This window comes from Phreatobacter sp. GW821-FHT04C01 (assembly GCF_059420385.1).
The window spans coordinates 1-57,136 of sequence record NZ_JBWKTP010000012.1 but is presented as its reverse complement, the minus strand read 5'-3'; the positions used below and the strand labels follow the sequence as shown (position 1 = coordinate 57,136).

Annotated in this window: 50 protein-coding genes and 1 pseudogene (1 of these 51 cut by a window edge); 29 read left to right on the top strand and 22 right to left on the bottom strand. The window is 66.4% G+C overall.

Annotated elements, in window-relative coordinates:
* The 6 genes from AC07WJ_RS32065 to AC07WJ_RS32040 form a co-directional block, all read right to left on the bottom strand.
* Window positions 1–21, bottom strand: partial view of a glycosyltransferase family 2 protein gene (locus AC07WJ_RS32065; protein WP_494938786.1) — the 5' portion only. The gene continues 678 nt to the left of window position 1, outside the view; only the first 21 of its 699 coding nucleotides appear in the window; the start codon lies at window positions 19–21; the stop codon falls past the left edge of the window.
* A gap of 4 nt (window positions 22–25) precedes the next feature.
* On the bottom strand, window positions 26–436 hold the full coding sequence (locus tag AC07WJ_RS32060; RefSeq protein ID WP_494938785.1) for a GtrA family protein: 411 nt from the start codon (window positions 434–436) through the stop codon (window positions 26–28).
* Between the two features lies 1 nt (window position 437).
* Window positions 438–2,123 (bottom strand): NTP transferase domain-containing protein, encoded by a 1,686-nt coding sequence (locus AC07WJ_RS32055; RefSeq protein WP_494938784.1) that lies wholly within the window; start codon window positions 2,121–2,123, stop codon window positions 438–440.
* Window positions 2,123–3,184 (bottom strand): class II aldolase/adducin family protein, encoded by a 1,062-nt coding sequence (locus AC07WJ_RS32050; protein WP_494938783.1) that lies wholly within the window; start codon window positions 3,182–3,184, stop codon window positions 2,123–2,125. Before AC07WJ_RS32050 ends, AC07WJ_RS32055 begins: the two co-directional genes overlap by 1 nt.
* A 274-nt stretch (window positions 3,185–3,458) precedes the next feature.
* Window positions 3,459–5,672: a S1C family serine protease gene (locus AC07WJ_RS32045; RefSeq protein WP_494938782.1), complete on the bottom strand. Its 2,214-nt coding sequence runs from the start codon at window positions 5,670–5,672 to the stop codon at window positions 3,459–3,461.
* A gap of 261 nt (window positions 5,673–5,933) precedes the next feature.
* On the bottom strand, window positions 5,934–7,250 hold the full coding sequence (locus AC07WJ_RS32040) for a serine hydrolase domain-containing protein (protein WP_494938781.1): 1,317 nt from the start codon (window positions 7,248–7,250) through the stop codon (window positions 5,934–5,936).
* A gap of 577 nt (window positions 7,251–7,827) precedes the next feature.
* Between AC07WJ_RS32040 and AC07WJ_RS32035 the strand changes: the two genes are divergently transcribed.
* From AC07WJ_RS32035 to AC07WJ_RS31950, 18 genes are all read left to right on the top strand, one after another.
* Window positions 7,828–9,936 (top strand): TonB-dependent receptor, encoded by a 2,109-nt coding sequence (locus AC07WJ_RS32035; protein WP_494938780.1) that lies wholly within the window; start codon window positions 7,828–7,830, stop codon window positions 9,934–9,936.
* A 192-nt stretch (window positions 9,937–10,128) separates the two neighbouring features.
* Window positions 10,129–11,241: an ABC transporter substrate-binding protein gene (locus tag AC07WJ_RS32030; protein WP_494938779.1), complete on the top strand. Its 1,113-nt coding sequence runs from the start codon at window positions 10,129–10,131 to the stop codon at window positions 11,239–11,241.
* Between the two features lie 139 nt (window positions 11,242–11,380).
* Window positions 11,381–12,523: a FecCD family ABC transporter permease gene (locus AC07WJ_RS32025; protein WP_494938778.1), complete on the top strand. Its 1,143-nt coding sequence runs from the start codon at window positions 11,381–11,383 to the stop codon at window positions 12,521–12,523.
* Window positions 12,520–13,341, top strand: a complete 822-nt coding sequence (locus AC07WJ_RS32020; protein ID WP_494938777.1) for an ABC transporter ATP-binding protein — start codon at window positions 12,520–12,522, stop codon at window positions 13,339–13,341. The genes AC07WJ_RS32025 and AC07WJ_RS32020 overlap by 4 nt, the downstream gene beginning before the upstream one ends.
* Window positions 13,342–13,527: 186 nt before the next feature.
* A complete protein-coding gene (locus AC07WJ_RS32015) occupies window positions 13,528–15,315 on the top strand; it encodes an IucA/IucC family protein (protein WP_494938776.1) in 1,788 nt (595 codons plus the stop codon).
* A complete protein-coding gene (locus AC07WJ_RS32010) occupies window positions 15,299–16,999 on the top strand; it encodes an IucA/IucC family protein (protein WP_494938775.1) in 1,701 nt (566 codons plus the stop codon). Before AC07WJ_RS32015 ends, AC07WJ_RS32010 begins: the two co-directional genes overlap by 17 nt.
* A gap of 19 nt (window positions 17,000–17,018) precedes the next feature.
* Complete coding sequence (locus AC07WJ_RS32005) at window positions 17,019–18,287, top strand: AMP-binding protein (protein WP_494938774.1); 1,269 nt, start codon at window positions 17,019–17,021, stop codon at window positions 18,285–18,287.
* A complete protein-coding gene (locus AC07WJ_RS32000) occupies window positions 18,284–19,600 on the top strand; it encodes a DUF6005 family protein (protein WP_494938773.1) in 1,317 nt (438 codons plus the stop codon). Before AC07WJ_RS32005 ends, AC07WJ_RS32000 begins: the two co-directional genes overlap by 4 nt.
* On the top strand, window positions 19,597–20,439 hold the full coding sequence (locus AC07WJ_RS31995) for a sugar phosphate isomerase/epimerase family protein (protein ID WP_494938772.1): 843 nt from the start codon (window positions 19,597–19,599) through the stop codon (window positions 20,437–20,439). Before AC07WJ_RS32000 ends, AC07WJ_RS31995 begins: the two co-directional genes overlap by 4 nt.
* A 75-nt stretch (window positions 20,440–20,514) precedes the next feature.
* The gene (locus AC07WJ_RS31990; RefSeq protein WP_494938771.1) at window positions 20,515–20,793 is read left to right on the top strand and encodes a DUF2218 domain-containing protein; all 279 of its coding nucleotides are present in this window, start codon (window positions 20,515–20,517) and stop codon (window positions 20,791–20,793) included.
* Between the two features lie 478 nt (window positions 20,794–21,271).
* Window positions 21,272–21,781, top strand: coding sequence for a GNAT family N-acetyltransferase (locus tag AC07WJ_RS31985; protein WP_494938770.1), 510 nt, complete (start codon window positions 21,272–21,274; stop codon window positions 21,779–21,781).
* 590 nt (window positions 21,782–22,371) lie between these two features.
* Window positions 22,372–24,009 (top strand): amidohydrolase, encoded by a 1,638-nt coding sequence (locus AC07WJ_RS31980; RefSeq protein WP_494938769.1) that lies wholly within the window; start codon window positions 22,372–22,374, stop codon window positions 24,007–24,009.
* 4 nt (window positions 24,010–24,013) lie between these two features.
* Complete coding sequence (locus AC07WJ_RS31975) at window positions 24,014–24,955, top strand: ABC transporter permease (protein ID WP_494938768.1); 942 nt, start codon at window positions 24,014–24,016, stop codon at window positions 24,953–24,955.
* Complete coding sequence (locus AC07WJ_RS31970; protein WP_494938767.1) at window positions 24,952–25,842, top strand: ABC transporter permease; 891 nt, start codon at window positions 24,952–24,954, stop codon at window positions 25,840–25,842. Before AC07WJ_RS31975 ends, AC07WJ_RS31970 begins: the two co-directional genes overlap by 4 nt.
* Window positions 25,843–25,882: 40 nt before the next feature.
* The gene (locus AC07WJ_RS31965) at window positions 25,883–27,478 is read left to right on the top strand and encodes an ABC transporter substrate-binding protein (RefSeq protein WP_494938766.1); all 1,596 of its coding nucleotides are present in this window, start codon (window positions 25,883–25,885) and stop codon (window positions 27,476–27,478) included.
* A 100-nt stretch (window positions 27,479–27,578) separates the two neighbouring features.
* On the top strand, window positions 27,579–29,033 hold the full coding sequence (locus AC07WJ_RS31960) for an amidohydrolase family protein (protein WP_494938765.1): 1,455 nt from the start codon (window positions 27,579–27,581) through the stop codon (window positions 29,031–29,033).
* 43 nt (window positions 29,034–29,076) lie between these two features.
* Window positions 29,077–30,066, top strand: coding sequence for an ABC transporter ATP-binding protein (locus AC07WJ_RS31955; RefSeq protein ID WP_494938764.1), 990 nt, complete (start codon window positions 29,077–29,079; stop codon window positions 30,064–30,066).
* Window positions 30,063–31,136 carry an ABC transporter ATP-binding protein gene (locus tag AC07WJ_RS31950; RefSeq protein WP_494938763.1) on the top strand — a complete coding sequence of 358 codons (1,074 nt, stop codon included), beginning with the start codon at window positions 30,063–30,065 and terminating at the stop codon, window positions 31,134–31,136. The genes AC07WJ_RS31955 and AC07WJ_RS31950 overlap by 4 nt, the downstream gene beginning before the upstream one ends.
* Window positions 31,137–31,205: 69 nt before the next feature.
* Here the strand turns inward: AC07WJ_RS31950 and AC07WJ_RS31945 are convergent, their stop codons facing one another.
* The 6 genes from AC07WJ_RS31945 to AC07WJ_RS31920 form a co-directional block, all read right to left on the bottom strand.
* Window positions 31,206–32,324, bottom strand: coding sequence for a 5-methyltetrahydropteroyltriglutamate--homocysteine S-methyltransferase (locus AC07WJ_RS31945; protein ID WP_494938762.1), 1,119 nt, complete (start codon window positions 32,322–32,324; stop codon window positions 31,206–31,208).
* Window positions 32,321–33,076, bottom strand: a complete 756-nt coding sequence (locus tag AC07WJ_RS31940; RefSeq protein WP_494938761.1) for an ABC transporter ATP-binding protein — start codon at window positions 33,074–33,076, stop codon at window positions 32,321–32,323. Before AC07WJ_RS31940 ends, AC07WJ_RS31945 begins: the two co-directional genes overlap by 4 nt.
* Complete coding sequence (locus AC07WJ_RS31935) at window positions 33,073–33,822, bottom strand: ABC transporter ATP-binding protein (protein ID WP_494938760.1); 750 nt, start codon at window positions 33,820–33,822, stop codon at window positions 33,073–33,075. The genes AC07WJ_RS31940 and AC07WJ_RS31935 overlap by 4 nt, the downstream gene beginning before the upstream one ends.
* Window positions 33,819–34,820, bottom strand: coding sequence for a branched-chain amino acid ABC transporter permease (locus AC07WJ_RS31930; RefSeq protein ID WP_494938759.1), 1,002 nt, complete (start codon window positions 34,818–34,820; stop codon window positions 33,819–33,821). Before AC07WJ_RS31930 ends, AC07WJ_RS31935 begins: the two co-directional genes overlap by 4 nt.
* A gap of 7 nt (window positions 34,821–34,827) precedes the next feature.
* Window positions 34,828–35,688 carry a branched-chain amino acid ABC transporter permease gene (locus AC07WJ_RS31925; protein ID WP_494938758.1) on the bottom strand — a complete coding sequence of 287 codons (861 nt, stop codon included), beginning with the start codon at window positions 35,686–35,688 and terminating at the stop codon, window positions 34,828–34,830.
* Window positions 35,689–35,763: 75 nt separating this feature from the next.
* Window positions 35,764–36,942: an ABC transporter substrate-binding protein gene (locus AC07WJ_RS31920; protein ID WP_494938757.1), complete on the bottom strand. Its 1,179-nt coding sequence runs from the start codon at window positions 36,940–36,942 to the stop codon at window positions 35,764–35,766.
* A 393-nt stretch (window positions 36,943–37,335) separates the two neighbouring features.
* Here AC07WJ_RS31920 and AC07WJ_RS31915 point away from each other — a divergent pair, with 393 nt between their 5' ends.
* The 4 genes from AC07WJ_RS31915 (at window position 37,336) to AC07WJ_RS31900 (ending at window position 40,792) form a co-directional block, all read left to right on the top strand.
* Window positions 37,336–38,307: a catechol 2,3-dioxygenase gene (locus AC07WJ_RS31915; protein WP_494938756.1), complete on the top strand. Its 972-nt coding sequence runs from the start codon at window positions 37,336–37,338 to the stop codon at window positions 38,305–38,307.
* Window positions 38,308–38,504: 197 nt separating this feature from the next.
* The gene (locus tag AC07WJ_RS31910; protein WP_494938755.1) at window positions 38,505–39,449 is read left to right on the top strand and encodes a ring-cleaving dioxygenase; all 945 of its coding nucleotides are present in this window, start codon (window positions 38,505–38,507) and stop codon (window positions 39,447–39,449) included.
* 78 nt (window positions 39,450–39,527) lie between these two features.
* Entirely contained in the window at window positions 39,528–39,872 is a 345-nt protein-coding gene (locus tag AC07WJ_RS31905; RefSeq protein ID WP_494938754.1) for a hypothetical protein, read from the top strand.
* A gap of 143 nt (window positions 39,873–40,015) precedes the next feature.
* Entirely contained in the window at window positions 40,016–40,792 is a 777-nt protein-coding gene (locus tag AC07WJ_RS31900; protein ID WP_494938753.1) for a metallophosphoesterase family protein, read from the top strand.
* 18 nt (window positions 40,793–40,810) lie between these two features.
* Here AC07WJ_RS31900 and AC07WJ_RS31895 read toward each other — a convergent pair whose 3' ends face one another.
* A complete protein-coding gene (locus tag AC07WJ_RS31895) occupies window positions 40,811–41,533 on the bottom strand; it encodes an NUDIX hydrolase (RefSeq protein WP_494938752.1) in 723 nt (240 codons plus the stop codon).
* Window positions 41,534–41,712: 179 nt separating this feature from the next.
* Between AC07WJ_RS31895 and AC07WJ_RS31890 the strand changes: the two genes are divergently transcribed.
* Entirely contained in the window at window positions 41,713–41,976 is a 264-nt protein-coding gene (locus AC07WJ_RS31890) for a YMGG-like glycine zipper-containing protein (RefSeq protein WP_494938751.1), read from the top strand.
* 60 nt (window positions 41,977–42,036) lie between these two features.
* On the opposite strand, the gene AC07WJ_RS31885 is transcribed toward AC07WJ_RS31890, so the two are convergent.
* Window positions 42,037–42,948: a PhzF family phenazine biosynthesis protein gene (locus AC07WJ_RS31885; RefSeq protein WP_494938750.1), complete on the bottom strand. Its 912-nt coding sequence runs from the start codon at window positions 42,946–42,948 to the stop codon at window positions 42,037–42,039.
* 7 nt (window positions 42,949–42,955) lie between these two features.
* Entirely contained in the window at window positions 42,956–43,807 is an 852-nt protein-coding gene (pdxY, locus tag AC07WJ_RS31880) for a pyridoxal kinase PdxY (RefSeq protein ID WP_494938749.1), read from the bottom strand.
* A gap of 305 nt (window positions 43,808–44,112) precedes the next feature.
* Here pdxY and AC07WJ_RS31875 point away from each other — a divergent pair, with 305 nt between their 5' ends.
* Window positions 44,113–44,766, top strand: a complete 654-nt coding sequence (locus AC07WJ_RS31875) for a ComEA family DNA-binding protein (RefSeq protein ID WP_494938748.1) — start codon at window positions 44,113–44,115, stop codon at window positions 44,764–44,766.
* 84 nt (window positions 44,767–44,850) lie between these two features.
* On the opposite strand, the gene AC07WJ_RS31870 is transcribed toward AC07WJ_RS31875, so the two are convergent.
* From AC07WJ_RS31870 to AC07WJ_RS31845, 6 genes are all read right to left on the bottom strand, one after another.
* Window positions 44,851–45,306 (bottom strand): nuclear transport factor 2 family protein, encoded by a 456-nt coding sequence (locus AC07WJ_RS31870; protein ID WP_494938747.1) that lies wholly within the window; start codon window positions 45,304–45,306, stop codon window positions 44,851–44,853.
* Window positions 45,307–45,308: 2 nt separating this feature from the next.
* The gene (locus tag AC07WJ_RS31865) at window positions 45,309–45,743 is read right to left on the bottom strand and encodes a nuclear transport factor 2 family protein (protein ID WP_494938746.1); all 435 of its coding nucleotides are present in this window, start codon (window positions 45,741–45,743) and stop codon (window positions 45,309–45,311) included.
* A gap of 202 nt (window positions 45,744–45,945) precedes the next feature.
* Entirely contained in the window at window positions 45,946–46,965 is a 1,020-nt protein-coding gene (gene ilvC, locus AC07WJ_RS31860) for a ketol-acid reductoisomerase (protein ID WP_494938745.1), read from the bottom strand.
* A gap of 154 nt (window positions 46,966–47,119) precedes the next feature.
* Complete coding sequence (locus AC07WJ_RS31855; RefSeq protein ID WP_494938744.1) at window positions 47,120–47,863, bottom strand: pyridoxine 5'-phosphate synthase; 744 nt, start codon at window positions 47,861–47,863, stop codon at window positions 47,120–47,122.
* Window positions 47,864–47,900: 37 nt separating this feature from the next.
* The gene (gene ilvN / locus AC07WJ_RS31850) at window positions 47,901–48,479 is read right to left on the bottom strand and encodes an acetolactate synthase small subunit (protein ID WP_494938743.1); all 579 of its coding nucleotides are present in this window, start codon (window positions 48,477–48,479) and stop codon (window positions 47,901–47,903) included.
* 147 nt (window positions 48,480–48,626) lie between these two features.
* The gene (locus AC07WJ_RS31845; RefSeq protein ID WP_494938742.1) at window positions 48,627–50,387 is read right to left on the bottom strand and encodes an acetolactate synthase 3 large subunit; all 1,761 of its coding nucleotides are present in this window, start codon (window positions 50,385–50,387) and stop codon (window positions 48,627–48,629) included.
* A 498-nt stretch (window positions 50,388–50,885) separates the two neighbouring features.
* Here AC07WJ_RS31845 and AC07WJ_RS31840 point away from each other — a divergent pair, with 498 nt between their 5' ends.
* Genes AC07WJ_RS31840 through AC07WJ_RS31825 form a run of 4 tightly spaced genes read left to right on the top strand, consistent with a single transcriptional unit; the run spans window position 50,886 to window position 54,700 of the window.
* A complete protein-coding gene (locus AC07WJ_RS31840; RefSeq protein ID WP_494938741.1) occupies window positions 50,886–51,098 on the top strand; it encodes a rubredoxin in 213 nt (70 codons plus the stop codon).
* Window positions 51,099–51,157: 59 nt separating this feature from the next.
* The gene (locus AC07WJ_RS31835; protein WP_494938740.1) at window positions 51,158–51,796 is read left to right on the top strand and encodes an FMN-binding negative transcriptional regulator; all 639 of its coding nucleotides are present in this window, start codon (window positions 51,158–51,160) and stop codon (window positions 51,794–51,796) included.
* 32 nt (window positions 51,797–51,828) lie between these two features.
* Complete coding sequence (locus AC07WJ_RS31830) at window positions 51,829–53,025, top strand: NAD(P)/FAD-dependent oxidoreductase (RefSeq protein ID WP_494938739.1); 1,197 nt, start codon at window positions 51,829–51,831, stop codon at window positions 53,023–53,025.
* 55 nt (window positions 53,026–53,080) lie between these two features.
* Complete coding sequence (locus tag AC07WJ_RS31825) at window positions 53,081–54,700, top strand: GMC family oxidoreductase (RefSeq protein WP_494938738.1); 1,620 nt, start codon at window positions 53,081–53,083, stop codon at window positions 54,698–54,700.
* A gap of 226 nt (window positions 54,701–54,926) precedes the next feature.
* Here AC07WJ_RS31825 and pdxR read toward each other — a convergent pair whose 3' ends face one another.
* Window positions 54,927–56,435, bottom strand: coding sequence for a MocR-like pyridoxine biosynthesis transcription factor PdxR (gene pdxR / locus AC07WJ_RS31820; protein WP_494938737.1), 1,509 nt, complete (start codon window positions 56,433–56,435; stop codon window positions 54,927–54,929).
* A gap of 403 nt (window positions 56,436–56,838) precedes the next feature.
* Here pdxR and AC07WJ_RS31815 point away from each other — a divergent pair.
* Window positions 56,839–57,136: pseudogene (locus AC07WJ_RS31815) on the top strand (ABC transporter permease); the annotation flags it as partial.

The following is a 57,136-nucleotide window of genomic DNA, read 5'->3' as shown; positions in this document are numbered from 1 at the left end:
GACGAGCGAGAGATTGATCATGGGCTCAACTCGTTGCTGGTCGCTGGGAAAAGACGAGATATTTCATGCCGATGAAATTCAACGTCGCGGAGATGGCCGTCGCCGCGAGGAAGGCCGTCGTGAGCCCGACACGGTCATGTCCGATCAGTGTCACGGTCGCGGTGTTGACGCCGACATTGACCGCCAGCGTGGTGAGATAGACCGCCACGAAACGCAATACGACGCCCGGGCCGCCTTGCGCACGGAATGTGATGGCCCGGTTGGCTACATAGGAAAACAGGGTACCGGCGACAAAACCGGCGGTCTTGGCGGGCGCGACGGTCAGGCCGGCCCACAAGAGCAGCCAATAGACCGCGAGGTCGACCAGCACTGTCGCGCCCCCCACGACGAGAAAGCGCGCGAGTTGACTGCGGGATTCGTTGCCGGCGCTGTTCATGTCAGTCCCGGCGCGCCGGCGGTCGCTCGGGCGCGCTCCAGCGATAGCTCTCACGCAGCTGCGCCACGTCGCGGGCCTCGATGCGTGAATCCAGATCGAGCCGGTAGGGGTGCCCCTGCCACTTGTCGAAGCAGGACTGCCAGTAGTCGAAGGTTCTCAGGTCGTCGGGGGTGCCCCAGCACAGATAGGCCTCGGCCTCGAACAGGCGGCAGTCGAGCCCCAGGGCCAGCGCGTCATTGATCGCGACGTCGACATAATATTCGCCGTTGACCGTCGCCTGGCGGGCCATCATGCGTTCGCAGGCAAGCAGGAAATCCCCGGCGCGCCGGAAGCTGAATGCCCCGATGACGATCGGATCATGGGCGGAATCGGCAAGCGGAACCTTGGTCGAGACGGCACGGATGCGACCATCCGCCGCGGCGTCGATCCATCCGAACATCTGCGGCTTGCGACGCGCTTGCGGATGGCCGCGCGCACCCCAGACGACGACATCGGCGCTGTCATGGTCCACCATCTGCGCAAATGCGCTTCCGTCGTAAAGCGCGCCATTGTCACAGGCGATGATGGTCAGCGGCGCCTCGGGGTCGGCATCGGCCAGACCCAGCAGACAGGTGCGGGCCTGCCCGTCGGTGACGCCGTCCAGTACCTGGAACGTTGCCTTGGGCAGCGCCTCGGCGATCGCGGCCGTCACGCGGTCCTTGCCCGCGAGATCCGCCCGCAGGATGAAACGTTGCTCGGCATGTCGCGGCATATCGAGGGCCGCCTGCACGACCATCGGCCGGCCGGAGACCGGAACCAGCGGCTTGGGATCCTGATAGCCGGCGACCGCGAACCGCTGCCCGAGGCCTGCCATCGGCACCAGCAGGAGCCCGTCCCGCACCGGGCCCGGCTGGCGTGCCAGGCCGGGGCGGATGAGTCCACTGAAGATGCGCGACCAGTACTGGTATTCCTGCAGGTCGTCCGGCGTACCCCATTGCATGAAATGCTGAAGCGGATAGACCGCGATCGCCCGCCCGTCGCGCAGCATCGGTTTGTAGACGAGGCTGACATAATATTCGTCGCCCACCGACAGGCCGAGGCGGACCGTCTCGTCGCAATAGTGCTTCAGCCGTTCGGCCGACGCGAAATAATAGGTGCCGCTGGAGGCAAATTCGCTGGTCGGATCGTCGGTGAACGGCTGCTTTTCCTGGATGTCGGTGGCCCAGCCGGCCTGGTCCTTGAGATAGGCGTAGAATGTCGAACCGAGGCTGTGGGGATGGAAGCCGCGATAGGCCGGGATCGCCCCGTCGCAACCGGTCTCCTCGGCGAAGGTCAGGAAGTCATCATAGTGCCAAAAGCAGGTGAAATCGCAATAATTGACAATCACCGGGCGGCCAGGCTCGAGCTGGTCGACCACCTGCTGAACCGCATGAACCGGCCCGAGGCGATGTGGAGCAATGGCCACAACGCGGCCGGCCGGCGCGATCTCCGCGAGGATTTCGCGCATCCTGTAGCGCGGCTCGGCGAGATGGTCCTGATTGCAGATGAAGACGAAGTCGATCGCGCCGGGAAACAGTTCGACGACGTGCTGGATGATCGGCTTGCCGTCGACCTCGATCAGCGGCTTGGGAACATCATAGCCCGCCCGGCGAAAACGCTCGCCGAAGCCGGACATCGGAATGACGATTTGCGGTCTGATCTGGGTCATCAGGAGCGAGCCATGCGCATGCGGTGGATTTCCTGATCCCAGCCGAGCAATGCCGCCTCGTCGTCAACGGACAGAAACCTGACCGCGGCGGGATCATCGAGCCTTGCCAGCACCATGCCGAAACAGTCGAGCATCGGCGCGACGCAGCGATTTGCCGTGGGGCCGATCAGAATGCCCCGGCCCCGGACAACCAGGAAATCCGGCAACTGGCCTGTCTGCTGTCGCTGGCGGCCGATCCAGTCGGCGGCATCCGAAGGCGAGGCGACTGGCAGCGGACTGGCGCCAAGATAGACGACATGATCGGGATAAAGCGCGCCGCGCTGGCAGTGTTCGAGTGCGACGGGATCGAGCGCTGCGGCATGGACCAGCGGATCCTCAGGGCAGGACATCCCTGTGGCGACGGCGAGCGTGGTCAGCTCGGGGAGGTCCGGTGCCGGTGCCGCGCGGGGCGTCAGAGACAATCGCCGCTCGACGTCCGCGAGCAAGGCGGCGCCGGCCTCGACGCTGTCAGCCTGGACGATCAGGCCATGATTGGCGAGGACGAAGACCGCCGAACCGGTATTTTGTTCGATCAACGCGCCCAGGCGCCGGCCAGGTCGGGCATAGGGAACCCAGCGCCAGTCGAGGCCCGAAAGCTTGTCTGCCAGCACGGTCTGGGCATCGTTCCTGATGGCATGGGCGATCGTGTTGACCGAATGGACATGGATCACCACGCGGCCTGGCAAGATGCCGTGGATGATGGTTTCGATGGACGGACGAAGGCTTGATCCCGGCAACAGCACGCCGGCGTCGAGCTCGGCGCCGCTCATGCGCGTCGCCTCGACTTCCGCGTGGAGCCGGTCGAGTTCGATCGGCGCGAAGATCGGCTTGTCCATGGCGTCGGCGAGCCAAGTGCCGGACACCTTGACCCAAAGCCGGTTGGCGATCTTGATCGAGGTATTTCCGCCGGCGCCCTGGATGAGCGTTCGATCGCGACCGATCCGCGCCGAAAATGCGGCGAGTTGGTCAAGGTCGACAGGGGGAGCGGCTTCGGAGACAGGCACGGGGGTGGCCATTCGCATGGGGTGATCGGGATTGCCACGAACCGCCCCGTCGACCGGATAGCGCGATCCGCGACGGGCGCGAGCCGGCCTCCGCCCCCACGGCCCGGCCGCCCGTCTTTAGGGAAATTGACGTGCCAAGGCAAGGTGAGGCGCGGTGGCCTCGGGCCGGCCTCCACCGGCTTGCCGCGGGCGGACCGATCCGGCCAAGCCCGGCCTGTGCCCCAAAAGCCAGCAGGGCGGCCCGGTCGCCCGAGCCGCCCCGCATAATCACCCAATATCAACCCTTAAATCGTCACTCCAGGCAGTCGAGCGGCAGGACCGAGGGGTCGGCGCTCTGCAGGATGTCGGCGGCGCGCATCGACTGGCCGGCATTGTCCTCGCTGGGGGTCACCTTGTTGGCTTCCAGGAAGGCGCGGACCAGGTCGAGCTTGATGCCGAAATTGATGTTCTGGGCGGTGCGCTCGCCGGAGATCTTGTCGATCTGCGAGACGACGACGCCGACGACATGGCCGAACTCGTCGAGCACCGGCCCGCCGGAATTGCCGGGCTGGGTCGGGGCGCTGTACTGGAACCGGCTCTGGTCGCCGAGCGCGCCGCGCATGCCGCTGACGAGACCCTCGGTGACGTTGACGCCGCCGAGCTGCGAGCGGGCGGGGTAGCCGACCAGCACCACCCGTTCGCCGGCGCGGATCGGCGTCTGGCTGCCGGCGCGCAGCGACAGGGCGGGCGTGGTGGCGCCTTCTTCCTGCAGCAAAGCGAGATCGGCGCCTTCGTCCTGGGCGATCATGCGCAGCGTGACGCGCTTGCCGTCCGGCCGAGAGATCGCGACGGTGCCGCAGCCGTCGACGACATGCTGGTTGGTCAGCACATGGCCCGAGGTCGAGACATAGAAGCCGGTGCCGGTCGAGGCGAGATTGCCGACCCGCGGCGGCCGGCCGACCGAAACCTCCGGCTTGGCGCAGAGATCCTGGTCGCGCTGCTCGGCCGTCTGGCCGCCTTCATAGACCAGCTTCAGGTCCCAGCGGCAGCCGCCCTCCTCGGGAACCCGCAGCTCCAGGCGGAAGCGCCGGGGCAGGGTCTCCGAGCCGAGCCGGTCGTCGCCCCAATGGGTGTCGCTCACCGGGGTCAGGTAGAGTTCGCGCACATCGGTGCGGCCCTGGTTGAGGAACACCAGCCGCCGGCCGCCCTCGGGGCCGCCGCCGTCGATGCGGAAGGCGTTGGGGCCGCCAAAGGCGACCTCGCGCCGGTCGCAGATGTTCTGCCGCATGCGCCGCTCCTCGCGGCCGCCCTGATAGACGATGCGGAAGTCGAAATTGCACTGGTCGTCGCGCTCGACCTGGGTCGAGAAGCGCGCGCCGGGCGCGATGCGATTGCTGCCGAGCCGGTCCTCGCCCCAGGTGCTGACCTTGGAGGACGAGATGAACAGCGACTCGATCGGGTTGGTGCCCTCGTTCAGCACCGCCACCTGCGACAGGCGCGGCGCCTGGCTGCCCTGGTTCGGCGCGGTCTTCTGCGCGCCGCGGCCGGGCGCCAGGGCCGGACCGGTAAAGGACAGCTCGCGGGTCTCGCACAGATTGACGTTGGGACGGACCTCTTCCCGGTTGTTGTCGAAGGTGACGCGCACGTCATATTGGCAGCCGCGGCCGCGCGGCATGCGCAGCGTGAACGAGTTGCGCGCCGAGATGACTTCGCTGCCGAGCCGGTCCCGGCCCCAGGAATTGGCGCGCGCTTCGCGCACGTTCATGGTCTGGATGGTGATGCTGCCGCGGTTGAAGATCTCGACCTGCAACTGCTCCTGGGGCGCGCCGGCGGTGCCCGGTGTGCCGCTCGGCGCGGGATTGCGGTCGCTGCCCTGGAACACCACCTCGCGGTTGGTGCACAGGTTGCGCGCCGTCAGCGTCTGGTCGTCGCTGCCCTCGAAGGTGGCGGTCACGTCGTAGACGCAGCCCTCCCGGCGGGTGAAGCGGCCGGTATAGGTTGCGCCGTCGGAGAGCACGGCGGAGCCCAGGATGTCGTCGCTGTCGTCGCCGTTGGGCGAGGTCAGCTTGAGCGTCTGCAAGGTGTTGCCGGTGCGGTTGCGCACCACGAAAAGCGCGATCGGGCCGGCCCGCTGCAGGTCCTGCGCCGTCGTCTCCGTGCGGCCGTCGAGGCTCAGCTCGGGACGCTGGCAAAGGTCGATGCCGAAGCGGCTTTCCTCGCGCCCTTCGGCATAGATCGCGCGCACGTCGAAGCGGCACTGCTGCTGGGCGTTGAGGCGGAAGCGCAGGCGCCTGCCGGCCGCGACCGTGTCGCTGCCGAGCCGGTCGTCACCCCAGGACGCCTCGTCGGTCGGCGCCACGAAGAGATATTGCAGCACCTGATCGGAACGGTTGTAGACGGTGACCTCGGGGGAACGTGCAGCCGGCCGCTGGCGCTGCTGGGCTTCGGCGCCCGATATCGAGACCAGGGCGGCACAGGCCGCCGCCGCCAGGGCAAGGCGGGCGGGCATCACGGGGAAAACCGACATGGACGAGGAATCTCCACTCTCGCGTCCCATCCCAGGGCGGGGCGCCTGATGTTGATGATTTAGGCGGGGCGGGTTTCTGCAGGATTTCGCCAGGACATGGCATAACCGTGGCGAACCGCGCCGCCTGAAATCCGGCTGAAACCTTTTTGGCGGCCGGCAAGGGCAGGGCTCGTGCGTCGTGCCTGAGCCTTGCCGCGGCCATCGGGGGTTGTCGCCACGCCTCGATCATGCCGTGATCGTAGCCGGTGCGGCAAGTTCGGGCTAGGGCTGCATGAGCGCCTTGGCCACCGCCATATAAGCCGGCAAGGTGATCGGATCATTCGCCCCGTTGGCGGCGATCGGATGCGAGGCGTAGCGGACGATCACCATTTCCGCCTTCGGATCGACATAGATGCTCTGCCCGTGAATCCCGCGCGCCATATAGGCGCCGTGCTCGTTGTGGCTGACCCACCACATGTTCCGATACGACCAGCCGGGCAGCGTCGCATAGCCGGCCTTGGCGAAATGAGCCCGGTCGCCGCCGCGCTCGATGTCTTCGACGACCGCGGCCGGAATCACCTGCTGGCCGTTGAAGCGGCCGCGATTGCGCATCATCTCGCCGAAACGGGCGAGGTCGCGCAGGGTCGTGTTGAGCCCGCCGCCGCCTGATTCGGTGCCGATCGCATCGACCATGAAGAAGGCGTCGCTCTCGGTTCCGAGTTTCGACCAGATCTCGCTGGACAGGAGGTCGGCCATCGACTGGTCGCCGGCGCGCCGGATGATCCAGGCCAGCACTTCCGCGTTCACCGTCTTGTAGGCGAAGGCTTGGCCGTGCTCGCCTTCCTTCCGCAATTGGGTGAGGAAATCATAAAAGCTGCGGGGACCCTGGTAATTGGGGCCGGCCGGCAGCATGCCGCCGGCGCGGGCATAGTTCCACACCTCGGCGTTCGGGTCGGCATAGTTCTCCGAATACTGCACCCCGATGGTCATATCCATGACCTGCCTCACGGTGGCATCGGCGTAAGCCGTGCCGGCCATTTCCGGGACATAGCGGGTGACCAGCGCCGAAGGATCGAGCTTGCCCTGCGCCGCCAGGACCGCTGCGAGCGTCCCGACGACGGATTTGGTCAGCGACATCGCGATATGCGGCCGATGGACGTTGAGTGCGCCGAAATAGCGCTCATAGACGACCTGGCCGCGATGCAGCACCAGGATTCCGTCGGCATAGGTCCCGGCCAGCGCGTCGTCGAAGGTCATGACCTTGCCGTCCAGGGTGGTCAGGCGGACGCCGCCGAGATCACGCTCGCCGCGCGGCAGGGCGACGACCGCGCCCTCGCCCCGCCAGACCGCCGATGTCGGCACCAATTGCCGCATATTGCTGAAGGCCCAGCGGGTCGCCGGAAACCGATAGCCGCTGCCATTGTCGAAACGCACGGTGCGGTCGGCCGGCGGCGGAAAGCCGCGCATGATGCCGAGCCGGTTCGGATCGCTGTCCGCGGCGCTCGGAAATGTCGGGGGGCTCTGGGCGAAGGCGGGCGCGAAGCCGCCGACGACGAGACCGGCGGCGAGGCCGAGGGCCGATCGGAGATGATGACGCATGGCTTGGTGGGGGCTCGACGGGTTGTGGACAGAGGCCGGATCGCGGAATGCGCGCCTCCAACTCTATGCCTGCCTGTGAGCGATGCCAATTGCCGCGATAAGCCTCGGTGCGGTGTCGCGCGATCGCAGCTGGCCGGGAATCCCGTCCGGCGCCCATTCGGCATGCCCCGCAACTGCACGATGACTTCGGCGCACGCGGGTGGCTGTGCGGGAGCAATAGCCGCTTCAGAACAGCGTCTCCAAGTTATAGTGATTCCAAAAATCACATTTGACCGACAAATAATACAATATATCCGAAAGTATATAGTACAATTCAAATAACTTGAAATTGCTGTAAATAGATAAATGGCATAGTCACTCTTAAAGTATAACAATTATAAAGTGAAACATTGTCGCAGGCGCGATTCGAATTGCTTCGAGTCATTGTTTTCAGGCAAAGCGCCGTGATAGTAGGCCGTGACGATGGGAGATCGACATGGCTGCAATGCGTCCTAGAAGTACTTACCCGATTGCGGCCACTCTGCTCTTGTCTCTCGGCGAAAACGTGCTTGCGCAGGCGCCGTCTTCTTCTGCTTCCATGGAGCTTCCCACCATCGAGGTGCAGGCCCAGACCGTGCGTCCACTGCCGCCGACAGGCACGGTCGGGCAGCCGCCGGAGCCCTATGCAGGCGGCCAGGTCGGAACCGGCGCGCGCCTCGGCATGCTGGGCAATCGCTCGTTCCTGGCGACGCCGTTCAATGTAACGGGCTACACGGCCAAACTGATGGCCGACCAACAGGCCAGAACGATTGCCGACGTCGTGCAGAATGACCCGTCGGTGCGCAACGACGTCTCGCCGTTCAGCGAACGCGATGCGTTTTTCATTCGCGGCTTCTCGGTCGTCGCCCTCGACACCGCCTTCGACAGCTTGTTCTACATCGCCAATCCGCGCCGCAGCTTTACCGAAGGCATCGAGCGCGTCGAAATCCTGAAAGGGCCCAGTGCCTTCCTCAGCGGCGGCCTCGCCCGCATCGGCGGCACGATCAACCTCGTCCCCAAGCGCGCCACCGACGAGCCGCTGACGCGGGTGACGACATCCTTCGCCAGCCGGGCGCAAGTCGGAACGCATGTCGATATCGGCCGCCGCTTCGGCCCGGCCAACGAGTGGGGCATACGCCTGAACACCTCCTATCGTGGCGGTCAGACGCCGTTGGACAACAACGCCATTGAAGTCGGGGTGGTCGCGCTGGGCCTCGACTATCGCGGCGAGCGCTTTCGTGCGTCGCTGGACCTGACCCATAGCAGGCAGGACGTCACGGCGCCGACATCGCTGTTCAATTCGGTCGCGCCGAATATTCCCATTCCCAGGGCGCCGAACAACCGCCTCAACACGGCAAGCCCGCTCGAATATATCGACAGCCGGTACAACATGGCCGCGGGGCGGGTCGAATACGATCTCCTGCCCCAGGTGACGATCTACGCCGCGGGCGGCATCAGCCGCTATTACGAGGACTTCCTGCAGTCATCCTACCGGATCACCAGCGCGACCGGGCAGGCGACCAATACGCTCGCCATCCAGCCCCAGGAAATCCAGGGATTGACCGGCGAGGTGGGTTTGCGCGCCCAGTTCGACACCGGCTTCATCGGTCATCAGTTGAACGTCTCGGCGGTCCAGGCGGAGAACCGGAACTTCCGCGGCGGTTTCAATCCGATCGCCCTGCCGAGCTGGGTCACCAATATCTACAATCCGGTCTACCTGCCGCGGGGCTCGTTCCCGTCGATGACCTTGCCGCGCTCCAATTCGCTGCCGCTGTTCACGCAGCTCACCGCGCGCAGCATAGCGGTCTCGGACACCCTGTCGCTCGGCGGCGACCGCATCCAGCTGACGCTCGGCGGGCGCTATCAGTCCATCGACCTGAGAAGCTATGGCACCCGCCCGGGGCCGACGCTCGGCGCGCTGGCAACCAGCTACCAGGAGGGCAAGTTCACGCCCGCCGTCGCCCTGGTGGTCCGTCCGTTCGAGCGCCTGTCGATCTACGGCAACTATGTCGAGGCTCTCACCGAAGGGCCGACCGCTCCCGCGACGGCGGCCAATGCCAATGCGGTCTTCGCCCCCACCGTCAACAAGCAGATGGAGGTCGGCGTCAAATACGATCTCGGCACGGTGGCGCTCACGGCTTCGCTGTTCGAGATCCGGCAGCCGAACGCCTTCACCGACCCCGCCACCAACGTGTTTTCCGTCAGCGGCCTGCAGCGCAACCGTGGCGCCGAACTCGTCGTCTTCGGCGAGCCGGCCCCCGGCGTGCGGCTGCTGGGCGGCGTGACCTTCATCGATGCGGAGCTGGCCAATACGCTCGGGGGCCGGTTCAACGGCAACACTGCTCCCGGTGTCCCGGCCGTCGCGGTCAACCTCTACGGTGAATATGATGTGCCGTCGTGGCTGGCGGCGGGCCTGACCCTGACCGGCCGCGTCATTTATTCGGGCAAACAATTCTACGACCAGGCGAATACGCAATCGATCCCGGCCTGGACCCGTTTCGACGCCGGCCTGCGCTACGTCTTCCAGCGGCCGGCGGGCAAGGACGTCACCATCAGGGTTGCCGTCGAAAACGTCCTGAACACGTCCTATTGGGCCACCGCCTCCCGAGGTTTCCTGAGCATGGGCGCCCCGCGCACCGTCATGGTCTCGACCACCTTCGACTTCTGACCTGCCGGCTCGGGTGCTGCCGGGCCCTTGCCTCCAACGCGCCGCCACCAACCGCCAGTTTCGCATACCCGCTTCGTTTCGAGCACCTGTTCAGTTCCGGAATCCTCGTTGATGACGATGCCCACGAGACATCCGTTTGATCGTATCGACAGCGGCGCGCCCGTCTCGAACGGTCGGCGCGCCGGCGCGGCCGTGAGCTGGCTCCGCCGCGTTGCCGCGGTGCTGCTGCTCGCCGCCTTGCCGGCGGCGGCTTCGGCGGCGGAGGTCGTCGACCTGGCGGGACGGCGGCTTCAGATCCCCGATCGCGTCGAGCGCATCATCATCGGCGAGGGGCGCTACATCCCCGCGCTCGCGATCCTCGACCGGGAAAATCCGGTTGGCCGTCTCGTCGGCATGCTGGGGGATTATGAGGACATCGACCCGGCGAACTATGCCCGTTACCGCGCCCGCTTTCCCGACATCGACAAGGTTCAGCGCATCGGCCGCAGCGCGCGCGACAGCTTCAGCGTCGAGCAGGCCATTGCCGCCCGGCCCCAGCTGGCGATCTTCGGCCTCGGCGGTCACGGACCGGGAACACGCTCCACGGAGGTGATCCGCGCCCTCGAGGCCGCCGGGGTGGTCATCGTCTTCGTCGATTTCCGCAGCGATCCGCTGGTCAACACGCCACGTTCGCTCGAACTGCTCGGCAAGGTTCTCGGCCAGGAGGCCCGGGCCGCCGAATTTCTCTCGGTCTGGCGGGCGGCGCTTGCGACCGTCACCGAGCGCCTCGCGCGCGAAAAGCCGGCCCCGACCCGCGCCTTCGTCGAGAGCCGCGTCGGTCTCGGCAGAGGCTGCTGCGAGACCATGACCCGCGGCATGATGGGGCGTTTCGTCACGGCCGCCGGCGGCGTCAACGTGGCCGATGCCATCCTGCCGGGCGAAGCCGGCGTCGTCAGCCTGGAATGGCTCATCGCCAACCCGCCCGACGTCTATATCGGCACTGCGATCGGCAGCGGCCGGCGCGACGCGGCATCGTGGCTGGCCCTGGGCGCCGGCGTCACCGAGGCGGCGGCCCGTGCGCGCCTCGCCGCCTCGCTCGCCCGGCCGGGCATTGCCGACCTCCCCGCCGTCGGGCAAGGGCGGGCACACGCCATCTGGCACCACTTCTACAATTCACCCTTCAATGTCGCCGCGGTTCAGGTCTTCGCGAAATGGCTGCACCCCCAGCTTTTCGCCGATCTCGAACCCGAGGGCCTGCTCGCCGATCTGCACAACCGGTTCCAGCCCTTCCCGCTCGACGGGGCCTATTGGGTGAGCAGCAAATGACCGTCACCGATGCGGTGCCTCCCACCGAACGGGGTGTGGATGTGCGAGGCGATCGCCAGGGCCGCGGCATGCGCGGTCGCCGCGAGCCTCGCTCCCGGGGATGGCGCACCGGCGCCGTCCTTTTGCGGGGTGCGCAGGCATGACGAAACCGGCGCACGGCCCGGCCCCGGCCAGTCTCGGCGGCGCTGCCGGTCATGGCGGGAGAGCCGCGGGCCCGCCGCCGTCGCGCGTCGCGCTTTCCGACGCCGGCGAGCGTGTGCTGACGCTTTATGCGGCCCAGCTTCGCAAGCGGGCATTCATCGTCGCCACCTTGCTGGCCGCTGCCGTCATGGGCCTCTTCCTCGACCTGACGACGGGTCCTTCCGGGCTGCCGTTCCGCCAGACATGGGCCGGCCTGATCGGGGCGCCAGAGGCTGGTCGCGCGGCGCAAGTCATCGTCTGGCACGTCCGCCTGCCGATCGCCGCGATGGCGATCCTCGTCGGGGTCGCGCTCTCGCTCGCCGGCGCGGAGATGCAGACCATCCTCGACAATCCGCTCGCCAGCCCCTTCACGCTCGGCGTCTCGGCGGCGGCGTCGGTCGGCGCGGCGCTGACGATCGTGCTCGGCCTGAGCCTGCCTTATCTGCCGTCCAGCCTCGCCGTGGCCGGCAATGCCTTTCTGTTCGCCTTCGGATCGGTGCTGCTGCTCCAGGCTTTGGCGCGCAGGAGCGAGGGCGGACCCTATCTCCTGGTGCTTTTCGGGGTCGGCCTCGTCTTTGCCTTCAATGCGCTGCTCGCCCTGGTGCAGTTCCTGGGATCGGCTGAAGCGCTCCAGGAACTCGCCTTCTGGACGATGGGCAGCCTCGCGCGCGCCGACTGGACGGCGATCGCGATCCTGGCCTCGGTGGTTACGATCATCGCGCCCTGCTCGTTCGCCGCGTCCAGCAGCCTGAACGCGCTGCGCCTGGGCAACGACCGGGCGGCGAGCTACGGCATCGACGTCGCGCGCCTGCGTTTCCTGTCGCTGCTGCGGTCGAGCCTGCTCGCCGCGACGGCGGTCGCCTTCGTCGGCACGATCGGTTTCGTCGGGCTGGTCGGGCCTCACATCGCTCGCATGCTGATCGGCGAGGACCACCGCTTCTTCCTGCCGACCGCAGCATTGACCGGAGCGGTGGTCATGTCGTTCGCCTCGATCGCCAGCAAGCTCGTCGTCACCGGCGCGCTGCTGCCGGTGGGGATCGTCACATCGCTGGTGGGATTGCCGGTCTTCTTCATCCTGATCATGCGGCAGCGACGCCGATGACGAACGTCCCGGAAGCACTGGTGATCGGCGGCCTGAGCGTCGGCTATCCCGGACGGCCGGTCGTCGAGGACTTCAGTCTCGCACCGGTCGCGCCGGGCAGCGTGATCGCCATTGTCGGTCCGAACGCGGCCGGCAAGTCGACCTTGCTGCGCGGGCTCGCCGGCCTCTTGCCCGTCACCGGCTCGATCCGGATCGGCCCGGTCGAGCTTGCCGGGGCCGACAGGCGCGAGCGGGCGCGGCATGTCGGCTTCATGCCCCAGAGCCTTCCGGCCGACGCAAGGCTGAACGTCCTCGAAGCGGTGATCGCGGCGCTCGCCATCAATGCGTTCGATGGTGCCGCCCGCTCTCGGGTCGAGACACAGCGGCAGGCCATAGCCGTCCTGGAGCGGCTCGGCATCGGAGAGTTGGCGCTCGAGCCCCTGGATGCTCTCTCGGGCGGACAACGCCAGCTGGTAAGCCTCGCTCAGGCCGTCGTCCGCGAACCGGTCATCCTGCTGCTGGATGAACCGACGAGCGCGCTCGATCTTCGCCATCAGGTCCAGGTGATGCGGATCATCCGCGATCTCGCCGATGGCGGGGTCATCGTGGTCACAGTGCTGCACGATCTCGCGCTCGCGGCGCGTTGGGCCGATCGGGTGGCCGTGCTCGGCCGCGGCGCGCTCGTTGCCGAGGGAGCACCGCGGGCGGTGCTGACGCCCCGATTGCTCGCCGAGGTCTATGGCATCGTCGCCCGGGTGGAGCCGTGCTCCGCCGGCACCTTGCAGATCATCGTCGACGGTCTCGATGAGGACAGGAGTGCGCGGCAATGCCCGACATGATCGCACGCGCTGGTGATCACACCCGGATCGACGTGCCTCTGCCGTTTCTCCGATCAACCGGATCGAGGCGCCCCGGCGCGACGCCGGCCCACGGCCGGCCGGTCACGGAACAGGCCTCTTTGCTTTAGCCGCAGCATCTCGCGGCTCCTCCGGCCGCGACCAAGGTTCGAACGAGGTTCGGTCGACATGCCAGCATCGTCTCAACAGGTTGCCGAAGCGGCAGCCTTCCGCAGTTTCGCCAACGGTTATCTGCGTGAGATCGACCCCGGCATCCGGGTCCATCACGCCTTGCCGGATGGCCCTCCCGCGGCTTGCGTGGAATGGAACCTGCGCCGGCAGCGCGCCGTGATCCGCGCCGAGATCGTGTCTCCTTCGCTGTGCGGCCCGCACGGCTTCGGCCGCCTGTGGAGCCGTCATCTCCACGAACCGCGCTGGCTCCGCCTCGCGCCGATGCGCGCGATCCAGGAGCTCCTCGGCGAAGCCTATGCCCGGGTCGACGCCGGCGGCGGCGAGGCCGCGCGCCAGCATGAGCTGGAACTGCTGGGACGCATTCTCGACAGCTATCGCGAGACGGCTCGCCAACTCGATCTCGCGGCGCGCACGACCGGCGAGGATACGAGCTTCATTGGTGCCGAGCGCTCGCTCCTTTTCGGCCATTGGCTGCACCCGACGCCCAAGAGCCGGCAGGGCCTCACGTCCTGGCAGGCGCGTGTCTACGCTCCCGAGGAGGAGGGCGCGTTCCAGCTCGCTGTATTCGCCGTCGAGGCCGGCATCGTCCGTCACGCATCCGCGGTGCGCCGTTCGGCGCTCGCGATCGCGCGAGACCTGCTCGGGGCCGACGCGGCGCGGCTGCCGCTGCGCCCCGGCGAGATCGCTCTCCCGATGCATCCGCTGCAGGCGGACGCCCTGATGCTGGAACCTCATGTCGCGGCGATGGTCGATGCGGGCCTCGTTCGACGCCTCGGCGCGGCGGGCCCCCGCTTTACCGCCACCTCCTCGCTGCGGACGGTTTATGCGCCCGATAGCCCCTGGATGGCGAAATTCTCCCTTCCGGTCACCATCACGAATTCGCTGCGCGTGAACCGGATCGCTGAACTCGAAGCGGGCGTCGCGATGGCGCGGCTGCTTGGGCGGAGCCGCTTCGGAGCGCGCCATCCCACCTTCCGGATCCTCTTTGACCCGGCCTATTTCACACTGCGCTGCCCCGGCCGCGAGGAGAGCGGCTTTGAGACCGTGCTGCGCGAGAATCCCTTCCGCGGCGGCGCCGAGCGCGGCATCGCGACCGTCGCGGCGCTGACCGCGGAGCCCGTTCCCGGCCGGCCTTCCCGGCTCGAGACGCTGTTGCGCCGCGTCTGTTCCGGCAATGGGGACGCGGTTTCGCGCGCCGCGCGGATGTGGTTCGGGCTCTATCTCGACTGCATGCTCGAACCCCTTGTCGCGCTTTATGACGAGCATGGCGTCGCGCTCGAGGCTCATCAGCAGAACGCGCTGCTCGACGTCGCCGACGGTTGGCCGCGCCGGGCGTTCTACCGCGACAACCAGGGCTTCTACCTCTCCGAGGCCGCCCGGCCGCGGCTTCTGCGCGAGGCCCCCGAGACGGCCGACCTCGCCTCGCTCTATTTCGCCGACAGCGAGGTTCGCCGTCGCTTCGCCTATTATCTCGTGGTCAATCAGATCTTCTCCGTGGTGTCCCGCATGGGCCATGACGGGCTGGTCCGGGAAGAGATCCTGATCGACGACCTGGCCTGCCGGCTGGAGGCGATGGCGGCCCGCATGACAGGTCTGGGCCGGGCCTTCGCGCGCTCGCTTCTGGACGGACCGACGATCTGCACCAAGGCCAATTTGCGCGTCCGGCTGTCGGATCGCGATGAACTCGCCTCGGGCGACGGAACCGACAATTACATGGACATGCCGAATCCGCTCGCCGTCCGGGCGCGTGCAAGCGGCGAGGCCGGCCGTGCCCTTGCCTCTTGAAACGGTGCACCAGCCGGAGGAACGCGTCCTGCGGCAATTGGCTGAGGCGACCCTTTTTGAGGGCTTGGCCGAGCTCGACGCCGCGCGCGCAGATGGCCCTGGGCCGCTGCAATGGCGCATCGGGGGGCGCCGCTTCCGCGCCACCGGTGCGACCGGTCCCTTCGGCCGCTTCCGCCTCGACCCTGCAACGATCGAAATGGCGGAACCGGACGGGGCCTGGCGCGCCGCCGATCTCGCCGCCTTCGTGAAAACCCTTCCCGCCACGCCGGAGCGCCGGGCGCAATTGCTGGCGGAACTGCTGCAGACGGTCGAACTCTGCCGCTGGAACGCGAAGGCCCTTGTTCCTCCGAACCGCCCCACCCTTGCCTTTGCCCAGCTCGACGCCGCGCTCTGGGAGGGTCATCCCTACCACCCGTGCTTCAAGACGCGGACCGGCTTCACCCTGGAGGATCACCGCCGCTATGGGCCGGAATGCGCCAGGCCGTTCAGGCTGCACTGGCTGGCCGTCCGGCGGGACGCGATCACGACTTCGCTGCCGGGCGGAGAGGCCGAATTCTGGCGGGCGGAGCTCGGCGAGGAATGGAACCTCGTGGCGCGCCGCCTGGACGAAGCAGGGCTGTCCTTCGAGACGCACGCTGTCCTGCCCGTCCACCCCTGGCAGATGCAGCGTCTCGGGGACGGCCCGCTGCGGCCCTGGCTGGCCGAGCGCCGTGCCGTCGCGCTCGGCGCCGCCGGCTGGCGTTACTTTGCAAGCCAGTCGCTGCGCACCCTGCACAATTTTGACGACCCGCGCGCCGGCAGCGTGAAGCTCGCCATGAGCCTCGTCAGCACGTCGAGCCTGCGCAACCTCCACCCGCATTTCGTGCTGACCGGGCCGGCGCTCTCGGAATGGCTGGCGGGGCTTGTCGCTGACGACCCGCTGTTGCGTGGCCGCTACCGGATGGACATCCTGCGTGAATATGCCTCCGCGCTGGTCGACCCTGCCGGGCCGCTGGCGGGACAGCTCGGCGTGCTCTGGCGCGAGGCGCCGAGACTGGCCCCGGGCGAGGCCGCGGTTCCCTTCAACGCGCTGATGATGCGGGAGGCGGACGGCAGGGCCTTCGTCTCCCCTTGGCTCACGCGCCACGGGCTCCAGGCCTGGCTCGACCGCCTCGTCGATGTCGTCGTGCTGCCGGTCTGGCACCTTCTGGTGGCCCATGGCGTCGGGCTCGAGGCGCATGGCCAGAACATGATCCTCGTCCACCGCGACGGCTGGCCGGAGCGGGTGATCCTGCGCGATTTCCACGAAAGCGCCGAATATGCGCCGGACTTCGTATCCGACCCCGCGCGGGTGCCGGACTTCGCCGCCATCGACCCCGCCCATGGCGGTCCGGTGGACGATCGTTTCCACGCCATGCGTTCGGCCGCCGTGCTGGCCGAGCTCGTGACCGACAGCCTGTTCGTCTTCAGTCTTGCCGAGGTCACCCACCTCCTGCACCGGCTGCACGGGCTGGACGAGGCGGATTTCTGGCGTCGGCTCGGCCTCCGCCTGCGGCGTCACGCGACGGAACACGGTCTGGAGAACCGGCTGGCCCGGCTTCGCATCGACGCGTCTCAATTGCGGGTCGAAGCACTTCTGTCGCGCAAGCTCGGACTGGACGAGGCGCGCTGCAGCCGCCTCGTGGCCAACGCCATTTCCCCCTGAACAACCCTCGGGAGACGTCATGATCGAGATCGATGAGCACATGATGACTGCGGTGGAGATGGATGTCGCGATCCGGCGGGTCGCGACGCAGGCGCGCCTGCAGGGTGGCAAAGGCGAGCGTGTCGCCGCGCGCCTGCGCGACACCACCGAATGCCTGGCCTTCATTCTCGCGGCGCGCCGGCTCGGCGTGACGCTCCTGCCGATCCATCCGGCGCTGCCCGACGAGGGCGCGCGGCGGCTCGCCGAGCGCGCCGGCTGCCACCGTCTGTTCCTCGACGATCTGGACGGCGAGGTCCTGACGGGAGCCGCGGCTCCGGTTCCAGACGCAGGGCAATTGCTCCAGATGAGCTCCGGCACCACGGGCGACCCCAAATGCATCGCGCGCGATTGGAGTTCGGTCGAACGCGAGATCGACAGCTATGTCGCGGCCTTCACCGAGCCTGAGGGGATGACGCCGGTCATCGCCTGCCCGATCACCCATTCCTACGGGTTGATCTGCGGGCTGTTCGTCGGCCTGCGCCGCGGCCGGGCGCCGGTCGTGCTGGACCACACCAATCCGAAATATCTGCTGCGGCGTTTGCGCGAGATCGACCGTCCGTTGCTCTATACCTCGCCCGCCATGCTGCACACGCTCGCCCGGCTTACCCCCGAAGGCGAGCGCATTCATGCCGCGATGACATCGGGCACGGTCCTGCCCGGACCCTGGTTCGACGCCATCCGCAGCCGCGTCGTCCACTTCTTCCAGCAATATGGTTGTTCGGAGGTCGGCTGCATCGCGGTGAACCCGGACCTGTGCCAGCCGGACGCCATCGGCCGCCCCTTGCCTCACCATCGTGTCCTGGCCGGCGAGAGCGCCGAACGCCCGGCCGAAATCGTCGTCGAGACGCAAGCCGGGCAGGTTCGCACCGCCGATCTCGGCTATGCGCGCGCCGACGGCATGCTGGTCTTCGTCGCGCGCATGGACGACACGATCAACGTATCGGGCCTCAACGTCTATCCCGGCGAGGTCGAGGACGTGGTGATGGCGATGCCCGGCATCACCGATGCCGTGGCCTTCGCCCGGCCCGATCCCTTCGCGGGCGAACGGGTGACGCTGCTGTTCAGCGCCGGGGCGCCGGTGCCGCCCCGCGCGCTGCAGGATTGGTGCCGGCGCCGGCTCGCCGGTCATCAGGTGCCCGGCGAGGCGGTGCAGGTGACGGCGATCCCGCGTGAGGCCAACGGCAAGATCTCCCGCCGCGCGGTGGCCGCGCGCTATCGCAGCGGATTGCTGGCGGAGGTTGTGGCATGACCCACGAGAACATCATCGAGGCCATCGGCACCGTCCTGCGCGAGGAGATGCGCCACCCCCATCTCGACCTCTTCGGCCCGCAGGCGCGACTGAACGAGGACCTCTACATCGATTCCGTCCAGCTCCTTCAGCTGATCCTGGCACTGGAGCTGAATCTCGGCCTGTCCGTATCGGAGGAGGCCTTCAACCGCCAGGATCTTTCAACCGTCGCCGATCTCGCGGCGATCCTGGCACCCGACACGGAGCCGCAGCAACCGGCCGCCGAGGCCGCCGGGCCCGAGGCGCCGCCGGCCAGCGTCCATGGCGACATGCCCTATGATCTGAAGATCCATTGCTTCGTCAGCTGCGTCTGCGCCGGGCTGAAGGCGCGCGGCATAGACCACCGCCCGTTCTACTTCCTGATCTGGGATGCCGAGTTCGCGATCACCGACGGCTTCCGGCTCGCCTACCACTCGGATGCCATGGATCACGAGTCGTTCCGCTATTGGTTCGAGCGGCTCTACGGCGTGCCGCTGGCCGCCTGGTACGACCATTCCCGCTCCAAGGACGAGAATGTCGCAATCCTCCTCGACATTCTCGGTCGCCGCGCGCCGGACGAATGCGTGATGGTGATGCTCGACATGTTCCATCTGCCGGAGCGCGAGAACAAGTTCAACCAGAACCCTTTCCCGCACTATCTGCTGCTGGAACTGACCGATGATCCCGCCGTCTGGCAGGTGCGTGACCCCGATTTCCGATGGGAAGGCTTGATCGCGCGCGACAAGCTCTTGAACGCGATCCGCCAGCCGAGCGTCGCCGGCGGCTACCGGTTCGATCCCTCGATCGCTCATGCGCCCGCGAACGCGGACCTCGCCGCCTTCTTCACCGCCTGTTTCCGCCCCAACGCCAATCCCCTGATCGATGCGGCGCGTGCCATCGTCACGGCCCATGCCGAGGGGCAGGGCGGCCTGGTCCTTGCCGATGTCGCTGAGGCGCTGCGCGAACTGCCTGTTATCACCATTCGCAAATGGGCCTACGAGCACGGCTTCGCGTTCTTCTGGCGGGCCCTGCGCTGGCCCGACAGCGGGTTTCAACGCATCTGCGACGAGATCGAGATGCTGGTGAACGGCCTGACGTCCCTGCACTACGCCATCCTGAAGCTCGCCAAGACCGGGGAGGCGGCACTGGTGGCTCCGGTTCTCGAGAGGCTCGACGCGCTCGACGCCATGGAGTTCTCGATCAAACGCCAGCTCGCGGCAGCTTTCGAGGCCTGGCGAACCATGAGCCTGAACATTCCCCCGGCGGGTCGCGCGCAGGAAAGGCTCTCGGCATGAGGATCTCGCTCTGCACCATCAGCTTCCGGCATCACCTGCTGTCGATCGGCGAGATCGCGCGCTTCGCCCGCGGCAGCGGCTTCGACGGCATCGAGCTGTGGGGCGTCCACGCGCGCAATCTCAGCGGCGGCTATCACGCCGACTGGCTCGCCGCCCATGGCCTGCGCGTGCCCATGCTGAGCGACTACCTGCCGCTGGACGCGCCGCGCGACAGCCTGACCGAACGCATGGCGGAGTTCTGCCGGCTGGCGCGGAACTGGCGGGCTCCGCGGCTGCGGACTTTCGCCGGCACGAAGGCGAGTGCCGTGACCTCGCCCGAGGAGCGCCAGCATGTCGTGAGCGGTCTGCGGATGGCCGCAGGTTACCTCGCCGACCACGGTCTGCGGCTGCTGGTCGAGACTCATCCCGGCACCCTGGCCGACACCGCGGCTTCGCTGCTGCGCCTGCTCGAAGAGGTCGACCATCCGGCCCTCAAGGTCAATTTCGACGCGCTCCACGTCTGGGAGGGCGGCGACGATCTCATGGTCGCACATGAGCGCCTGGCCGAACATATCGACTATTATCACCTGAAGAACGTGCGAGACCGGTCCGACCTCTCGGTCTTCGAGCCCGCCAATGTCTATGCCGCGTCCGGGCGGCGCGACGGCATGACCAGCCTGCTCGAGGGCACGCTCGACTATGGTCCGTTCCTGGAGAGCCTGCCCGCGCATGCCGAGGCCTCGCTCGAATGGTTCGGCGACGCCTGCTTCTCCATCCTGCCGGCCGATCTCTGCAAGGTCCGTAACATCGCCGCCAGGCGCCGCGACGACATGGCCTTCCGCTTCGGTATCGCGGGCTGACCTGGTGTCGTCAGGGCAGGGCGCCGCGCATTGCCGTTCCCGCTGGAAACCATCTCACCAAACGAGGAAGCTCTCATGCACCAAAGTCGCGCCGTGATCAGCACGCTCCATGCCAGCCGCACCCTTCAGCAGCTGTGCAAACACTGGGCCCATAAATTCGAGACCGAATTCACCACGACCACCGGCCGGATCATGTTGCCGCTCGGCGAAACGCGGCTGGCCGCCGACGCCGAGGCCCTGACCATCGAGCTGGCGGCCGAGGATGCCGACAAGCTGTCCGGTCTTCGCGATGTCGTTGTGCGACATGTCGAACGCTTCGCGTTTCGCGAGACGCTCGATTTCGCCTGGTCCTAGGACCGCGGCACAGTGATCATGGCGGGCTGGCGGGATAGGCGCGGGGCTGTTGGAGACAGCGGAGCAAGGACGGCTCGCCACCACTTTCTCAGGCTCGCACCACATCGTCTTGCCCGGGCTTGTCCCGGGCATCCACGCATTTTATCCGCCGGCGGCAATCCATTCGTGGATGGCCGGGACAAGCCCGGCCAAGACGAGAATAGTCCTTGGAGCGATGGGCGCTGGATCGACCGCGCGCAGAACCCGCGCCGTCGCCCTGCGCACAGCGAGGTCGACACATCGTCCTGCCCGGGCTTGTCCCCGGTACCGGGCTTGTCCCTGATATCCACGCATTCGTCCGCTCGCGGCAATCAACCCGTCATGACCGCGGTTCAGCCGTCCCAGGCGACGTTCCGCCTCCAGCATGCCGCAGTGCCGCCTGGCGCGGCGCGCTGCCCTCGGGCGGCGAAAACCTCTGCATTGAAATCCGGAGAATGAAATGGATCTGACCATTCGGGCCATGCGCGCCGAGGATGCGCCGGCAATATTCGAAATCTACAACCAGCCGGCTTTCCGTTCCGGAACACTCGCGCTTCCCTACGAATCCTTCGAAGCGGTCAAGAAATGGGCCGAGCCCCGGTCGCCGCGCGATCTGCATCTGGCGGCGGAATTGAACGGCCGGCTCGTCGGTGCGGCGGCGCTGCGCCCCTTTTATGGACGGCGTGCTCACGCCGCCGAATTCTGGATCGCCGTGCACGAAGATTTCGCGGGAAATGGCATAGGGTCCCGTCTCCTCGCCGCCATTGTCGATACATCGGACAATTGGTTGAATATCCACCGAATTGAAATGACCGTATTTACCGACAACGAGAGAGCCATTGCTCTCTACAAAAAATTCGGATTTGAAATCGAGGGCACTCACAAGGCCGCGACATTTCGCAATGGCGCTTTTGCCGACGCCTATTGCATGGCGCGCTTGCGGCCGTCGGGCGCAGGCGTGGCAGGTTGACGGCAGTCGACGCCGAATGCGCCTCCGCATGTCCGCCATCGTCGATGGCGTGGTGGTGCCGCCGGTGCCGAGCCCGAGCTGCCGGCCGGCCGGCCATGAAGGCCTGGGCCTGGGCGCGGGCCGTTGCCAGCATCGGGTGGATTTCGGGACTGCAAACGACATCGCGCAAAAGCAGCGTGTCTTGCGTGCCGGGCTGCCGGAACAGCGGAGACGGCCCGACGGAGCGAGGAGAGTTTCCACAGGGCTTCGCTGCGCCCATTGGCGTCGGGCCACGCTGACTCGGGGCAAAATCCTGTGGAAACCTCAACAGCCGTCCTGAACCGCGGTCGCGGCGGGCGATCGGCTCGCGCCGGCCTGTCGCGGCGGCGCATGCCACGCTGGGGATGGTCCATGGCGCCGCCTTGACGCGTTGCGGAAGAGCTGTTTTGTATCGAGGTTCAATACGACCGTTTTATTTCGCGAAGAGCGGAAATTGGAGCATCCAATTTCGATCGCGCCTCGCGCAATACGACGGGGAGACCGGCGCCAGCCCCCCTTGCCGCCGAAAAAACGGGCATGCGACTGTACGCGTCATTCATGTGGAGTTCCTGATGCCGATCCTTCCGAAGGCCGATATCGTGTTGCGTGGCGGCCGGGTTTTCGTCGCCTATGGCGAACCGGTCGTCGAGGCGGTGGCGCTGTGGTCGGGCAAGGTTCTGGCTGTCGGTTCGTCCGCCGAGATGGAGCCGCTGATCGGCCCGAAAACCCGTGTCGTCGAGCTGCGCGGCCGGCTGGCGACCCCGGGCCTGTTCGAGGCCCACGCCCATCTCCTGCCGCTCGGGCTCGGCATGGCCGAGATCGACGCGCGCCCGCACAATGCCCGCACGCTCGACGACCTGCTCGGCCTGATCCGCGCCGAGGCGGCGCGCAAGAAGCCGGGCGAATGGATCATGGCGCGCGGCTACGACCAGTTCGAGCTGGACGTGAAGCGCCATCCCCACCGCACCGAGCTCGACGCCGCGGCGCCCGACAATCCGGTCTATCTGGTGCGCGCCTGCGGCCATCTCGCCGTCGTCAACTCGCTGGCGCTCAAGCTTGCCGGCGTCACCAAATCGACACCGGTGCCATCAGGCGGCGCCATCGAGCAGGTCAATGGTGAATTGACCGGGCTGATGGCCGAGAACGGCCGGGCGCCGGTCAAGGCCGTGCTGCCCGATCCGAGCGACGAGGACCTGGTCGCCGGCATCGAGCGCGGCGCGCGCTACATGAACTCGTTCGGCATCACCAGCACGATGGATGCGGCCGTCGGCATCCGCTCGAAATATCGTGAGATTCCGGCCTATCGGAATGCCGTGCGCACCGGCCGCCAGCCGATCCGCGTGACCCAATGCCTGCTGGCGAGCCCCGATGGCATTCTCGACAGATGCTATGCCGAAGGCCTCGTCACCGGCTCCGGCGACGACATGCTGCGGGTCGGCCCGGTGAAGATCTTCACTGACGGTTCGGCCGGCGGCAAGACCGCGGCCATGTCGGAGGTCTATGCCGGCGAGGAGGAAACCCACGGCATCTTCTGTCTCACCGACAAGGAGATGGAAGAGGCGACCATGGAGGTCCACGCCAAGGGCTATCAGCTGGCGGTCCACGCCATCGGTGATGCCGCCATCGAGCAGACGCTGGTCGCCATGGAGAAGGCGCTGGCGAAATACCCGGACGCCGACCGCCGCCACCGCATCGAGCATTGCGGCTTCAACACCATGGACCAGATGCGCCGCATGCGCCGCGCCGGCATCGAGCCGGTGCCGCAGCCGATCTTTCTTTACGACTTCGGCGATCTCTACCGTTCGGTCATGCCCGACCAGCGGCCCGAGACCAGCTATCCCATGAAGACCTGGATCGACATGGGCTTCAAGCCGGCGGCCTCGACCGACGCGCCGGTCTGCGACGCCAATATCTATCCGAACATCTACCAGATGCTGACCCGCAAGACCTCGCGCGGCACCGTCGTCGGCGGTTCGGAAAAGATCTCGATCGAGCGGGTCATCCAGGCCTATACCGAATTCGGCGCCTATGTGAACAAATGCGAGGACCATCGCGGCACGCTGCGTCCCGGCCAGGCCGCCGACATCGCGGTGTTCTCCCGCGACCTGCTCACCGCGACGCCGGAACAGATCCTCGGCGAGACGCGCTGCGACCTGACCATTCTGGGCGGCGCCTGCGTGCATGACGCAACCGGCGAGTGGAGAGCGTAAGGCGATGGGTGCCCATATCCTCCAGCGGGTGGTTCTGTCGGTCCCGGTCCTTTTCGGGGTGCTGCTGCTCGGCTTCATGCTGCTGCAACTGGTGCCGGGCGACGTCGCCATGGTCATCGGCGGCCCTCAGGCAACCCCCGAGGTGCTCGAGCAGATCCGCCAGGAAATGGGCCTCAACCGGTCGCTCGCGGTGCAGTTCGGCCTCTACATCTCCCGGGTGGTTCAGGGCGATCTCGGTTATTCGATGATCAACAATACCCCTGTCATCTCCGAGCTCGCCGATGCCATCGGGCCGACCGCCGAGCTGGTGGTCGCCTGCCTCGTCTGGTCTGTGCCGATCGGCATCGCGCTCGGCACGGTCGCCGCGGTCTATCGCGGCAAGTTCCTCGACCGGCTGATCATCGCGGTCTCTGTCACCGGCGTCTCGACGCCGGTTTTCTTCATCGGCCTGATGCTGATCATGTGGCTCGGCTACCATTGGGAGCTGTTTCCCTTCCTTGGCCGCGAAGGTCCGATCTGGACGCTGGAGGGCCTGTCGCATATCGCGCTGCCGGCCCTCACGCTCGGCCTCACCTTCATCGGCCCGGTGGCGCGCATGACCCGCACGGCGGCGCTCGAGGTGCTGAACGCCGACTATGTCCGCACCGCGCGCGCCAAGGGCCTGACCGAGCGGGTGGTGATCATCCATCACGTCCTGCGCAACGCCCTGATCCCGGTGGTGACCCTGATCGGCCTGCAGGCCGGCTTCCTGCTCGGCGGCGCGGTCGTCACCGAGACGATCTTCTCCTGGCCCGGCGTCGGCCGGCTCGCGGTCGGCGCGATCCTGTCGCGCGACCTGCCGATGGCGCAGGGATCGATCCTGGTTCTCGCGGTCTCCTTCATCGTGATCAACCTGATCGTCGATCTGCTCTATGGCGTCCTCGATCCCCGGGTTGGCAAACGATGACCGCAGTGGCTCCCGTCGTCTCCGCCGCCGCGCCGCGCCGCAATTCGGGCCTGCGCCGGCTGTTCCGCGACCGGCTCGCGCTGGCCGCCGCCATCGTTCTCGCGTTCATCGTCATCGCCGCGCTGCTGGCGCCATGGCTGGCGCCGAACGATCCCTACCTGACCAATACGCGCCTGCGCATGCTGCCGCCGGTCTGGGAAGCGCGTGGTCAGTGGAAGTTCCTGCTCGGCACGGACGGGCTTGGCCGCTGCCTCCTGTCGCGCATTCTCTTCGGCACCCAAGCCACCCTGTTCATGGGGCTGACCTCCACCATCATCGGCGGCGGCATCGGCTTGCTCGTCGGCCTGTTCGCGGCCTTCTACAAGCGCCTCGACAGCTGGCTGATGCAGCTCTCCGATATTCTCCTGTCGTTCCCGGCGATCCTGCTCGGCCTCGCCTTCGCGGCGGCCGTCGGGCCGGGCATGACCGCGGTGGTCGTCGCCCTGTCGGTCGCCACCATCCCCACCGTTGCCCGCGTCACGCGCGGCTCGGCGCTGGTGGTCATGGGGCAGGATTTCATCGAGGCCGGCCGTTCCATCGGCCTGTCGGACGCGACGCTCCTGACCCGCTATCTCGCGCTCAACTGCATCTCGTCGGTCTTCGTCTACCTGACGCTGCGCTTCGGCCAGGTCATCCTGCTCGGCTCGGCCTTGTCCTTCCTCGGCCTCGGCGCCCAGCCGCCCATGGCCGAGCTCGGCACCATGGCGTCCGCCGGCCGCAACGAGCTGTTCCTGGCGCCGCATATCGCGGTCATTCCGAGCCTGGTGATCGTCGTGATGGTGCTCTGCGCCAATGTGCTCGGCGATGCGCTGCGCGACCTGCTCGACCCCCGGCTCAGGAACGGCTGAGCCCAGGCCTAAGAAATTCCGGTTTCAGAGGAGAAACACGATGACCACCCGACGATTGACCTTATGGGCGACGGCCATTGCCGGCGCCCTGACGATCGCCGCGCCTGCCGTCGCGCAGCAGAACAACACCTTGACCATCGTGCGCGAGGTCGACAGCGATCGCTACGACCCGCATCGCTCGACCGCGCGCTCGGCCTCCGAGGTGCTGTTCATGCTGGCCGACACGCTGGTGTCGCTCGACCATGACATGGTCTCGATCAAGCCGGGCCTCGCCGAGAGCTGGAGCGTGTCCGCCGACGGCAAGGTCTATACCTTCAAGCTGCGCAGCGACGTGCAGTTCTGCGACGGCAAGAAGATGACGGCGGCCGACGTCGTCTATTCGATCAAGCGCTGGATCGATCCGGCCACCCGCTCGCCGGTCAGCTGGCGCGCCGGCCCGGTCGAGGATGTCGTCGCGATCAACGACACGACGGTCGAATATCGTCTCAAGGCGCCGTTCTCCGAACTGCTCTACCAACTGACCCAGAGCTTCGCCGTCGTCATCGACAAGGCCAATGTCGAAGCGCTCGGCGCCGATTACGGCGTGCGCGGCTTCAACGGCACCGGCCCCTATTGCTGGGTCGACTGGCGTCCGCGCAACGACATGCGCATGCGCCGTCACGACGCCTATCGCTGGGGTCCGCCGATCTATGAGAACCGCGGCCCGGCGCATATCCAGGAAATCGTCTGGCGCATCGTGCCCGAGGAAAACACCCGGCTTGCCGCGGTGCTGACCGGCCAGAGCCAGGCAACCCAGTACATCCCCTATTCGGGTCTCGCCCAGATCCGCGCCAATCGCAACCTGCGCGTGGTCGAGAACCCGGCGGCGTTCTGGACCTATTTCATCGGCTTCAAGGTCGACAAGGCCGGCGTCGACGATCCCGCGGTGCGCCGCGCCATCGTCATGGCGGTCGACCAGGAAGCGATCTCGCGCGACCTGAACTTCGGCGAGACCGAGCCGGCCTATTCCTACATTCACCAGGCCGCGACCGATTGGGACAAGCGCAACGATCCGATCCTGATCCATACCAATGTCGCAGAGGCCAATCGCATCCTCGATGCCGCCGGCTGGGTGCGCGGCGCCGACGGCTTCCGCTCGAAGAACGGCCAGCGCCTGTCGCCGCTCGTCTACGGCTTCACCGGCTCGACCTGGCAGAAGCTGATGGAGACCGTGCAGGGCGACCTGCGCAAGATCGGCGTCGACCTGCGCATCCAGCTGTTCGATGCGACCGTCGCCTGGGGCAAGATGGGCACGCAGGAATTCGACCTGTTCGGCATGTCCTATCCCTATATCACCGCCGGCGACGCGCTGAACCTCTACTTCCGCTCGACCAATATCCCGACGCCGAACCGGATGAATTGGCGCAATGCCGACACGGACCGCCTGCTGCAGGCCGGCGCCGCATCGGTCTCCGAAACCGATCGCGCGGCCGCCTATAGCCAGGTGCTGCGCCAGGTTCACGAGGCGGCCGTCTGGATCCCGCTCTATCACGAGCCGATGAAGATCGCGGCCACCAACCGGCTCGCGCCGTTCAAGGCCCACAACATCTACGGCTCGGGTTTCTACAAGGGTCTCGACCTGCGCTTCGTGCGCTGATCGACCGATCTCCGCGGCCGGGCGTCACGACGCCCGGCCGTTCCTTCGCCGTCCGAAGGACGGCGCATCCCAAAAGACTGCAAAGCCGGAAGAGGCCGTCATGTCCGTCACGCTCGTGAAGTCTGCCGCCTGGGTCGTCGCTTACGACGGCCGCAAGCACACCTATCTGCGCGACGCCGACGTCGCCTTCGAAGGCGACAAGATCATTCATGTCGGGCCGGGTTTTGCCGGCAAGGCGACGACCACGATCGACGGCGCGGGCATGCTGGTCATGCCGGGTCTTGTCAATGTCCATTCGCATCCCGGCTCCGAGCCGATGACCAAGGGCTGGAACGACGAGCTCGGCTCGACCAAGCTCTACCAGTCGTCACTCTACGAGTTCATGCCGCTGTTCCGGGCCGATGCCGGCGGCGCGCCCGATCCGAGCGCCATTCCCGCTTCCGCCACCGTCGCCTATTCGGAGCTGCTGCTGTCGGGCGTCACCACCCTGGTCGACATGTCGGTCGCCTGGGACGGCTGGCTCGACCATTTCGCCGCCTCCGGCCTGCGCGGCGTCCTGTCGCCCATGTACCGCTCCGGTCGCTGGTTCACCAAGAACGGCTATGTCGTCGAATATGAGTGGGACAAGGACGAGGGCGCCAAGCCGATGGCGGCCGCCATGGCGGTGCTCGACGCCGCGGTCAAGCATCCCTCGGGACGCATGTCCGGCATGGTCTCGCCGAGCCAGATCGACACCTGCACGCCCGGCCTGATCAAGGAGAGCTTCCAGGAGGCCAAGCGGCGCAAGCTGCCGTTCCAGATCCATGCCGCCCAGTCGGTGGTCGAATTCCACGAGATCACCCGCCGTCACGGCATGACGCCGGTCGAATGGCTGGGCTCGCTCGGCGTCCTGTCCGACCGCTCGCTGATCGGCCACGGCATCTTCCTCGACCACCACACCTCGACCCACTGGCCGCGTCGCGACGACCTGCAGGACCTGGTCGACACCAACACGACGGTCGCCCATTGCCCGACGGTGTTCCAGCGCCGCGGCATCACGCTGCAGACCTTCGGCGAATATGTCCGCCGCGGCGTCAACATGGCGATCGGCACCGATACCTATCCGCACAACATGATCGAGGAGATGCGTCACGTCGCGATCATGTCGCGCGTCGTCGGCGAGGATTGTTATGACGTGCGCTCGTCCGACGTGTTCAACGCCGCGACGCTCGGCGGTGCCAAGGCGCTCGGCCGCAAGGATATCGGCCGCATCGCGGTCGGCGCCAAGGCCGACATCGTGCTGGTCGACGTCACCCACCCGGCCATGCGGCCGGTGCGCGACCCGGTCCGCTCGATGATCTACGCCGCGGCGGAACGCGCCATCCGCACCGTCTTCGTCGACGGCGTGAAGGTGGTCGACGGCGGCAAGGTGCTGACCATGGACCACGAGGCTGCTGCGGCAAGGCTCGAGGAGGCCCAGCGCAATGCCGAACGCGGCGTCAAGGCGCTGGATTGGGCCAGGCGTGATCACCTGAAGATCTCGCCGCTCATGTTCCCGCCCGGCAAGGGGGGCTGATTTCGTGGAGACGGCCCGGGAGATCGTGACGAGAGACGGAACCGTGAACAAGGACGTCGTGCTCGACGTCCGCGACCTCGCGACCCATTTCAGGACCGAACGCGGCTTCTTCCGCGCGGTCGACGGGGTCAGCTTCTCGGTCGAGCGCGGCCGCACGCTGGCTGTCGTCGGCGAGAGCGGCTGCGGCAAGAGCGTCACCTCGCTCTCGATCATGGGCCTGGTGCCCGAGCCGCCGGGCATTCGCGCCGGCGGCCAGATCCTGTTCGACGGCGAGGATCTCCTGAAGAAGTCGCGCGCCGAGCTCGAGGAGATCCGCGGCGCCAAGATCGCTATGATCTTCCAGGAACCGATGACCTCGCTCAATCCGGTCTACCGGGTCGGCGACCAGATCGTCGAAGGCCTGATCAAGCATCGCGGGCTGTCGGCCAAGGCGGCGCGCGCCCATGCCATCGAGATGCTGCGCCTGGTGCGCATCCCGAGCCCCGAGACGCGCGTCGACGCCTATCCGCATGAAATGTCGGGCGGCATGCGCCAGCGCGTGATGATCGCCATCGCGCTGGCCTGCGAACCCAAGGTGCTGATCGCCGACGAGCCGACCACCGCGCTCGACGTGACCATTCAGGCCCAGATCCTCGACCTGATGCGCGACCTCAAGGGCCGCCTCGGCACGGCGATCATCCTGATCACCCATGATCTCGGCGTGGTCGCTGAAATGGCCGATGACGTGGTCGTCATGTATGCCGGCAAGGTGGTCGAGCGCGCGCCCGTCGCCGCCCTGTTCGACGACGCCCAGCATCCCTATACGCTCGGCCTGCTCGGCTCGGTGCCCAGGCTCGACGCCGACCAGGACCGCCTGCAGACCATCGAAGGCATGGTGCCGACGCCGGAGACCATGCCGGCCGGCTGCCGCTTCGCGCCGCGCTGCACGCTGGCGGGCGATCGCTGCCTCGAGGAAATGCCACCGCTGCGCGATCTCGGCGCCGGCCATCAGGTCGCCTGCTGGAAAGCCCCTATTGATGAGGTCGCGGCATGACGCAGCCCCTGCTCGTTGTCGAAAACCTCGCCAAGCACTTCCCGCTCGGCGGCGGCCTGTTCTCGCGCAAGTCCGGCGCGGTCAAGGCGGTCGACGGCGTGTCGTTCACGCTCAACCGGGGTGAGACGCTGGCACTCGTCGGCGAAAGCGGCTGCGGCAAGTCGACCACCGGCCGGCTCGTCCTGCGCCTGCTCGACCCGACCGGTGGCCGGGTGACCATTGACGGCGTCGAGATTTCGAGCCTGTCGAAGCGCGAGCTGAGGACCCTGCGCCGGCGCATGCAGATCGTTTTCCAGGACCCCTTCGCCTCGCTCAATCCGCGCATGACCATTGGCGACATCCTGGCCGAACCGCTGCTGCTCCACGGCATGGCCGACAAGGACAATGTCGAGGCCAAGGTCAAGGAATTGCTGGCGATCGTCGGCTTGGCGGCGGCCTATGCCGAACGCTTCCCGCACGAGTTTTCCGGTGGCCAGCGCCAGCGCATCGGGGTGGCCCGGGCGCTCGCCACCCAGCCCGACCTGATCGTCTGCGACGAGCCGGTCTCGGCGCTCGACGTGTCGATCCAGGCCCAGGTGGTCAATCTGCTGCAGGACCTGCAGGTCCGTTTCGGCATGAGCTACCTGTTCATCGCCCACGACCTGGCGGTGGTGCGCCACATCGCGGACCGGGTGGCGGTGATGTATCTCGGCCGCATCGTCGAGATCGCCGACAAGGCGGTGCTCTACAACGCGCCGAAACATCCCTATACCCGCGCGCTTCTGGCGGCCGCGCCGGTGCCGCGTCCGGGCGCGCGCGACCAGCGCTCGCTGCTCAAGGGCGACGTGCCGAGCCCGGTCAAGCCGCCGCCCGGCTGCACCTTCCACACCCGCTGTCCCTATGTGACCGACCTGTGCAAGACCGAGTCGCCGGTGGCGCGAACCTTCCCCGACGGCGCGACGGTGGCCTGCCACCATGTCGAAACCCTGCCGCCGCCGGAGGCGCTGGCTTTGTCGACCGATCCGCCATCGGTGGCCAGCCGCATGGCCGTCCTGGCCGCGGCCAAGAAGCACGAAGCGGTTCCCGCATGACGCAACGGGCGCCTGATGGGCGCCCGTTTTTCGCAGCTCCGGCTCATTGGCGCGAGAAATCCGCGGCGTTCAGCCCCAGGTTTCGCGCGCCACGTCGACGATCATTTCGAGCTTCTTCCACTGCTCGTCCTCGGCCAGCACATTGCCTTCCTCGGTCGAAGCGAAGCCGCACTGGGCCGACAGGCAGAGCTGCTCGATCGGAGCGTAGCGCGCGGCCTCCTCGATCCGCCGCCGGATATCGTCCTTCTTTTCCAGCACGCCGCTCTTCGAGGTGACGAGGCCGAGCACCACGGCCTTGCCCTTGGGCAGGAAGCGTAAGGGCTCGAAACCGCCGGCGCGCTCCGAATCCCATTCCATGAAATAGGCGTCGACCGGCATGGCGTTGAACAGCAGTTCGGCGATCGGCTCGTAGCCGCCGGAGGCGACGAAGGTCGAGCGGAAATTGCCGCGGCACAAATGCATGGTGATGGTCATGTCCTTCGGCCGGTCCTTGATCGCCTCCTCGACCATGCCGGCATAGATGACACCCTGGTGGTCCGGATCGTCGCCGCGATCGGCCAGCATCTTCTTCTGCTCGGGATCGCAGAGATAGGCGAAGCTGACATCGTCGAGCTGCAGGTAGCGGCAGCCGGCGTCGTAGAAGGCGTGGACGGCGCCCTTATAGGCCTGGCCGAGATCCCGGTAATAATCGTTCATGTCGGGATAGAGGCCCATATTGATGAGCTTCCGGCCACCGCGGTAATGCAGCATGGACGGCGAGGGGATGGTCATTTTCGGCGTCCCCTTCGTGTTCGCCTTCAGGAATTTGAAGTGCTCGACGAAGGGATGGCTGGTGAAGCCGATCTTGCCGACGACCCGCGGCGCCTCCGCCTTGGTCTCGACGCCGGCGAACTGGATGCCGTGGTCGAGCGCGATGCGCTCGACGCCGTCGAGCTGCCAGAGGAAGTCGTAATGCCACCAGGACCGACGATATTCGCCGTCGGTGATGCCGCTCAGCCCGACCGCCTCCTGCTTGGCGATCAGCTTCTTGATTTCGCTGTCTTCGACCGCTTTCAGGGCGTCGGCATCGATCGTGCCGGCGGCCTTGGCGGCGCGGGCCTCCTTCAGGGGCTGGGAGCGCAGCAGCGAGCCGACCTGGTCGGCCCGGAACGGTCCGGTCTTGCCCGGAATGGTGGCGGTGTTGCTCATGACGTTTCTCCCTTGGGCGCCGGTGTTTCCGGCGATTTGGGCGTGCCGCGGTCGGCGACGCCGAGATGACGGTCAAGCGCCGCGGCATCGGCCATGAGCGCCTCGCTTGCACCTTCCCAGACGACGGCGCCACGGTCGAGAATGACGGCCTTGTCGGTCAGCGGCAGGATCTTACGCGCTTTCTGCTCGACCACGATGGCCGCCATGCCTTCCTCGCGCACGATGCGGCGGATCGCTGCCAGCAATTCGTCGACGATGATCGGCGCAAGGCCTTCCAGCGGCTCGTCGAGCAGCAGGATCTTGGGGTTGAGCACCAGCGCCCGGGCGACCGCCAGCATCTGCTGTTCGCCGCCGGACAGCTGGTTGCCGAGATTGCCGCGGCGTTCCTTCAGGCGCGGAAACATCGAGAAGACGCGCTCGGGCGTCCAGGTCCCCGCTGTCGCGACCGCCGTCAGGTTTTCTTCCACCGTCAGCGACTTGAAGATGCCGCGCTCCTGCGGCACCCAGCCGAGCCCAAGTGCGGCGCGCCGTTCCGGCCGCACCGCCTGGATGTCCTGGCCGGCGAGCCGGATGGTGCCGCCCCTGAACGTGGTCAGGCCGGCGATGGTTTCGATCAGCGTGGTCTTGCCGGTGCCGTTGCGGCCGAGCAGGGCCAGCGACTGGCCCTGGTCGAGGCGAAGCGACAGGCGGTTCAGGACGATCGCCTCGCCATAGCCGGAAACGACCGCGTCCAGGGCGAGCAGCTCGGTCATTCCGCGCCCTCGCCGAGATAGACTTCGCGCACCCGCGGGTCGGCCTGGATCTCCCGGACCGAGCCCTCCGTGAACACCGCGCCCTGGACCAGCACGGTAATGCGCTCGGCGAAGCGGAAGACCAGGTCCATGTCGTGTTCGATCAGCACCACGGTGACCTCGCGCGGCAGGCTGGAGACGATGTCGATGATCTCATGGCGCTCGCCTTCCGGCACGCCGGCGGCGGGTTCGTCGAGCAGCAGGACCCGTGGCCGGCAGGCCAGCGCCGTGGCGATTTCGAGGAGTCGTCTTTTGCCGTAGGGCAGCAGCACCGTGCGCTGATACATGACGTCGGCGAGTTTGAAGGTCGTGAGCAGGTCGGCGGCCTCGTCGAGCACGGCCTGCTTGGAACCGGTCAGCCGCCACCATTGCCCGCCCGTGCCCTGATATTCCGAGATCGCCAGCCCGATGGTCTCGAGCGGTGTCAGTTCGTTGAACAGCTGGTTGATCTGGAAGGTGCGCGCCAGGCCGCGCGTCACCCGCTTATGCTGGGCGAGCCGGGTGATATCGGCGCCTTCCAGCCGGATCGTGCCGGAGGTCGGCACCAGCACGCCGGTCATCAGGTTGATCAGCGTCGTCTTGCCGGCGCCGTTCGGCCCGATCAGCGCGTGGCGCGCGCCCGCCGCGATCGACAGCGACACGTCATTGGTGGCGACGAGGCCGCCGAACCGGCGCACCAGGTTGCGGGTTTCCAGCGCCGGCGTCATGGCTTCGTCCGCCCGGTCATGAGCCTCAGCCGCTCGGTGATCCGGTCGCGGCCGATCAGCACCAGGATGACCAGGAACAGCCCCATCCAGAACAGCCAATAGGCCGGGGTGATGCCGGAGAGGAAATCCTTCATCAGCTTGAAGGCAATGGCGCCGAGGAGCCCGCCATAGAGATAGCCGGAGCCGCCGATCACGAGCACCAGGAGGCCGTCGGCCGACTTGCCGAAATCGAGCACCTCCAGCGAGACGAAGGCGGTGGTCTGCGCCAGCAGCGCGCCGGCCGCTCCGGCATAGGCCGCCGACAGCGTGTAGATCATGACCAGCCGGCGCGCCGGCGAGATGCCGATCGAGGCGGCGCGCAGCCGGTTGTCCTTGACCGCGCGGAGCGACAGGCCGAAGGGCGAATGCACCACCCGGCGCGCCAGCAGGAACAGGACGAACAGCACGGCGAGGCTGTAGAGATAGGCGGTGCGCCCCAGGAAATCGAAGGCGAACAGGCCGAGGATCGGCCCCATGGTGATGCCGAGCAGGCCGTCGGCGCCGCCCGTCAGCCATTCCAGCTTGTTGGCGGCCTCGTAGATCAGCAAGGCGACGCCGAGCGTCACCATCAGCCGGGTGAGATCGGTGCCACGAATGATCAGGAAACTGGTGACGAAGCCGAGCAGGCCGGCTGCGAGCATGGCGACGATCAGGCCGGTGACCGGTTCGGCCACGACCGTCTTGGCGAGCAGGCCGGCGACATAGGCACCGAAGCCGAAAAAGGCGGCCTGGCCGAGCGACACGATGCCGGCATAACCTAGGATCAGGTCGATCGACAGGGCGAACAGCCCGAGAATGGCGATCTCGTTGAGCAGGGCGGCGCGATTGGGCGCAATGGCGAGCATGGCCAGCGCCAGCAGCCAGAACGCGATCTCCTGAGGCTTCCAGGAGGCCTGGTGCTTGAGAAAGCCGGTCGGGCTGGCCGGTGTTTCGCTGTTGCGGCCGAGGAATTTCAGCATGGCCGGCTCATCGCGTCACCCCGCGGGCGAACAGCCCGTTCGGCCTGAGCATCAGGATGGCGATCATCACCGCATAGATGATGAACGCGCCGGCCTGGGGGATGTAATATTTGCCGGCGACATCGGCGAAGCCGAGCAGGAGCGCGGCGACGAACGGGCCGGTCATCGAGGAGGTGCCGCCCACCGTCACGACGATCAGGAAATAGAGCATGAATTTCAGCGGAAAGGTCGGGTCGAGGCCGAGGATCTCGGCGCCGAGAGCGCCGCCGAGGCCGGCAAGGCCCGATCCGAAGGCGAAGGTCACGGCGAAGATGGCGTTGACGTCGATGCCCATGCCACGCGCGACCCGGGGATCGTCGACCGCCGCGCGCAGGCGCGAGCCGAACCGGGTCTTTGCCAGGACCAGCTGCAGCGCGATGGTCAGGGCGCCGCAGACCGCGATGAGGAACAGCCGGTAGACGCCGATGCCGACGCCGAAGACGTCGAAACGGCCGAGCAGGTAGGACGGCAGCCGGATGTTCTGCGGCGACGAGCCCATCATGTAGTCGGCGGCTGCCACCGCCATGAACACCAGGCCGATCGAGAACAGCACCTGGTCGAGATGGCTGCGCCCGTACATGTGCCGGTAGAGCAGGCGCTCGGCGACCGCGCCGAGCGCCGCGGTGGCCAGGAAGGCGAGTGGCAGGCAGGCCAGGAACGGCAGGCCGTAGCGCTGCATCATGACGACGGTGACATAGCCGCCGGCCATGGCGAAGGCGCCGTGGGCGAGATTGACGAAGTTCATCAGGCCCAGCGTCACCGCCAGTCCGCAGGCCAGCACGAACAGGAGCATGCCATAGGCGATGCCGTCGAACAGGATGGTGAGCATGTCGGCGCGTCTCGGCGGCGGGACACGGGAACGGACCGGGGCAGAGAGGCCGCCCCGGTCGCGGCGATGATCGGCTCAGCGCCCCTTGATCGGATCCGGCACCGCCTCGAAGGTGGCGAATTCGACATTGTAGAGCTGGCCGTCGACCTTCTCGACCCGCCGGACATAGATGTTCTGGGTGATGTCGCGGGTGCGCGCCTCGATGGTGATCGGCCCGCGCGGGCTGATCCAGCTCATGCCCTGCATGGCGCCGATGAGGGCGGTGCCGTCGCCGGTTCCGTTGGTCTTTTTCAGCGCCTCGTAGATCAGGTGCATGCCGTCATAGCCGCCGACCGCCATGAAATTCGGGCGCATGTTCGGATTGGCCGCGCGGAACGCCTGCACGAAGGCCTTGTTCTCCGCCGACGGATGGGCCGCCGAATAATGATGGCTGGTGACCACGCCGAGGATCGCGTCGCCCATGTCGTTGAGCAGGTCGTCATCGGTGACGTCGCCGGTGCCGATCAGCTTGACGCCGGCCTTGTCGAGGCCACGCTCGATGAACTGCTTGACGAACTGGCCGCCGATGCCCGAGGGCACGAAGACGAACAGCGCGTCGGGTTTGGAATCGGCGACGCGTTGCAGGAAAGGGGCGAAGTCCGGGCTGCGCAGCGGCACGCGCACCTCGGCCATCAGCTCACCGCCGGCCTTGGTGAAGCGCTCCTTGAAGGCCTTTTCGGCATCGATCCCGGGGGCATAGTCGGTGACCAGGCTGATCACCTTCTTGATGCCGTTCTGCGCCGCCCAATCGGCGATGGGCTGGGTCGCCTGCGGCAGGGTGAAGCTGGTGCGGGTAATGAAAGGGGATTGTTCGGTGATCGCCGAGGTCGCCGCGGCCATGACCACCATGGGGGTCTTGGACTGGGTGGCGAGCGGCGCCACAGCGAAGGCGAGCGGGGTCAGCCCGAAGCCGGCAAGGACCGCGACCTTGTCGTTGACGATCAGTTCCTGGGCGATGCGGCGGGTGACGTCGGCAGCCCCGGTATCGTCGCGGACCAGGAGTTCGATCCGGCGCCCGGCGACGGTCGCGCCCTTCTGCGCCATATAGAGCTTGGCGGCGGCCTCGATCTGCCGCCCGGTCGACGCCGACTGGCCGGTCATCGGCAGGATCAGGCCGATCTTGGTCACTTCCTGCGCCTGCGCCGTGGTGCCGAGGCCGGTGGCCATGGCGGCGCTGATCCCGGCGAGCGTCTGGCGTCTGTTCAACATGGTCATTCCTCCCTGTGTCATTATTCTCGGCCTTTTCTTGGCTCTTGTCGTCGCGCTGCGCCCGGTTTCTGTCAAGTGCGATATTCAGACGAAGGGGCGATTATCGCACTTCCTTTTGCGACTTAGGTTGGATGGCTCCGTGGATCGCGCCGTTTCGACGGCCCGTCCGATCGCATTGACCTCCGCGGGCCTGTGCTGAAGCAAGTGAGAAATTTGGTGCGATTTCTGAGCGGGTCTCATGGGCCGGCGCTGTGGCTCGGGTGCACAATTTGGTTCAATCGCGCCGAATAATGGATTTGATTCACCGAATGCTCTGCGTGCTGATGGTGTGGCGGGTCGTCAGGCTGCTTGGTTGCGACAGCGCGAGCGAAGCGCGTTGGAAAGCTGAAGGGGATCGGAATGGCGGACGCTGAACCTTGCCGGGATCTCGCTCACCTCGGCCATGTCGAGATGTTCACGGCCAAGCCGGACGAGAGCCTCGCCTTTTTCATCGATGTCATGGGCATGCAGGAGAGCGGCCGTGACGGCGCGAGTGTCTATTTGCGCGGCTGGGACGATTACGAGTTCCATACGCTGAAGCTCACCGAGGCCGCGACCTCGGGTGTCGGCCATGTGGCGTTTCGCACCTTCAGCCGGCAGGCGCTCGACCGGCGCGTCGCCGAACTGACCGCCATGGGCGCCGGCATCGGCTGGACCGAGGGTGACCTCGGCCACGGCGCGGCGTTTCGCGCGCGCGGCCCGGACGGGCACGTGTTCGAACTCTATTACGACACGCGCTGGTATGAGGCGCCGGATCATCTGCGTCCCGCGCTCAAGAACCAGGCGCAGCGTTTCCCGGCGCGTGGCGTCAATGCCCGGCGCATCGATCACCTGAACCTGCTGGTGCTCGATGTCGCGGCGACCAGGCGCTTCCTGGAACGAGGCCTCGGCATGCGCACCACCGAACAGATCGTGCTCGACGACGGCACCGAGGCCGGCGCCTGGCTGACGGCCACCAACAAGACCTACGATATCGCGTTTACCGCCGACCATGCCGGCGTCGCCGGCCGGTTCCATCACGTGACCTATGCGGTCGACAGCCGGGAAGACGTGCTGCGCGCGGCGGACGTGTTCCTGGAGCACGGCGTGTTCATCGAGACCGGCCCGCACAAACACGCGGTGCAGCAGACCTTCTTTCTTTATGTTTATGAGCCGGGCGGCAATCGCGTGGAGATCGCCAATGCCGGGGCCCGGCTGATGCTGGCGCCCGACTGGAAGCCGATCGTCTGGACCGAGGCCGAGCGCCGCAAGGGCCAGGCCTGGGGCTTGAAGACCGTCGCCTCGTTCCACACCCACGGCACGCCGCCGGTGGATCACCCCGGCGGGTCATGACCCTGGCCGGTCCGGGCAGCGGCGCAAACGGGGCTTGCATGGGGCGGCGTGGTCCGGGCCGGTCCATGCCCTTGCGGCGGGCCTCGCCGGCTCCAATCTCCCATCCAACTTGCTGAGGGCCGATCGACGGCCATCGGGGCGGCGGCTTGGCCTTGGGCGCCGGTGTCCCGTCCTCCAACATTTGGAACGGATCCACCATGCAACTCACCGGCATCCATCACCTGACCGCCGTATCGGCCGATGCTCCCGCCAATCGTGCCTTCTACACCGGCCTGCTCGGCATGCGCCTGGTCAAGCGCACCGTCAACCAGGACGACGTCTCGGCCTACCACCTGTTTTATGGCGACGGCGTCGCGAGCCCGGGCTCGGACGTCACTTTCTTCGAATGGCCGGTCGAGCCCGAGCGGCGCGGCACCAATGCGATCATCCGCACCTCCCTGCGGGTCGCCGGCGAGGACACCATTCGCTGGTGGGCCGCCCATTTCGCCGAGCATGGCGTCAAGCACCAGGCGCCCACCCTGCGCGATGGTCGCCTGACGCTTGATTTCGAAGATCCGGAAGGCCAGCGCCTCGCCCTGGTCGACGACGGCGGCGTGGGCGAGGCCCATGCCTGGGACGCCAGCTCGGTTCCGGCCGAACGGCAGATCCGCGGCCTCGGCCCGATCATCGCCAGCGTGCCGGTGCTCGAGCCGACCGAACGCGTCTTGACCCATGTCCTCGGCATGGGCCGGGCCCGCAGCTATCGTCTCGGCGAAGCCGGCCCCGAGGTTCATGTCTTCGAGATGGGCGAGGGCGGCCCGGCGGCCGAATATCATGTCGCGGTCGAGCCGGGTCTGCCGCCGGCCCGCCAGGGCGCCGGCTCGGTCCATCACGTGGCGTTCCGCACGCCTGATGCCACGCAATACCGCGCCTGGATCGACCGCCTGAAGGAGATGCGCATCCCCAATTCGGGGGCGGTCGACCGCTACTATTTCGAGAGCCTGTATTTCCGCGAGCCCAACGGCATCCTGTTCGAGATCGCCACCGACGGTCCGGGTTTCGATGTCGACGAGCCGATGACGGTGCTCGGCGAAAAACTGGCGCTGCCGCCCTTCCTGGAATCGCGCCGGGCCGAGATCGAACGTGGCTTGAAGCCGCTCTGATCCGCGCGATCGCGGCTTCCGCCGGAGCGTCATGTCAGCCTAAATTGCCGGTGCCCGATTCACCGGCAAGAGGCTGTCATGACGCTTTTCCGTTCCGCGCTCGCCCTTTGCGGCGCCCTTGCCCTCGCCGGCTGCAACACCGCCGCCGAGGCCCCGGCGGTGCAGCCGGCGGCCCAGGCCGCGACGCCGCAATATGTCACCCGTTCCGACTTCCGCCTGCCGGAAGGCACCGGCTGCTCCGGTGATATCGCCCGCTTCCGGGCGGTGATGGACAACGACCTGCAGACCGGCAACGTCAATCGCGAGGTTCATGGCCGGGTCATCGCCGATCTGCGCGGACCCGAGCAGGCCTGTGCCAGCGGCCGCGATGGCGAGGCCCGCGGCGCCTTGCGCACGGTGAAGTCACGCTACGGTTATCCGTGATCCCGATCACGGCCTTCCGTGATCCCGATCACGACCTTTCGTGATCCCGGTCACGGCCTTCCGTACCGCTGCATCGGCGTGAATTGTTTCACGGACCGGAATTCGGGCTTGCCCGGCATGCCCCTCGTCCTGTGAGATGAGGCATGGCTGCGGGGCCGGACCTGCCGGAGGACATGCCGGTGCGGATTGCCTTTCTGTCGGACATTCACGGCAACCGTGAAGCGCTCGAAACCTGCCTCGCCCATGCGCGCGACCAGGCACCCGACCGGTTCGTGGTGCTGGGCGATATCGTCGGTTACGGCGCCGATCCGGTCTTCTGCACCGAGACCGTCGCGGCGCTCGCGGCGCAGGGGGCCGTCGTGGTCAAAGGCAATCATGACGAAGCGGTCGGCCCGGGCGTGCCGAGCATGACCCGGGATGCCCTCGCGGCGGCGGTCTGGACGCGCACGCAGCTGGGTGTCGATCATCTGGCCTTTCTCGCCGGCCTGCTTCTGACCGCGCGCGACGGCGAGCGGCTCTATGTCCATGCAAGCGCCGACCGGCCGGCCCATTGGCCCTATATCATGACCGGTCAGGACGCCGAGCTCAGCCTGGCGGCGACCGATGCCGTCAAGGTTTTCTCCGGCCACACCCATGTGCCGAGGGTATTTCCGCTGGACGCGGCCGGCGTTTGCAGCACGATCGTTCCGGTCGCCGGTGCACCAGTGCGGCTTGATCCGCGGCGGCGCTGCCAGGTGGTGATCGGCTCGGTCGGCCAGCCGCGTGACGGCAATCCGGCCGCCGCCTACTCGCTCCTCGATCTCGGTCGCGAGACGCTGACGCAATATCGTCTGGCTTATGATCACCACCGCGCGGCCGGAAAGATCCTCGCCGCCGGCTTGCCGCCGCGCCTGGCTCTGCGATTGTCGCAGGGGCAGTGAAGGGGCGGTCCGGGCCGGTCACGCCGGCGAGCCCGCGCTTCGCCGCTCCAGCCACCATTCGGCGTAGGCCAATTGAAAAGCCGGCATAAGGCCCGGCCGCAGATCGCTCGCGTCCCGCACGATATGGATGTCGGCCAGTTCCGGGGTCTCGTCGGCGGCGATACGCGCGAGGATCAGGGCACGCAAGGGTTCCGCTGCAAGCGGCGAGCGCATCACTTTCACGAAGGCCGAGCGTTTGTCGTCCTCGCGCAGCCAGAAGCCATCCTCGATGGTCAGTTCGTCCGGGCGGAGACCGGTCTCTTCGGTCAGTTCCCGCCGGACGCTGCCGTCGAGGTCGACCCGCGTGCCGACCACGTCGCTCAGATCGGGCGTGCCGCCGGGAAAATAGATCTTGCCGGCATTGGCGGTGTGCGCGGCCATGACGCCCATCAGCAGGCAGTTGTCGGCGCTGGTCAGTCCGGCCAGGGCGAAGGCGTTGCGGGTCGATCCGTCGGCCGCGCCATGACGCATGAAATGCAGGAATTCGGCATAGTCGACGGCCATGTAACGGCCCCGAAACACATCGCCCTCGACCGCGCCTTCGGCCAGAAGCAGGACCCGCCCATTGAACATTGCCGGCTTGTCGGCAATCCACTGGTCCCAGGCGGAACGAATCGCTTCGGCATGCGTTTCCGCGTAGGTCCAACGGACGGTGGAGATCCCGGTCTCCATGGTGCGGATGAATCGGAACTGTGCGGTCACGGCAGGGCCCTCTTCGGGCCTTGTCTAGCGTCGGGACGGCCGGCTCACAACGGTCCGTCCCTGTGCACAATGGCAACACCCGGTTAGGCTTGCAACAGAGTCGGCCGGGGCAAGACTTGGCAAGGCCTCGCCGGATCACCTATGGTCCAGCCGGGTAGGGGCACTCAGGAGGGTTAGCAATGTTGAAGAAATTGGTTCTCGTTGGAGCTTTGGCGCTGACGCTCGGCGCTTGCACGGAGCGCGAAGAGCGCGCGGCCGGCGGCGGCGCCATTGGCGCGGGCGCCGGTGCACTGATCGGCGGTCTGGCGACCGGCAGCGCCGGTGGTGCTCTCGCGGGTGCCGCGGTGGGTGGTGTCGCCGGTGCCGTGATCGGCGCCGAAACGACGCCGCGCCGTCGTTGCTGGATCGATTCCTACGGCTATCGCCGCTGCCGTCGCGGCTGATCTTCTTTTCCACTGACAATGAAACCCGCCGGGCCTCGCCCGGCGGGTTTTTCTATTGTTTCAGATGCGCAGCTGGCCTTCCGCGATGATCACCGCGCCGCCACCGATGCTGACGCGCGCGACCGCGCCGGCCCGGGCATGCAGGCCGAGCTCGATCCGGCTCGGCCGGCCCATGGCGAAGCCCTGCTCGATGGCAAAATTGTGCCGCCCGTCGGTGAGCCGCTCGAACCGCGCGAGCACGCCGGCAAAGGCGGCGGCCGCCGACCCGGTCGCCGGATCCTCGGCGATGCCGAGGCCGGGCGCGAACATCCGGGCGTGGAAGGCAGCCTTCGGATCGACCGTGTCGGGCGTATAGGCGAAGATCGCCGGATGGTCCTCGCGAATGGCCGCAAAGGTCTCGGCGAACCAGCGCGTGTCGACGCTGATGCGGTCGGTCGCCGCCCGCGAGCGGACCGGCACGAAACAGAACGATACCGGTGCGCCGAAGCGGGTCGGCACATGGGCGGCGAAGCCGATGTCGCGGCTCTCCAGGCCCAATATGCCGGCGAGCTGGGCCGAATCGGGTGTGCGGTCGAGCGCCACCGGCAGGCGCGGCGCATCGAACGAGGCCTCGAAGCGGCCGTCGTCGCGGTGGGTCACGCGACAGGGCACCGGCCCGGCCTTCTCGCCGAGCAGGAACGTCGTCTCGGCGCCCGGGGCCAGGCCGTCGAGGCTCGCCAGGATGATGGCGGTGCCGACGGTCGGATGGCCGGCGAAGGGCAGTTCGCCGCCGGGCGTGAAGATGCGGATATCGGCGCGGTGGCGGGCCGTCGTTTCGGGCAGGACGAACACCGTCTCGGACAGATTGAACTCGCGCGCGATGGCCTGCATGGCCTCGGTGTCGAGCCCCTCGGCATCGTGCACGACGGCCAGCGGATTGCCGCTCAGCGCCTTGTGGGTGAAGACGTCGAGGGTGTGGTAGCGGCGAGCCATGGGAGCCTCAGCTGAGTTTCTCGGGCGTGAACAGACGACTGGGGCTGACGAATTCGTCCTGTGCGGCGACCGTCAGGATCTCGCGCGAGCCGGCCTCTTCGGTGCGCTTCAGCAGCCCATAGGTCGACGAGGCCGCGCGCGACAGGGCAAAGGCGATATCGCCCGACGTCGCCGCATGGACGAAGAACAAGGCGGCGATGGCGTCGCCGGCGCCATTGATGGACAGGCCGAGTTTCGGCGTGCGGACGCGGAACCGGCCCGCCGGCCCGGAGGCCATGAGGTCGATGGCATCGGCCGGGGTGTCCTCGGTGACCAGGCTGGTGACCAGCACGATGCCGGGCCCCTTGGCGTGGATGGCATCGGTGGCGGCGACCGCGTCGGCGAGCGTCGTGATGGTCCGGCCGGCGAGATATTCCAGCTCGAACTGGTTCGGGGTGATGATGTCGGCCGCCGGCACGGCCTGGTCGCGCATGAATTCCGGGATGCCGGGGCGAACGAAAACGCCGCGGCCGACATCGCCGATGACCGGATCGCAGCAATAGAGTGCCTTGGCATTGGCGGCGCGCACCCGGCTAACCGCGCTCAGGATGCCGGTGCCGATATCGGCCGAGCCCATATAGCCCGACAGGACACCGTCGCAGCGCGGCAGCACACCGCGTTCGGCGATGCCCTCGACCAGTTCCTCGATCATCGGCGCGTCGAAGACCCGGCCTTTCCAGGCGCCGTAGCCGGTGTGATTGGAGAACTGCACGGTGTGGATGGCCCAGACCTCGTGGCCGAGGCGCTGCATCGGAAACACGGCCGAGGCGTTGCCGACATGGCCATAGGCGACCCAGGATTGGATGGACAGGATGTTCATCGGACGGACTCCTGTCCTAACCTTAGTCGCGCCGGCGCGCAGGCGCCAATTCCGATCGTTGAAGCCAGCCATCAGGTTCGGCGACCGAAGCCGGCAAAGTGCCGACGATCGGCTAAAAAAGCGCGAATTCAGCTGGCGTTCATCGCCAGCCGCAAAAAGGATGCAAACCGCTCACGAACGCGTCATTGTAAACGGGCCAGATGACCTTGCCGCATCGATCCGATACGGCATCGCCCGATCGCGGCAGGCCCGGCCGCCGCGACGAGCTTAGGGAGACAAGTGCCGGGCTATCGAATGGGTTCGTCATGATCCTGTCGCGCTTTCTCACCGCTGCCGCGGTCTCCACCCTCCTGATCGGCCAGGCCATGGCGCAGGCCCAGCCCGCGCCGACGGCCCCCGCAACGCCGGGCGTGACCGCGCCGGCGACCACCGCGCCCGGCACGCACCGTCCGCCGGCGGCCAACCAGAACCAGCAGCACCCGGCCGCCACCGCGCCTGCCGCAACCCGCCCGGCCGCCACTGCGCCGACGACGCCCGCGGCGCCGGCGACCGCGCAGCCCGCCCGTCCCGGCACGCCTGCCGCCACCGCGCCTGCCGCCACGGCTCCCGCCGTCGCCCAGCCGGCGCGTCCCGCCGCTCCCGCAGCAGCGCCGGCGGCAACCGCCCCGGCAGCGACGCCCGCCCGTCCCGCCGCTGCCGCTCCGGCCGCGCCTGCCGCCGGCACCGCCGCCCGTCCGGCGTCGGCCTCGACCCAGGCCTCCGCCCCGGTGAACCTGAACACGGCGACCCAGGCCGAGCTCGACGGCCTGCCGCAGATCGGCGCCGCCCGGGCCCAGGCGATCCTGGCCGAACGTGCCAAGGGCCGTTTCCTCAACTGGGAGGATTTCGAGCGCCGCATGGCCGGCACCGCGGTCAACCAGACAGCCAAGGATGCGATCCGTTCGCGGATCCGCTTCTGACCTGCTGCGGCGCACCGCGCTATCGATCGAGGGGCGGCGACGAGCCGCCCCTTTTTCATGAGCGGGTCCACGGTGTCTGCCGGCTCACGGCCGCGGAATGCGCCCCTTCATGATCGCGAAGGTGCCGGTATCGAAGAACTGCGCCAGTTCGATGATCTGGCCGTTGCGGACGCGCATCTGATCGAGATTGTCGAAGCAGCCTTCCTCGGCATTGGCGCGTGCCTTGACGCGCGCGCGCCACCAGACCGCGATCGCATCGCCTTCGGCGACCACGCTGACAATGGTGAAATCGAGATAGTCGTTGGCCGCGTGAATATGCCTGAGGTAATTGGCGATGTCGGTCCGGCCGAGCCGCATGCCCGATCCCGGGTTGAGCACCGGATTGCCGAGCACGAACAAGCGGGCGTCGGGCGCGAAATAGCTGGCGAAGCTCTCGACGTCGCCGGCCTGGCGGGCGGCGTAGAAGGCGCCGATCGCTTCGCGCAGCGCGGCGCGTTGGGCCGCGGGATCAAAGGAGGGGCCCGCGACGCCGAACCTCACGGTCAGATCCTGCCGGACAGGACCGCCATCGAGGCGGTGTCCATGAACTGGACCAGCTCGATGATCTCACCGTCCCTGAAGCGAATATGCTCGGCCACCTCGAATTCGGCGATGGCCCCGGTGGCGACGCTGCGCAAGGTGACGTGCCGGCGCACCAATGCCGAATTGAGGTCGACGATCATGTCGACCAGCAGGCCGTCGATGTTTTCGTAATCGCGGAACAGGCTTTCCAGCACCGCCCGGATCGCGGCGCGGCCGCGCCGCGGGCCGGCCTCGGGGAGCAGGCCGGGATCGCCAAGGACATGGAAGACGCCGTCGGTCGCGAAACCCGCCGCAAACTGGGCCATGTCGCCACGGGCGCGGGCCGCATAAAGCCGGGTGAGCTTCTCCCTGACGAAAGGCAAGCCCGAGACGACGCGAAGACTCGATTGCGGCATGAACATCCTCAAGTCCCAACCGTAAACGGGCTGGTATCTCGATACTGTTCATTAGCGGGATATCGCGGCAGGTCAACTCATAGATGCGGGGAAATGCTGACCACTACCCGGCGCCGCAAAGATTTCCCGCAAATCCGATCGATCCGGTCGGTCGCGAACCCCGGGGCAGCAATACGCCCCGGAGCCGCAATGATGATCGGACTCAGTTCTTGGTCTTGTCGACCAGCGCCTTGGCCTTGATCCAGGGCATCATGTCGCGCAGCTTGGCGCCGACTTCCTCGATCGGATGGGCGGCCATGCGCGCGCGGGTCGCCTTGAACGAGGTCTGGTTGACCTTGTTCTCCAGCATCCAGTCGCGGGTGAACTTGCCGGACTGGATGTCGGTCAGCACCCGCTTCATCTCGGCCTTGGTCTCGGCGGTGATGATGCGCGGCCCGGTGACATATTCGCCGTACTCGGCGGTGTTGGAGATCGAGTAGTTCATGTTGGCGATGCCGCCCTCATAGATGAGGTCGACGATCAGCTTGACCTCGTGGAGGCACTCGAAATAGGCCATTTCCGGCGCATAGCCGGCTTCGGTCAGCGTCTCGTAACCGGCCTTGATCAGCTCGACCAGGCCGCCGCAGAGCACGACCTGCTCGCCGAACAGATCGGTCTCGCACTCTTCCTTGAAGGTAGTCTCGATGATGCCGGCGCGACCGCCGCCATTGGCCGAGGCATAGGACAGGCCGAGGTCATGGGCATTGCCCGAGGCGTCCTGGTGGATCGCGATCAGCGTCGGCACGCCGCCGCCGCGCTGATATTCCGAGCGCACCGTGTGGCCCGGGCCCTTCGGCGCGACCATCAGCACGTCGAGATCCTTGCGGGCCTCGATCAGGTTGAAATGAACGTTCAGGCCGTGGGCGAACATGATCGCGGCGCCCGGCTTCATGTTGGCATGAAGGTCGTCGCGATAGATGTCGGCCTGCAGTTCGTCGGGGGTCAGCATCATCATGATGTCGGCCCATTTGGCGGCCTCGGCCGGCGTCATGACCTGGAAGCCGGCGGCTTCGGCCTTGGCGCGCGTCGCCGAACCGGCTTTCAGCGCGATGGTGACGTCCTTGACGCCGGAATCGCGCAGGTTGAGCGCATGGGCGTGGCCCTGGCTGCCATAGCCGACGATGCAGACCTTCTTCGACTTGATCAGGTTGAGATCGGCGTCGCGATCGTAATAGACACGCATTTCCAGGCTTCCTTCTTGGTCTTCGGGCTCAGGTCCCGATCCTTGGGTCACGAAACAATCCGCCCTTGCGCGGCTGCGCGACGGTCAGATCATGAATGGCGCGCCGCTTCTTGGCGCAAGATCATTCCCGGCACAAGACCGGGCCTGCATAGGTTCATCCCTTGTCGCCGCAGGCGCGACGGTAGAGTTTCACCGTTTCAGTCATGCCATGGATGAGGGCATCGGCGATGAGGGCATGGCCGATCGAGACCTCGGCGATCGCCGGTATCGCCGATATCAGCGGCGGCAGATTGTCGAGCGTCAGGTCATGGCCGGCATTGACGCCGAGCCCGGCGGCGGTCGCCGCCTGGGCGGTCAGCCGCAGCTTGTCGCGCTCGGCTTCCGCCGCGCGCTGGTCGAAGCTGCCGCCATAGGGCCCGGTATAGAGTTCGATGCGATCCGCGCCGACCGCCTTGGCGCCGCCGACCAGCGCCGGATCGGCATCGAGGAACAGCGAGACGCGAAAGCTCCGCGCCTTCAGCCGCGCTGAGACGCGCGTCAGCAGCGCACTGTCCTTGGCGACCTCCCAGCCATGGTCCGAGGTCGACTGCGTCGGATCGTCGGGCACCAGCGTCACCTGGTCGGGCTTGGCCCTTTCGCAGAGCAGCAGGAAATCCTCGCTCGGGTAGCCCTCGATGTTGAATTCGGCCTTGGGGAATTCCCGGCGCAGCATGTCGGAGAGATCGAACACGTCGGTGCGCCGGATATGCCGTTCGTCGGGCCTGGGATGCACGGTGATGCCATAGGCGCCGGCCTGCATGGCGATGCGTGCCAGGCCGACCACGCTCGGCCAGGGCAAATTGCGCCGGTTGCGCAATTGCGCGATGGCATTGACGTTGACGGAGAGGTGGGTCGCCATGGACGCCTTCTCAAACAGACAGGGAAAGGGGCCGCATTCAACGACCCTGGGCGCCGTCGGGCAAGGCCGCATCCAGCATGCCGTCCGGTCCGCGGCTCATGGCGGCGATGCCGGTGCGCGACACCTCGACCAGGCCGACGGTTCCCATCAGGCGGATGAAGCGCTCGACCTCCTCGGTCGTGCCGGTCAGTTCGAACACGAAGGAATTGAGCGTCGCGTCCAGCGTGTTGGCGCCAAAGGCGCCGGCGAGCCGCAGCGCCTCGACCCGGCTGTCGCCCTTGCCCCGCACCTTGACCAGCACCAGTTCGCGCTCGAGCGATTCACCCTGGACGGTGAGATCGACCACCCGATGCACCGGGACGATGCGGTCGAGCTGGGTCTTGATCTGCTCGATGATCTTCTCGGTGCCCGTGGTGACGATCGTGATGCGCGAGACATGGGCCTCGTGTTCGGTCTCCGAGACGGTCAGGCTTTCGATATTGTAGCCGCGGCCGGAGAACATTCCCGCGATGCGGGCGAGAACGCCGGGTTCGTTGTCGACCAGCACCGCCAGGGTGTGGCGGCGGGTGGCGTCGACGGCGTCGGAGAGGAAATAAGCGGATTGCGATTGGGCCATGGTGTGCCGTTTCCTAAGGGTATGATGGGGAGGAGGCGCCTCGGGCACGCCGCCGTCGCGGCGGCGGCGATGCCCGGTCTTCGTCTTGTCGCATCGCCCAGCCGAACCGGTCGCGCCGGTCCGGCCTGACGATGCCGGCTTGGTGCCTCACACCAGTTGCTTGCCCTTGGCGTCGATGACGCTGCCGATGTCCTGGGCGGCATCGCCGAGGATCATCTCGTTATGCGCCTTGCCCGAGGGGATCATCGGGAAGCAGTTCTCGTCCTTGGCCACCAGGCAATCGAAGATCACCGCGCCGGGATGGTCGATCATCTCCTGGATGGCCGCGTCGAGCTTTTTCGGATCGGAGCAGCGGATGCCCTTGGCGTGATAGGCGTCGGCGAGCTTGACGAAATCCGGCAATGCCGCCGAATAGCTCTCCGAATAGCGGCCGCCATGCAGCAGTTCCTGCCACTGGCGCACCATGCCCATATATTCGTTGTTCAGGATGAAGATCTTCACCGGCAGGCGATACTGCGCGGCGGTCGACATTTCCTGCATGTTCATCAGCACCGAGGCCTCGCCGGCGACGCAGACCACCAGCTCCTTCGGATGGGCCAGCTGGACGCCGACCGCGGCCGGCAGCCCGTAGCCCATGGTGCCGAGGCCGCCCGAGGTCATCCAGTGGTTCGGCTCGTTGAAATGCAGATATTGGGCGGCCCACATCTGATGCTGGCCGACCTCGGTGGTGAAATAGGGGTTGCGGTGCTTGGTCAGCGCATAGAGCCGCTCGAGCGCATATTGCGGTTTGATGATCGTGTCGGAATTCGTGTAGGCGAGCGACTTGCGGTCGCGCCAGGTGTCGATCTGGCCCCACCACTCCTTCAGCGCCGGCTTGTCGACCTGGCCGCCGACTTCTTTCCACAGCCGCACCATGTCCTCGAGCACATGGGCGCAATCTCCGACGATGCCGAGATCGACCTTGACGTTCTTGTTGATCGACGAGGGATCGATATCGATATGGATCTTCTTCGAGCCCGGCGAGAAGGCATCGAGCCGGCCGGTGATGCGGTCGTCGAAACGCGCGCCGATATTCACCATCAGGTCGCAGCCATGCATGGCCAGATTGGCTTCGTAGGTGCCGTGCATGCCGAGCATGCCGAGCCACTGCTTGTCATTGGCCGGATAGGCGCCGAGCCCCATCAGGGTCGAGGTGACCGGATAGCCGGTGGCGCGCACCAGCTCGCGCAGCAGCGCGGAGGCGTGCGGGCCGGCATTGATCACGCCGCCGCCGGTATAGAACACCGGCCGCTTGGCCTTGGCGATCATCTCGACCGCCGCGCGGATCTTGCCGAGGTCGCCCTTGATCTGCGGGCGATAGGTCTTGTGCTGGTTGTCGCGCGGTCGCTCGTATTTACCGGTCTTGAACTGGATGTCCTTGGGGATGTCGACCACCACGGGACCTGGCCGGCCGTTCTGGGCGACGAAAAAGGCTTCGTGCAGGATGCGCGGCAATTCCTCGATCGAGCGGACCAGGTAATTGTGCTTGGTGCAGTGGCGGGTGATGCCGACGGTATCGGCTTCCTGGAAGGCGTCGGAGCCGATCAGGTGGGTCGGCACCTGGCCGGTGAAGCAGACGATCGGGATCGAATCCAGGAGCGCGTCGGTGAGGCCGGTGACCGCGTTGGTGGCGCCCGGACCCGAGGTCACCAGCACCGCGCCGACCTTGCCGGAGGAGCGGGCATAGCCCTCGGCCGCATGCACCGCGCCCTGTTCGTGGCGAACCAGGACATGCTTGACGTCGTTCTGCTGGAAGATCGCGTCGTAGATCGGTAGGACGGCGCCGCCGGGATAGCCGAAGAGCGTGTTGACGCCCTGATCGATCAGAGCTTGCACGACCATTTCGGCGCCGGTCATCTCGCGGGACATGGGGTTATCCTCTAGGGCTTTCGTTGGTCTGGTTGTCGAGTTGAAGGCAATAAAAAAGGCCCCGTAAGGGACCTTGGGTTGAGCGCCACCGTTCGGCTGCCGTGTGAGTGTCACACGTCCGTCGATGGCGCCCCGGATACGATAAGGATGGCTCGCGACACGCGCGTCTCCTGAAGAAAACAGGCGCGGACCGTAGACGAGGGCAGGGAGGGCGTCAAGCGGGATGCCGCCGGCAATTCGACGTGGTCATCTCACGTTGTTTCGAGCCGTCAGCCGGAACGGCTCGTGGAATTTCATGCCCGAGGGCAGGTTGCCTGCACCGTGCCCGGCTTCCCCTTTGTCGTTCGATTGCGAGGCGGCGAGCCGGGCAGGACACGATGCCCGCATTCTGGACCAAGTGATTTGTCTCGTTTCTGGATCTTTGCCTTGGTCCAGCTCTTTGACAGTGTCTCCGAAGGCCCGAACAGCGGCCCCTCCCGGCTGTCGGAGATACGCCTCATGGCAGTTGCCAACGAGAATTCCGGTTCGATCGATCCTTCCGTCCGTTTCAGGACGTGGCAGTGCTTGCTGTGCGGCCTCGTCTACAGCGAGCAGGACGGCTGGCCGGATGAAGGTATTCCCGCGGGCACGCGGTGGGAGGATGTGCCGGAGGATTGGGTCTGCCCGGACTGCGGCGCCGGCAAGAGCGATTTCGAGATGTCCGAGATCTGAAACCGGCGCCGCGCGATTTGACCCATCCACGCGGTCCGCTGCAGCGGAAAGGAACAGAGATGTACGTCCCTCCTCACTTCCAGGAATCGCGCGTGGAAGCGCTCCACGAGCTCATCGACAAATACGCGCTGGGGGTTCTCGTAACGAACGGACGGAACGGCCTCGACGCCAATCACATCCCTTTCGAGCTCGACGCGAAACACGGCGAACACGGCACCTTGCACTGCCACGTGGCGCGCAGCAGTTCAGTTTGGCAAGACATCGCCGATGGCGATGAAGTCCTCGTCGTCTTCAGGGCTGCCGACGCCTACATCGCGCCCAACTGGTTCCCCAGCAAGCAAGAATTCAAGAAGCAGGTGCCGACCTGGAATTACCTGGTTGTTCATGCCCATGGCCGCGTGACCGTCAGGGACGATGAGCGCTACGTGCGCGGGCTCGTCGCGAGGCTGACCAGAAAGCACGAGGCCGGCCAGGCTGATCCGTGGAAAATGACCGACAGTCCGAAGGACTATATCGACATGATGCTCAAGAACATCGTGGGCATCGAGATTGCGGTTACCAGGCTCGAGGGCAAGTCGAAGCTCAGCCAGAACCGCGAGAAGCGCGACATCGTCGCCGCGGGCACCGTCCTTGCCGCTCAGGGTGACACGCTGATCGGCGAGTCGATGCTTTCGTTTTCCAGAACCAAATCGGAATAACCGGCCCTTCGCGCAAAAACCGGATGAGGGCGATGCACCGACCCATCGTTATCGTTGGTGCCGGCCATAGCGGTGCCAAGGCTGCGGCTGCCTTGCGCAAGCACGGGTGGACCGGCCCGATCGCCCTCGTGGGCGAGGAGAGCCACGCACCTTACGATCGCCCGCCATTGTCGAAAGCTGTCCTGCTGGGCAAAAGGACGACGGACGAGTGCTCGTTCTACCCGTTGTCGTGGTTTCAGCAGAATGGCGTCGAGCTGCTGCTGAACCGGGCGGTGGCGACAATCGATCGTGCAAAGCATGAGATCATTCTCGTCGACGGCGAATGCCTGCCCTTTCAAAAGCTGCTGCTGGCGACGGGATCGCGCCTCAACCCGTTGCAGGTGCCCGGCGCGGAGCTGGCGAATGTGTGGCCGTTGCGGACGCCCGGCCATGCAAACGGCGTCGCCCGCGCGTTGCAACCGGATCGGTCGATCGTCGTGATTGGCGCCGGCGTCATCGGGCTGGAAGTCGCGTCCGCCGCCAGGCAGGCGGGATGTCGCGTCCAGGTTCTCGAGGCGGCGCCTCGCGCGATGGCGCGGAGCCTGCCGGAGGCAGCGGCTTCGGCGCTTGTTGCGGAGCACCTTGCGCGCGGGGTCGACGTGCGGCTGGGGGTGGCTGTCGAGGCATTGCTGGGGGAGGGGGCTGTCGAAGCGGTGCGCCTGCAAACGGGTGAGACGCTTCCTTGTGACACGGTTGTGTTCGGCGTCGGCGTAAAGCCGCGCACCGAACTGGCCGAGGCTGCCGGCCTGTCAGTTCACGACGGCATACTGACCAACTCACGCCTGCGGACCGACGATCCCGATATCTTTGCCTGTGGCGACGTCTGCCGATACCAGAGCGCCGCGTTCGACAGCAGGCTGCGCATGGAAAATTGGCGCAACGCAGAGGATCAAGCGGATCTGGTCGCCAGAAATATGTTGGGCCAGGACGTACCCTTTGATGCGGTGCCCTGGTTTTGGAGCAATCAGTTCGACTTCACCTTGCAGGTTGCCGGACTCCCGGCTCTCGGAACCTCGACGGGTGTCGAGCAGCGGGGAGACGCAAGGCTGTTCCTGTCGTGGGACGATAGCGGGCGGCTCGTGGGCGCAGCCGGCCTTGGCATGGTCAAGAGCGTGGCAGCACCGCTGCGAGAGCTGCGCGCGGAGATAGCGCGATCCCTTGACGCATCGCGCTCGGGCCTGCCGGCATAGCCAGGGCAGAACGGGACGCCATCGCGACAGACCGAAACTTGAGGGAGCACCGCCGATGGTCCGAAACTTCGACGGCCAGTTTGACTACATCGTGGTCGGCGCCGGAACGGCTGGCTGCATCCTGGCCAATCGCCTGTCCGCGGATCCGCGTCGGCGCGTGCTGCTCCTGGAGGCGGGAGGGCGCGACAATTGGATCTGGTTCCACATTCCCGTTGGATATCTTTTCGCGATCGGAAATCCCCGCGCGGACTGGATGTTCAAGACCGATCCGGAACCAGGTCTCAACGGCCGGGCACTTGCATACCCGCGCGGCAAGGTTGTCGGGGGGTCATCGGCGATCAACGCGATGATCTCGATGCGCGGCCAGGCGGCGGACTACGACCATTGGCGGCAACTGGGGCTGGCCGGCTGGAGTTGGTCCGATGTGCTTCCCGCCTTCAGGCGGCTCGAGGACCATTTTCTCGGCGAAAGCCAATTCCATGGTTCCGGAGGCGGATGGAGGATCGAGGCGCCGCGGGTGGCCTGGGATGTCCTGAAGGTGGTTGAAGAGGCCGCGACCCAGATGGGGGTCCGGCGCTCCGGTGATTTCAATGAGGGCGACAATGAGGGTGCCGGTCTCTTTCACGTCAACCAGAAGCGGGGGCGACGCTGGTCTTCCGCACGCGGCTTCCTCAAGCCTGTTCTTTCAAGACCGAACTTGAGGCTGGAGACCGGCGTTTTGGTCGAACGCCTGGTCGTTGAAGGCGGCCGTGCCGTGGGCATACGGTTTCGGCAGAACGGCGAAACATTTGAGGTCCGTTGTGCCGGTGAAGTGGTGTTGTCGGCGGGCTCGATCGGATCGACGCAGATACTCCAGCGATCGGGAATTGGCCCCGGTGATTGGCTGGGCGATCTCGGCATCGAGGTAAAGCTCGACCGCCAAGGGGTCGGGCGCAACCTGCAAGACCATCTTCAGCAGCGGGCGATCTACAAGGTTCATGGGATCCGAACGCTCAACGAGGTCTACTCGTCATTGTTCCGCCGGGCGGGCATGGGCCTGGACTACCTGTTCCGCCGCCGCGGCCCATTGACGATGGCGCCGTCGCAGCTGGGCATCTTTACGCGGTCGGATGCATCGCAGGAGCGGGCCAATATCCAATTCCATGTCCAGCCCTTGTCCCTCGACAAGTTCGGCGATCCCCTTCACCGGTTTCCCGCCATTACGGTCGCCGCATGCAATCTGCGGCCGACGTCACGTGGAACGGTCCGGATACGGTCGGCCGCTGCCGAGGCGGCCCCGCGGATCGCGCCTAACTATCTGTCGACCGAGGACGACCGGCGCGTCGCCGCCGATGCCATCAGGGTTACCCGGCGCCTGATGAGCCAACCGGCCCTCGGCGCATATCGTCCGCAAGAATATCTGCCGGGCCCTTCCGTCGCCGATGACCAGGAGTCCCTGTCGAGGGCTGCAGGAGATATCGGCACAACGATCTTCCACCCGGTCGGGACCGCAAGAATGGGATTGGCAAGTGATCCGATGGCGGTCGTTGATGAGCGATTGCGTCTCCACGGACTGGATGGACTTCGCGTGGTCGACGCGTCCGTGATGCCGACGATCACGTCTGGCAACACCAACACGCCGACCGCGATGATTGCGGAAAAAGGCGCTGCCTACCTCCGCGAGGACAGCAGATAGCGCCTGCGGTCCTGCGGCCTGCACTGAATCTTCGAGGCATGAAGGGAAGCGGGCGTAGCTGACATTCAACCGGGTTCATAGCGCGACGCGAAGCCGGGTTTCGCTACGCGCTACGGATACCCGCTTGCGAACTCTGTGGGCCGTGGCGCCACAGGTCTTCGTGGCCTGGACATATGCGTTCGGAGGCGTCCGGGCCATGGACCAAACCACAGCCCGCGGCAATGGATCACGGCGCGATCCCATGGGACGGCAGCTGACCTCGCGCGGCGACCAGCAGCACCGCTTTCAAGCGTTTTGCCGCAGCCTCCAGCTGGGGAATGGAAAATCCGCCGAAACCCAGCATCAAGCCTGGCCGGGGCGGGGTGGCCGAATACATCGGCGAGATCGGTCGGACCACCAGCTCTTCCTGGCGGGCGTGTTCCGAGATCTGGACGTCGTCGAGGCCAGGAGGCAGCCAGAGGACGACATGCATGCCCTGATCGCTGGGCTGCAGCGCGACCCAGGGCGGCATTTCGCGTTCGATCGCGCTCAAAAGGGCCGTGCGGCGCTCTGAATACGCCACGCGGATGCGCCGTATATGCGCTTCAAAATGGCCTTCTCTCATGTAGTGAGCCAGAACGTACTGGTCTGCCGTGGGCGAGTGACGGTCCACGAGCGCGCGAGCTCCGGCAAATGCGTCGACCAGCGACGGTGGCACGATGGCGTAGCCGAGGCGCATGGATGAGAACATCACCTTGCTCATCGTCCCCAGATATATGACGCGCGAGGGGTCGAGCCCCTGCAGCGATGGAAACGGATGACCCGCGTATCGAAGTTCGCTGTCATAGTCGTCTTCGACGATCCACGCGTTGTTCTGCCGGCCCCAGGCAAGCAGCGCGCTGCGCCGGGTCATGCTCATGGGCATGCCGAGGGGATATTGGTGTGACGGCGTGACAAACGCCACGCGCGCGTGGCGAGCCCTGGCTATTCCGGCTTCGACATCAATGCCCTGGCTGTCGACCGGCACTTGAATTTTCTCGACATCAAAATTGCCGAGAACCGCGAGGATCCCTGGATATGCAGGATCTTCCGTCCAAACCGCATCGCCGGGCGACAAGAGCACGGTGGCGGCGAGAAATAGACCTTGCTGGGTTCCGCCGGTGATCACCACCTGGTCGGCGTCGCACGAAACGGCTCTCGCTTTGCGAACGTAGTCGGCAATGGCCGCGCGCAACTGGGGTATGCCGCGCGGGTCGATGTATCCGGTAGGAGCCGCGGCTCGGGTTGCCCGGATCCGATTGCCCAGCCTCCGCCATTTATCGTCGGGGGCTACGGCGTCCGCCGGGTGGGCTATGGCGAAGGGCAAGGCATCCTGTGGTCTGAGCGTCTTGGAGATCGCGGCGAGACGCGCGACATTTGTGGGCAATTCCGGCCTTGCGGCTTCCGGCGCTTTCGATCCCGCTCCCCGGGATCTGCTGTCGCCGGCATGGACATTGGCGACAACTGTCGCTCCACGGATCCTCGCTTCGAGGTAGCCCTCGGCTTGCAACTGATCAAATGCAGCGACGACCGTGCCGCGCGCCATATGCAAGGATGTCGCCAGCGCCCGGGTCGAGGGAAGGCGCTCGCCAGGCGCGAGTTCCCCGTTGCTTATCGCCCGACGCAATGCCTGGGCAAGTTGCTGACCCAGAGGACCCGCCTGACGATCAACGGTCCTGAGGGACGGGATGCTGACAATGCCTCGCCGCCTCGCCATCGGTGCGATCAGCCTTCGGAGAGCAAGAAGAAACCATCAGACGACATCGTACGACCGCTCGGAACCGTGCGCCATTTCAGGTGGCTGCCCATTCATACGCACAAGCAAATGGCACGGCCAGAATAGACGATTCCTCGCCGGTTCATTGGTCCAGAATTGAATCCGTCCAACCTGATTCTTTTGCAATCTGGCTCTACCGGTCGCCGTCTATGCGATCATAATTCTCTCATGAAAAGAAAAAGCAGAGGGTATCCCCTCTCATAGCAAGACGCATTCCGAAAACAGAGAGAATGGATTGTCAGGAGTGGCCACAATTCAAGTGCCGGCTCATGGCCCGTCGCGCCCAATATCGCGCTTCGACTGATCCTTGAAATGTTCGTTACGACGGATGGGGGAACCAAGGGTGGTTTTCTATTTATCTCGCCGCCTGCTATCGACGTTGCCCGTTATGCTGACGGTTGCTGTGTTGGTGTTTCTGATGCTTCGCCTCACTCCGGGCGATCCGGCGGCGATTATCGCTGGCGACAATGCTACCACTCAGCAAATTCTCGATATCCGCTCCAAGCTGGACCTGGATCGACCCGTCCTCCAGCAGTTTCTGGCTTGGCTGGGGAGGATGCTTACCGGCGATCTCGGCGAGAGCTTCTTCTTCCGCAAGACGGTGTGGGAACTGATCTCCGACCGGATCGAGCCGACCTTGT

Bases quoted from the DNA above. Each gene is read 5' to 3' on its own strand.
- AC07WJ_RS32060 (WP_494938785.1), bottom strand. From the start codon at position 436: ATGAACAGCGCCGGCAACGAATCCCGCAGTCAACTCGCGCGCTTTCTC.
- AC07WJ_RS32055 (WP_494938784.1), bottom strand. From the start codon at position 2,123: ATGACCCAGATCAGACCGCAAATCGTCATTCCGATGTCCGGCTTCGGC.
- AC07WJ_RS32050 (WP_494938783.1), bottom strand. From the start codon at position 3,184: ATGCGAATGGCCACCCCCGTGCCTGTCTCCGAAGCCGCTCCCCCTGTC.
- AC07WJ_RS32045 (WP_494938782.1), bottom strand. From the start codon at position 5,672: ATGTCGGTTTTCCCCGTGATGCCCGCCCGCCTTGCCCTGGCGGCGGCG.
- AC07WJ_RS32040 (WP_494938781.1), bottom strand. From the start codon at position 7,250: ATGCGTCATCATCTCCGATCGGCCCTCGGCCTCGCCGCCGGTCTCGTC.
- AC07WJ_RS32035 (WP_494938780.1), top strand. From the start codon at position 7,828: ATGGAGCTTCCCACCATCGAGGTGCAGGCCCAGACCGTGCGTCCACTG.
- AC07WJ_RS32025 (WP_494938778.1), top strand. From the start codon at position 11,381: ATGACGAAACCGGCGCACGGCCCGGCCCCGGCCAGTCTCGGCGGCGCT.
- AC07WJ_RS32020 (WP_494938777.1), top strand. From the start codon at position 12,520: ATGACGAACGTCCCGGAAGCACTGGTGATCGGCGGCCTGAGCGTCGGC.
- AC07WJ_RS32015 (WP_494938776.1), top strand. From the start codon at position 13,528: ATGCCAGCATCGTCTCAACAGGTTGCCGAAGCGGCAGCCTTCCGCAGT.
- AC07WJ_RS32005 (WP_494938774.1), top strand. From the start codon at position 17,019: ATGATCGAGATCGATGAGCACATGATGACTGCGGTGGAGATGGATGTC.
- AC07WJ_RS32000 (WP_494938773.1), top strand. From the start codon at position 18,284: ATGACCCACGAGAACATCATCGAGGCCATCGGCACCGTCCTGCGCGAG.
- AC07WJ_RS31995 (WP_494938772.1), top strand. From the start codon at position 19,597: ATGAGGATCTCGCTCTGCACCATCAGCTTCCGGCATCACCTGCTGTCG.
- AC07WJ_RS31990 (WP_494938771.1), top strand. From the start codon at position 20,515: ATGCACCAAAGTCGCGCCGTGATCAGCACGCTCCATGCCAGCCGCACC.
- AC07WJ_RS31985 (WP_494938770.1), top strand. From the start codon at position 21,272: ATGGATCTGACCATTCGGGCCATGCGCGCCGAGGATGCGCCGGCAATA.
- AC07WJ_RS31980 (WP_494938769.1), top strand. From the start codon at position 22,372: ATGCCGATCCTTCCGAAGGCCGATATCGTGTTGCGTGGCGGCCGGGTT.
- AC07WJ_RS31975 (WP_494938768.1), top strand. From the start codon at position 24,014: ATGGGTGCCCATATCCTCCAGCGGGTGGTTCTGTCGGTCCCGGTCCTT.
- AC07WJ_RS31970 (WP_494938767.1), top strand. From the start codon at position 24,952: ATGACCGCAGTGGCTCCCGTCGTCTCCGCCGCCGCGCCGCGCCGCAAT.
- AC07WJ_RS31965 (WP_494938766.1), top strand. From the start codon at position 25,883: ATGACCACCCGACGATTGACCTTATGGGCGACGGCCATTGCCGGCGCC.
- AC07WJ_RS31960 (WP_494938765.1), top strand. From the start codon at position 27,579: ATGTCCGTCACGCTCGTGAAGTCTGCCGCCTGGGTCGTCGCTTACGAC.
- AC07WJ_RS31950 (WP_494938763.1), top strand. From the start codon at position 30,063: ATGACGCAGCCCCTGCTCGTTGTCGAAAACCTCGCCAAGCACTTCCCG.
- AC07WJ_RS31945 (WP_494938762.1), bottom strand. From the start codon at position 32,324: ATGAGCAACACCGCCACCATTCCGGGCAAGACCGGACCGTTCCGGGCC.
- AC07WJ_RS31940 (WP_494938761.1), bottom strand. From the start codon at position 33,076: ATGACCGAGCTGCTCGCCCTGGACGCGGTCGTTTCCGGCTATGGCGAG.
- AC07WJ_RS31935 (WP_494938760.1), bottom strand. From the start codon at position 33,822: ATGACGCCGGCGCTGGAAACCCGCAACCTGGTGCGCCGGTTCGGCGGC.
- AC07WJ_RS31930 (WP_494938759.1), bottom strand. From the start codon at position 34,820: ATGCTGAAATTCCTCGGCCGCAACAGCGAAACACCGGCCAGCCCGACC.
- AC07WJ_RS31925 (WP_494938758.1), bottom strand. From the start codon at position 35,688: ATGCTCACCATCCTGTTCGACGGCATCGCCTATGGCATGCTCCTGTTC.
- AC07WJ_RS31920 (WP_494938757.1), bottom strand. From the start codon at position 36,942: ATGACCATGTTGAACAGACGCCAGACGCTCGCCGGGATCAGCGCCGCC.
- AC07WJ_RS31915 (WP_494938756.1), top strand. From the start codon at position 37,336: ATGGCGGACGCTGAACCTTGCCGGGATCTCGCTCACCTCGGCCATGTC.
- AC07WJ_RS31910 (WP_494938755.1), top strand. From the start codon at position 38,505: ATGCAACTCACCGGCATCCATCACCTGACCGCCGTATCGGCCGATGCT.
- AC07WJ_RS31905 (WP_494938754.1), top strand. From the start codon at position 39,528: ATGACGCTTTTCCGTTCCGCGCTCGCCCTTTGCGGCGCCCTTGCCCTC.
- AC07WJ_RS31900 (WP_494938753.1), top strand. From the start codon at position 40,016: ATGGCTGCGGGGCCGGACCTGCCGGAGGACATGCCGGTGCGGATTGCC.
- AC07WJ_RS31890 (WP_494938751.1), top strand. From the start codon at position 41,713: ATGTTGAAGAAATTGGTTCTCGTTGGAGCTTTGGCGCTGACGCTCGGC.
- AC07WJ_RS31885 (WP_494938750.1), bottom strand. From the start codon at position 42,948: ATGGCTCGCCGCTACCACACCCTCGACGTCTTCACCCACAAGGCGCTG.
- pdxY (WP_494938749.1), bottom strand. From the start codon at position 43,807: ATGAACATCCTGTCCATCCAATCCTGGGTCGCCTATGGCCATGTCGGC.
- AC07WJ_RS31875 (WP_494938748.1), top strand. From the start codon at position 44,113: ATGATCCTGTCGCGCTTTCTCACCGCTGCCGCGGTCTCCACCCTCCTG.
- AC07WJ_RS31865 (WP_494938746.1), bottom strand. From the start codon at position 45,743: ATGCCGCAATCGAGTCTTCGCGTCGTCTCGGGCTTGCCTTTCGTCAGG.
- ilvC (WP_494938745.1), bottom strand. From the start codon at position 46,965: ATGCGTGTCTATTACGATCGCGACGCCGATCTCAACCTGATCAAGTCG.
- AC07WJ_RS31855 (WP_494938744.1), bottom strand. From the start codon at position 47,863: ATGGCGACCCACCTCTCCGTCAACGTCAATGCCATCGCGCAATTGCGC.
- ilvN (WP_494938743.1), bottom strand. From the start codon at position 48,479: ATGGCCCAATCGCAATCCGCTTATTTCCTCTCCGACGCCGTCGACGCC.
- AC07WJ_RS31845 (WP_494938742.1), bottom strand. From the start codon at position 50,387: ATGTCCCGCGAGATGACCGGCGCCGAAATGGTCGTGCAAGCTCTGATC.
- AC07WJ_RS31840 (WP_494938741.1), top strand. From the start codon at position 50,886: ATGGCAGTTGCCAACGAGAATTCCGGTTCGATCGATCCTTCCGTCCGT.
- AC07WJ_RS31835 (WP_494938740.1), top strand. From the start codon at position 51,158: ATGTACGTCCCTCCTCACTTCCAGGAATCGCGCGTGGAAGCGCTCCAC.
- AC07WJ_RS31830 (WP_494938739.1), top strand. From the start codon at position 51,829: ATGCACCGACCCATCGTTATCGTTGGTGCCGGCCATAGCGGTGCCAAG.
- AC07WJ_RS31825 (WP_494938738.1), top strand. From the start codon at position 53,081: ATGGTCCGAAACTTCGACGGCCAGTTTGACTACATCGTGGTCGGCGCC.
- pdxR (WP_494938737.1), bottom strand. From the start codon at position 56,435: ATGGCGAGGCGGCGAGGCATTGTCAGCATCCCGTCCCTCAGGACCGTT.